This window comes from Hymenobacter caeli (assembly GCF_013294115.1).
GTDB classification, from domain to species: Bacteria; Bacteroidota; Bacteroidia; order Cytophagales; family Hymenobacteraceae; genus Hymenobacter; species Hymenobacter caeli.
Window position 1 is genome coordinate 339298 of the sequence record NZ_JABSNP010000002.1, and the last position, 57256, is coordinate 396553.

The 57256-nt window shown below is 65.5% G+C and carries 51 protein-coding genes and 1 pseudogene (2 of these 52 running past the window's edge); 21 read left to right on the forward strand and 31 right to left on the reverse strand.

The genetic code is table 11. The annotated features are described in order from the left end of the window. From HNP98_RS03160 to HNP98_RS03195, 8 genes are all read right to left on the reverse strand, one after another. Nucleotides 1–596 carry the 5' portion of an NAD(P)-dependent oxidoreductase gene (locus HNP98_RS03160; protein WP_173808596.1) on the reverse strand. 292 nt of this gene lie to the left of the window's left edge, so 596 of the gene's 888 nt are visible here — the first part of the coding sequence; the start codon lies at nt 594–596; its stop codon lies beyond the left edge, outside the window. Between the two features lie 41 nt (nt 597–637). After that, nucleotides 638–1102 (reverse strand): hypothetical protein, encoded by a 465-nt coding sequence (locus HNP98_RS03165; protein ID WP_173808597.1) that lies wholly within the window; start codon nt 1100–1102, stop codon nt 638–640. A gap of 123 nt (nt 1103–1225) precedes the next feature. Beyond that, complete coding sequence (locus tag HNP98_RS03170) at nt 1226–2701, reverse strand: hypothetical protein (RefSeq protein ID WP_173808598.1); 1476 nt, start codon at nt 2699–2701, stop codon at nt 1226–1228. A 168-nt stretch (nt 2702–2869) separates the two neighbouring features. Then, nucleotides 2870–3796, reverse strand: coding sequence for a ribosome small subunit-dependent GTPase A (gene rsgA / locus HNP98_RS03175; RefSeq protein ID WP_173808599.1), 927 nt, complete (start codon nt 3794–3796; stop codon nt 2870–2872). 84 nt (nt 3797–3880) lie between these two features. Further along, the gene (locus tag HNP98_RS03180; RefSeq protein ID WP_173808600.1) at nt 3881–5134 is read right to left on the reverse strand and encodes a 3-deoxy-D-manno-octulosonic acid transferase; all 1254 of its coding nucleotides are present in this window, start codon (nt 5132–5134) and stop codon (nt 3881–3883) included. Nucleotides 5135–5203: 69 nt separating this feature from the next. Next, nucleotides 5204–5803 carry a peroxiredoxin gene (locus tag HNP98_RS03185; RefSeq protein ID WP_173808601.1) on the reverse strand — a complete coding sequence of 200 codons (600 nt, stop codon included), beginning with the start codon at nt 5801–5803 and terminating at the stop codon, nt 5204–5206. Between the two features lie 186 nt (nt 5804–5989). Continuing rightward, nucleotides 5990–6766 carry an enoyl-CoA hydratase-related protein gene (locus HNP98_RS03190; RefSeq protein ID WP_173808602.1) on the reverse strand — a complete coding sequence of 259 codons (777 nt, stop codon included), beginning with the start codon at nt 6764–6766 and terminating at the stop codon, nt 5990–5992. A gap of 106 nt (nt 6767–6872) precedes the next feature. Further along, on the reverse strand, nt 6873–8183 hold the full coding sequence (locus tag HNP98_RS03195) for an aspartate kinase (protein WP_173808603.1): 1311 nt from the start codon (nt 8181–8183) through the stop codon (nt 6873–6875). A gap of 92 nt (nt 8184–8275) precedes the next feature. On the opposite strand from HNP98_RS03195, the gene fbp reads away from it, so the two are divergent. Continuing rightward, nucleotides 8276–9298, forward strand: a complete 1023-nt coding sequence (gene fbp / locus HNP98_RS03200; protein WP_173808604.1) for a class 1 fructose-bisphosphatase — start codon at nt 8276–8278, stop codon at nt 9296–9298. Between the two features lie 118 nt (nt 9299–9416). On the opposite strand, the gene HNP98_RS03205 is transcribed toward fbp, so the two are convergent. The 3 genes from HNP98_RS03205 to yihA form a co-directional block, all read right to left on the reverse strand. After that, nucleotides 9417–9992: a DUF5606 family protein gene (locus HNP98_RS03205; RefSeq protein WP_173808605.1), complete on the reverse strand. Its 576-nt coding sequence runs from the start codon at nt 9990–9992 to the stop codon at nt 9417–9419. A 107-nt stretch (nt 9993–10099) separates the two neighbouring features. Then, nucleotides 10100–10549 (reverse strand): energy transducer TonB, encoded by a 450-nt coding sequence (locus tag HNP98_RS03210; RefSeq protein WP_173808606.1) that lies wholly within the window; start codon nt 10547–10549, stop codon nt 10100–10102. Nucleotides 10550–10630: 81 nt separating this feature from the next. Further along, nucleotides 10631–11245 (reverse strand): ribosome biogenesis GTP-binding protein YihA/YsxC, encoded by a 615-nt coding sequence (gene yihA, locus HNP98_RS03215; protein WP_173808607.1) that lies wholly within the window; start codon nt 11243–11245, stop codon nt 10631–10633. Nucleotides 11246–11664: 419 nt separating this feature from the next. On the opposite strand from yihA, the gene HNP98_RS03220 reads away from it, so the two are divergent. From HNP98_RS03220 to HNP98_RS03235, 4 genes are all read left to right on the forward strand, one after another. After that, entirely contained in the window at nt 11665–13941 is a 2277-nt protein-coding gene (locus tag HNP98_RS03220) for an OmpA family protein (protein ID WP_173808608.1), read from the forward strand. A gap of 148 nt (nt 13942–14089) precedes the next feature. Then, entirely contained in the window at nt 14090–14818 is a 729-nt protein-coding gene (ubiE, locus tag HNP98_RS03225) for a bifunctional demethylmenaquinone methyltransferase/2-methoxy-6-polyprenyl-1,4-benzoquinol methylase UbiE (RefSeq protein WP_173808609.1), read from the forward strand. Continuing rightward, a complete protein-coding gene (gene porT, locus HNP98_RS03230; RefSeq protein WP_173808610.1) occupies nt 14767–15573 on the forward strand; it encodes a type IX secretion/gliding motility protein PorT/SprT in 807 nt (268 codons plus the stop codon). The genes ubiE and porT overlap by 52 nt, the downstream gene beginning before the upstream one ends. Nucleotides 15574–15610: 37 nt before the next feature. Continuing rightward, a complete protein-coding gene (locus HNP98_RS03235; RefSeq protein ID WP_173808611.1) occupies nt 15611–16363 on the forward strand; it encodes an SDR family NAD(P)-dependent oxidoreductase in 753 nt (250 codons plus the stop codon). Here the strand turns inward: HNP98_RS03235 and HNP98_RS03240 are convergent. Next, nucleotides 16360–16983 carry an alpha/beta hydrolase gene (locus HNP98_RS03240; RefSeq protein ID WP_317171032.1) on the reverse strand — a complete coding sequence of 208 codons (624 nt, stop codon included), beginning with the start codon at nt 16981–16983 and terminating at the stop codon, nt 16360–16362. The genes HNP98_RS03235 and HNP98_RS03240 overlap by 4 nt on opposite strands. A 227-nt stretch (nt 16984–17210) precedes the next feature. Further along, entirely contained in the window at nt 17211–17702 is a 492-nt protein-coding gene (locus HNP98_RS03245; protein WP_173808612.1) for a cytidine deaminase, read from the reverse strand. Nucleotides 17703–17788: 86 nt separating this feature from the next. On the opposite strand from HNP98_RS03245, the gene HNP98_RS03250 reads away from it, so the two are divergent. Then, complete coding sequence (locus tag HNP98_RS03250; RefSeq protein WP_173808613.1) at nt 17789–19150, forward strand: saccharopine dehydrogenase C-terminal domain-containing protein; 1362 nt, start codon at nt 17789–17791, stop codon at nt 19148–19150. A 67-nt stretch (nt 19151–19217) separates the two neighbouring features. Here HNP98_RS03250 and HNP98_RS03255 read toward each other — a convergent pair whose 3' ends face one another. The 6 genes from HNP98_RS03255 to aroQ form a co-directional block, all read right to left on the reverse strand. After that, nucleotides 19218–19940, reverse strand: coding sequence for a tRNA1(Val) (adenine(37)-N6)-methyltransferase (locus HNP98_RS03255; protein ID WP_317171035.1), 723 nt, complete (start codon nt 19938–19940; stop codon nt 19218–19220). 39 nt (nt 19941–19979) lie between these two features. Then, complete coding sequence (locus HNP98_RS03260) at nt 19980–20528, reverse strand: hypothetical protein (protein WP_173808614.1); 549 nt, start codon at nt 20526–20528, stop codon at nt 19980–19982. A 142-nt stretch (nt 20529–20670) separates the two neighbouring features. Then, nucleotides 20671–21123, reverse strand: coding sequence for a ribonuclease HI (rnhA, locus tag HNP98_RS03265; RefSeq protein ID WP_173808615.1), 453 nt, complete (start codon nt 21121–21123; stop codon nt 20671–20673). 93 nt (nt 21124–21216) lie between these two features. Then, a complete protein-coding gene (locus HNP98_RS03270) occupies nt 21217–21777 on the reverse strand; it encodes a MarC family protein (protein WP_173808616.1) in 561 nt (186 codons plus the stop codon). 131 nt (nt 21778–21908) lie between these two features. Further along, nucleotides 21909–22988: an aminotransferase class V-fold PLP-dependent enzyme gene (locus tag HNP98_RS03275; RefSeq protein ID WP_173808617.1), complete on the reverse strand. Its 1080-nt coding sequence runs from the start codon at nt 22986–22988 to the stop codon at nt 21909–21911. A 125-nt stretch (nt 22989–23113) separates the two neighbouring features. Next, nucleotides 23114–23560: a type II 3-dehydroquinate dehydratase gene (gene aroQ, locus HNP98_RS03280; protein ID WP_173808618.1), complete on the reverse strand. Its 447-nt coding sequence runs from the start codon at nt 23558–23560 to the stop codon at nt 23114–23116. A gap of 170 nt (nt 23561–23730) precedes the next feature. Here aroQ and xerD point away from each other — a divergent pair, with 170 nt between their 5' ends. The 8 genes from xerD (at nt 23731) to HNP98_RS03320 (ending at nt 34088) form a co-directional block, all read left to right on the forward strand. After that, complete coding sequence (gene xerD, locus HNP98_RS03285; protein ID WP_173808619.1) at nt 23731–24630, forward strand: site-specific tyrosine recombinase XerD; 900 nt, start codon at nt 23731–23733, stop codon at nt 24628–24630. A gap of 69 nt (nt 24631–24699) precedes the next feature. Continuing rightward, nucleotides 24700–27591, forward strand: coding sequence for an FtsK/SpoIIIE family DNA translocase (locus HNP98_RS03290; RefSeq protein WP_246274932.1), 2892 nt, complete (start codon nt 24700–24702; stop codon nt 27589–27591). A 130-nt stretch (nt 27592–27721) separates the two neighbouring features. After that, nucleotides 27722–28369, forward strand: a complete 648-nt coding sequence (locus tag HNP98_RS03295; protein WP_173808620.1) for a LolA family protein — start codon at nt 27722–27724, stop codon at nt 28367–28369. A gap of 221 nt (nt 28370–28590) precedes the next feature. Next, nucleotides 28591–29898, forward strand: coding sequence for a DUF2851 family protein (locus HNP98_RS03300; RefSeq protein ID WP_173808621.1), 1308 nt, complete (start codon nt 28591–28593; stop codon nt 29896–29898). Then, nucleotides 29895–31205: a hypothetical protein gene (locus tag HNP98_RS03305; protein WP_173808622.1), complete on the forward strand. Its 1311-nt coding sequence runs from the start codon at nt 29895–29897 to the stop codon at nt 31203–31205. The genes HNP98_RS03300 and HNP98_RS03305 overlap by 4 nt, the downstream gene beginning before the upstream one ends. A gap of 155 nt (nt 31206–31360) precedes the next feature. Next, on the forward strand, nt 31361–31993 hold the full coding sequence (locus HNP98_RS03310; protein WP_173808623.1) for a NeuD/PglB/VioB family sugar acetyltransferase: 633 nt from the start codon (nt 31361–31363) through the stop codon (nt 31991–31993). A 105-nt stretch (nt 31994–32098) separates the two neighbouring features. Further along, the gene (gene trhO, locus HNP98_RS03315) at nt 32099–33040 is read left to right on the forward strand and encodes an oxygen-dependent tRNA uridine(34) hydroxylase TrhO (RefSeq protein ID WP_173808624.1); all 942 of its coding nucleotides are present in this window, start codon (nt 32099–32101) and stop codon (nt 33038–33040) included. A gap of 175 nt (nt 33041–33215) precedes the next feature. Next, nucleotides 33216–34088 (forward strand): nucleoside phosphorylase, encoded by an 873-nt coding sequence (locus HNP98_RS03320; protein WP_173808625.1) that lies wholly within the window; start codon nt 33216–33218, stop codon nt 34086–34088. 64 nt (nt 34089–34152) lie between these two features. Here the strand turns inward: HNP98_RS03320 and HNP98_RS03325 are convergent, their stop codons facing one another. Next, nucleotides 34153–34452 carry a hypothetical protein gene (locus HNP98_RS03325; RefSeq protein WP_173808626.1) on the reverse strand — a complete coding sequence of 100 codons (300 nt, stop codon included), beginning with the start codon at nt 34450–34452 and terminating at the stop codon, nt 34153–34155. A 72-nt stretch (nt 34453–34524) separates the two neighbouring features. Next, a complete protein-coding gene (locus tag HNP98_RS03330; RefSeq protein WP_173808627.1) occupies nt 34525–35541 on the reverse strand; it encodes an acyl-CoA reductase in 1017 nt (338 codons plus the stop codon). 169 nt (nt 35542–35710) lie between these two features. On the opposite strand from HNP98_RS03330, the gene HNP98_RS03335 reads away from it, so the two are divergent. From HNP98_RS03335 to HNP98_RS03345, 3 genes are all read left to right on the forward strand, one after another. Beyond that, nucleotides 35711–36064 (forward strand): 4Fe-4S dicluster domain-containing protein, encoded by a 354-nt coding sequence (locus HNP98_RS03335; protein WP_173808628.1) that lies wholly within the window; start codon nt 35711–35713, stop codon nt 36062–36064. Nucleotides 36065–36259: 195 nt separating this feature from the next. After that, complete coding sequence (locus HNP98_RS03340; protein ID WP_173808629.1) at nt 36260–38947, forward strand: valine--tRNA ligase; 2688 nt, start codon at nt 36260–36262, stop codon at nt 38945–38947. A 305-nt stretch (nt 38948–39252) separates the two neighbouring features. Beyond that, complete coding sequence (locus HNP98_RS03345; protein ID WP_317171036.1) at nt 39253–39555, forward strand: RES family NAD+ phosphorylase; 303 nt, start codon at nt 39253–39255, stop codon at nt 39553–39555. A 13-nt stretch (nt 39556–39568) separates the two neighbouring features. Here the strand turns inward: HNP98_RS03345 and HNP98_RS03350 are convergent, their stop codons facing one another. From HNP98_RS03350 to HNP98_RS03360, 3 genes are all read right to left on the reverse strand, one after another. Next, nucleotides 39569–39781: a hypothetical protein gene (locus HNP98_RS03350; protein ID WP_173808631.1), complete on the reverse strand. Its 213-nt coding sequence runs from the start codon at nt 39779–39781 to the stop codon at nt 39569–39571. Between the two features lie 81 nt (nt 39782–39862). Continuing rightward, on the reverse strand, nt 39863–41305 hold the full coding sequence (locus HNP98_RS03355) for a dihydrolipoamide acetyltransferase family protein (protein WP_173808632.1): 1443 nt from the start codon (nt 41303–41305) through the stop codon (nt 39863–39865). Between the two features lie 93 nt (nt 41306–41398). Next, entirely contained in the window at nt 41399–42676 is a 1278-nt protein-coding gene (locus tag HNP98_RS03360) for a competence/damage-inducible protein A (protein WP_173808633.1), read from the reverse strand. Nucleotides 42677–42811: 135 nt separating this feature from the next. Between HNP98_RS03360 and HNP98_RS03365 the strand changes: the two genes are divergently transcribed. After that, nucleotides 42812–43657, forward strand: a complete 846-nt coding sequence (locus HNP98_RS03365) for a DUF4197 domain-containing protein (protein ID WP_173808634.1) — start codon at nt 42812–42814, stop codon at nt 43655–43657. Between the two features lie 113 nt (nt 43658–43770). Here HNP98_RS03365 and HNP98_RS03370 read toward each other — a convergent pair whose 3' ends face one another. From HNP98_RS03370 to HNP98_RS03395, 6 genes and pseudogenes are all read right to left on the reverse strand, one after another. Beyond that, nucleotides 43771–44130 (reverse strand): hypothetical protein, encoded by a 360-nt coding sequence (locus HNP98_RS03370; RefSeq protein WP_173808635.1) that lies wholly within the window; start codon nt 44128–44130, stop codon nt 43771–43773. 194 nt (nt 44131–44324) lie between these two features. After that, a pseudogene (locus HNP98_RS03375) lies at nt 44325–44888 on the reverse strand (ABC transporter ATP-binding protein); the annotation flags it as partial. 200 nt (nt 44889–45088) lie between these two features. Further along, nucleotides 45089–45892, reverse strand: a complete 804-nt coding sequence (gene lpxA, locus HNP98_RS03380; RefSeq protein WP_173808637.1) for an acyl-ACP--UDP-N-acetylglucosamine O-acyltransferase — start codon at nt 45890–45892, stop codon at nt 45089–45091. A 98-nt stretch (nt 45893–45990) separates the two neighbouring features. Then, nucleotides 45991–47388, reverse strand: coding sequence for a bifunctional UDP-3-O-[3-hydroxymyristoyl] N-acetylglucosamine deacetylase/3-hydroxyacyl-ACP dehydratase (locus HNP98_RS03385; RefSeq protein ID WP_173808638.1), 1398 nt, complete (start codon nt 47386–47388; stop codon nt 45991–45993). 124 nt (nt 47389–47512) lie between these two features. Beyond that, complete coding sequence (gene lpxD / locus HNP98_RS03390) at nt 47513–48553, reverse strand: UDP-3-O-(3-hydroxymyristoyl)glucosamine N-acyltransferase (RefSeq protein WP_173808639.1); 1041 nt, start codon at nt 48551–48553, stop codon at nt 47513–47515. Nucleotides 48554–48652: 99 nt separating this feature from the next. Continuing rightward, nucleotides 48653–49912, reverse strand: coding sequence for an HD domain-containing protein (locus tag HNP98_RS03395; protein ID WP_246274933.1), 1260 nt, complete (start codon nt 49910–49912; stop codon nt 48653–48655). Nucleotides 49913–50129: 217 nt separating this feature from the next. Here HNP98_RS03395 and porX point away from each other — a divergent pair, with 217 nt between their 5' ends. Together porX and HNP98_RS03405 are read left to right on the forward strand one after the other, a co-directional pair. After that, a complete protein-coding gene (porX, locus tag HNP98_RS03400) occupies nt 50130–51695 on the forward strand; it encodes a T9SS response regulator signal transducer PorX (RefSeq protein WP_173808640.1) in 1566 nt (521 codons plus the stop codon). Between the two features lie 14 nt (nt 51696–51709). Then, complete coding sequence (locus HNP98_RS03405; RefSeq protein WP_173808641.1) at nt 51710–51988, forward strand: hypothetical protein; 279 nt, start codon at nt 51710–51712, stop codon at nt 51986–51988. A gap of 229 nt (nt 51989–52217) precedes the next feature. Here the strand turns inward: HNP98_RS03405 and galA are convergent, their stop codons facing one another. Next, entirely contained in the window at nt 52218–55139 is a 2922-nt protein-coding gene (gene galA / locus HNP98_RS22175; RefSeq protein WP_173808642.1) for a beta-galactosidase GalA, read from the reverse strand. A gap of 248 nt (nt 55140–55387) precedes the next feature. Here galA and HNP98_RS03415 point away from each other — a divergent pair, with 248 nt between their 5' ends. Then, nucleotides 55388–57256, forward strand: the 5' portion of a protein-coding gene (locus HNP98_RS03415; protein ID WP_217425628.1) for a glycoside hydrolase family 3 C-terminal domain-containing protein. 450 nt of this gene lie beyond the right edge of the window; only the first 1869 of its 2319 coding nucleotides appear in the window; its start codon is at nt 55388–55390; its stop codon lies off the right edge, out of view.

Below are 57256 nucleotides of genomic sequence, written 5' to 3' on the forward strand. Positions count from 1 at the left end.
CCCACGCCGCTTTTTTCGGCCAGCGTGTAGGCCTCCGCCATCGCCTCGATGGCCGCGCCGAGCAGGAAGTTGCCGCAGAGCTTCACCACGCTGGCCATGGCGGGGTCGTCGCCGAACTCGTGGGTGCCCTGGCCCAGCGGTTCCAGCCAGGGCTTCGCCCTGGCCCGTGTCTCGGCGGGGCCCGCCAGGCCCAGCCACAGCTTGGCCGCCGCCGCCGCGTCGGGCTTGCCGAAGGCCGGCGCGGCCACCAGCTGCGAGCCGTGCGCGGCGTGCGCCGCCGCCAGGCGGGTGGTGGTGGCCGGGGCCACGGTGCTGCACGATACGTGCACCGCGCCGGGGGCCAGGCCCGCCAGCAGGCCGTCGGGGCCGGTGGTGAGTTCGGTGAGGGCCGCGTCGTCGGTCACCATCGTGAACACGCCCTCGGCCCCGCGGGCGGCGGCGGCGGGAGTTGGGGCCACGGTGGCCCCCAGGGCTTGCAGCGGCGCGGCCTTGGCGGCGGTGCGGTTGTAAACAGTGAGGGTGTGGCCGGCTTTGAGCAGGTTTTCGGCCATGCCCAGGCCCATGCTGCCCAGGCCAATGAATGCGAGTGTTGCCATGTAAAAAAGGGGGTTGGCCGGGGCCAGTGGTACGCCCCGCTTTACTCGGCTACCCAGTGGTAGGTTTCATAAGCATCGCCGTCGAGGCACGTGGCCGCGCCGTTGAGGTACAGCGTCCGCTGGCCGTTTTGCTGCTCCACGCCGTAGGCCTTGGCGTCGCTGTTCGGCAGGCCATTTTCACTGGTGAAAGTGACCACCGGCGCGTTTGGACTGGCGCAGGGGCCCCCGGTACCCACCGAGCGCTGGTAGCCCGTTTGGTAGTAGTTCTGGCCGTTGCGCTTCACCGCGAGCTGCCCGTCCGCCGCGAACACCAGCTGCCGCGTGAAGCCCACGCTGGCCGGGGTGCGGGGGCTGGCAAAGCCGTAGATGGAACGGTCCCATTCCCAATGGCCAGTGGCTCCGGCCAAGGTGTCGTAGCCAACAGGCGCTGTGTCGGTGTCGTGCTTGCAGCCGGTAGTGAGCTGGGCGGCGCACCCGAGGGCCCCGGCGAGTAGGAAAGCTTTCATAATCGATGGCAAGTAAAAAGGGGGAATACGTACATTGAGGAGCCCCCAATTCCCCATTTCGTTGCAGGCCCGAACGGTTGAAAAGGCGTTAAAAAAGTCGCCGCCGGCTGCTAACCGCCGACCCTATCGGGGGCCCAGCGTATCGGCCTCCGGCACCACTGCCGGCGCGTCCAGCACCGAATCGGGCGCGGCCAGGGCAGGCACTGCGCTGGCGTCTTCGCTGGCCGCGGGGGCCTTACTTGGCACGGTTGTGTCAACGTCAATGTCAACGTCAGCAGCCGGGGCCATGTCCGGTGCCGAAAACACCCGGGCCTGCGCCGAGTCAGCCAAGCCTTCGTCCGAATCATTTGTTGCGCCGGTGAGGGGGACCGCCGGGGCCATTTGGGCCAGTTGCGGGGCCCCTGCGCGCACGGGGCCCCAGGGGTGCAGCAGGCTCCACCCGCCGAGGCCCAGGCCCGCCGCCACGGCCAGCCCGGCCGCCAGCCGCGCCGCGACCCGGGCGGCCACCCGGGGCGGCACCGGCACTTGCCAGGGCCCCCGAGCCGGCTGGCGCGCCGGGGCCCTGGCCGCCTGCGCCCGGGGCCCCGCGGGCGCGGCCCGCGCTGCGGCCGAGTGGCCCGCAGGCGCCGCTGCCTGGGCCCGCAGCTGCTCGATGAGGTGCCCCAGCTGCTGAATGCGTACGTCGAGGGCCTGGTTGCGGGCAGCGGCCTCGGCGCGCCACGCGGCGGCTTGCACGGCCTGGTCGGGCAGCTCGGCGGGGGCGGCGGGCCGGGCCAGCTGGGCGCGCAACTGGGCAAACTCCTGCTCGTGAGCGGCTTGGTGGCGGGCGGCGGCCTGCCGGTGCTGGTGCAGCTCGGCCAGCAGCTCGCGGCGCAGTTGCTCGTGCTGGGCCAGCACCGCGGCGGCGTCGCCGTAGGGCGGGTCGACGGGCACGTCGGCCGCGCCGAGCCACTGCCACAGCTGCCGGGCTTGCTGCCCCCAGAAGCCCAGCGGGCCCGCCGCCGCCAGCTCCGGCCCGGGCGCTTCGGGGGCCCCCCACGCGGCCTGCCAGTGCCGGGCCAGGGCCAGCAGCGCCTCGGGGCCGAGAAAATGGCTGCCGCCGCGCGCCGCCCGTAGCCGCCGCGGCAGCTGCTGGGCCCCGCGCACGAGCTGGAAGTCGCCGGCCGTGTGGCGCAGGTGCTCTTCGGCCTCGTTGCCGAACGTGACGGGGGGCATAAACACCGCGGCCCCGGCGAGGGGCACCGGCGCACCGGGCGGCCAGCCCAGCTGGGCCCCCAGCCAAGCGGCCACCGCTGCTTTTTGCGCCTGGAACTGCGCGTAGGGATTGGGGGCCGCGCCGCGCCCGGCCAGCGGCTCGCCGTCGAGCTGCCAGGCCCCGTGCGCCAGGGCCGGCACCCGCAGGTAGCCGCCCCGGGGCACCAGCAGCAAGGCCGTGGCCTGCCGGGGCTGCACCACCAGGGCGTCCACCGCCAGGCCTTCGGGCAGCACCGCCAGGTTGCCCAGCAGCAGCGTGTCCGGGGCCCCGCCGGGGGCGGCGGCGAGGGCCGCGCGCACGGCTTCGTACTGCGCCTGCCGGGCCGCATCTGCGAAAGGAGCCAACAAAAAATGGTGCATCATGGCCGGGTGCCCGGGCCCCGGCCGGCCCACCCCGGCCCGGCCTTCCCAAAAGCCAGGCAAAATACGCCGGGTGCCGCCAGCAAGCAACGCCAGGGTAGCGGCGGGCGCAAAGGCCGCCCGAGCGGCGGCCCGCCGCCGCGCCGGGGCTGGCTAGTGCCGGTTGTCGTCGTCGGCCAGCATGCTCAGGTAGCTGTCGTAGCGGGGCAGGGCGATGCGGCCGGCGTCCACGGCTTCGCGCACGGCGCAGCCGGGCTCGTGCAGGTGGCGGCAGTTGTGGTAGCGGCACTGGTTGAGCAGGGCCCGCATCTCGGGGAAGTAGCCGGCCAGCTCGGCGGGCCGGATGTCCACGATGCCCAGCTCTTTGATGCCGGGCGTGTCGATGAGGTACGTGCCGGGCCGCACCTCCAGCATCTCCGCGAAGGTGGTGGTGTGCACCCCTTTGTCGGAAAACTGGCTGATTTCGGCCGTTTTGATGTCCAGGTCCGGCACCAGGGCGTTGATGAGCGTGCTCTTGCCCACGCCCGAGTGGCCCGAGAGCAGCGACGTTTTGCCGTCGAGCAGCGCGTCCACGGCCGCCACGCCGGTGCCGGTGCTGGCCGTGCACCGGCAGCTTGCGTAGCCCAGCGAGCGGTACATGCCGGCAATTTCGGCCTGGTAGGCCAGCCCGTCGGCGTCGAGCAAATCGGCCTTGTTGAAAATTAATACGACCGGAATGTGGTAGGCCTCGGCCGTTACCAAAAAGCGGTCGATGAACCCGAACGACGTGGTGGGCGAGGCCAGCGTGACCACCAGCAGGGCCTGGTCGAGGTTGGCCCCCACGATGTGGGCGTGCCCGGTGGTGTGCACCGAGCGCCGCACGATGTAGTTGCGGCGCGGCGCGATGTGCGTAATCACGGCCGCGCCCTCGGCCTGCTGCTCGGGCTCGAACATGACCGAATCGCCCACGGCCAGCGGGTTGCTCACCTTCAGGCCCTGGATTTTGAACTTGCCCCGCAGCCGGCAGCGGTACAGCTGCCCCGTGGCCGCCTCGCGCACCACGTACCACGAGCCGGTGGATTTCACGACGGTGCCAGTCATTTTTTGAGTTATGAGTTATGAGTTATGAGTTATGAGTTATGAGTTATGAACAGTTTTAAAAGCTATAACCTGGTGCCTACCAACTCATAACCCGTAACGCATAACTTCCAACTCTAAAAGAATGCGGGCCGTGGCGCCGGCCTGCTGGTGCACGTAATCCAGGGCCAGGTCCTGCATTTTGAGGCGCAGGGTTTCGTTGCCGAGCAGGCGGGCGAAGGCCTTTTCCAGCTCCTCGGCGGTGCGCACGGGCTTCGCGCAGCCCAGGGCCACCAGGTCCACGGCCTCCTGAAACTTGCTGTAAGCGGGCCCGAAAAACAGCGGCAGGCCGAAGGCGGCGGCCTCCAGCGTGTTGTGCAGGCCCTTGCCAAACGCCCCGCCGACGTAGGCAAATTGCCCAAAGCGGTAAAGCTGGCTGAGCAGGCCCACGTTGTCGAACAGCAGCAGCCGGGCCCCGGCCGCGGTGCCGGCCTGCGCCTGCGAGTAGCGCAGCACCTGGCCGGGCAGCAGGGCCTCAATTTGCCGCAAGTGGGCTTCCGTGATTTCGTGGGGGGCCAGCAGCACCCGGATCTGGCCGGCGTAGCGGCGCAGCAAGGGCCCCAGGGCGGGCAGGTCTTCGGACCAGGCGCTGCCCACCACCAGCACCGGGGCCCCGTCGGCCACGAAGGCCTCCACGAGGGGCAGCGGGCGCGGCGGGGCCAGGGCCGCGGCCGCCACGGCGTCGAAGCGCGTGTCGCCGGCCGCGCTCACGCGGGTCAGGCCATGCTGGCGCAGCAGCGCGGCCGAGGCCTCGTTTTGGGTGAAAATGTGCGCGAACTGGCCCAGAATTTCCCGGAAAAAATTGCCCCAAGGCTTAAAGAAAACCTGCTCGGGCCGGAAGATGGCCGACACCACCACGGCCGGGGCCTCGCTGCGCCGGGTTTCGGCCAGGAAGTGGTACCAAAACTCGTATTTCACGAACACGGCCAGCCGGGGCTGCACCGCGGCCAGAAACGCCCGGGCGTGGGCACGGGTGTCTAGCGGCAGGTAAAACACGTAGTCGGCCCCCGGCCAGCTCCGGCGCACTTCGTAGCCCGACGGCGAAAAAAACGTGAGCACGATTTTGGTGCCCGGGTGGGCCCGGCGGTAGGCCTCCATCAGCGGGCGGCCCTGCTCGAACTCGCCCAGCGAGGCGCAGTGAAACCACACCCGCGGGGCCGGGTCGGTGGCCAGGGCCGCGCTAATGCGCGGCAGCAGCCCGCGCCGCCCGGCCACCCAGGCCGCCGCCTTGGGCACGAAGGGCGCGGCCAGGCGCAGTAGCAGCGCGTAAAAAAAAAGGGCGAGGTCGTACAGCAGCGTCAAGGCCGCGAAATTACGGCCGAAAACCGGTGGGGCCAGCGGGGCCAGTCCGCCCGGTTTTCGGCGGCCGGCCTAGCGTATCGGGTTCAGGTCGGCCTCGCCGGTGCGCCAGTCGGCGGGGCACAGGGCCCCGTGCTGCTCGTAGTGCTGGAGGGCGTCCACCATGCGCAGGGCCTCGTGGGTGCTGCGGCCCAGGGGCCCGTCGTTCACCGATTGGTGGCGCACGATGCCGTCGCGGTCAATCAGAAACAGGCCCCGGTTGCTGGTCGGCGTGCCCACAAACGTCATCTCGCCCTGCTCGTTGTAGTCGAAGTGCCCGGCCAGCATGTCGTAGTTGGCCGCGATGGTTTTGGTGGCGTCGGCCACCAGCGGGTACGTTACGCCCTTGATGCCGCCCTGCTCGCGGGGCTGGCGCAGCCAGGCGCGGTGGCTCTGGTGGCTATCGGTCGAGCAGGCCACCACGGCCACGTCGCGCGCTTCAAACTTGGGCAGCAGGTGCTGAAACGCCAGTATTTCGGTGGGGCACAGCAACGAGAAATCGGAAGGGTAGAAGTAAAAGAGCACGTGCATCTTGCCTAGGTAACGGTCGAGTGAAAAATCGTTTTCGATTTCCCCGTCGATTACGGCCGTGGCCCGGAAAGAAGGGGCGCGCTTGCCCACGAGAACTGCCATGTAATTGAATGTGAAAGACGTGAAGGATGTGAGAACGAGAAGATTCCGGGAAAAATGCGCAGGGTGCAGGCCACGAGAAGGCCTGCGAAACCGGGGTTACGAAAATGCGGGTAGGCAAGGCCAAGAACTTGCCCCAATTCTTCATGTGCCTAAATCCTTCCCATTTTCCCTGGCCCCGCGGGCCGCTTAATTGCCCGTAAACTCCGGCGGGCGCTTCTCCAAAAAGGCCGCCATGCCTTCTTTTTGGTCATCGGAGGCGAAGGTGAGGTAGTAGTTGCGGCGCTCGAACTGCAGGCCCGCGGCGAGGGGGCTTTCAAAAGCATAATTCACGGCCTCTTTGGCCAGGCGCACGGCCACCGGGGGCTGGGCCGCCACGCGGGCCGCCAGCCGGAAGGCTTCTGCGAGGCACTGGGCGGCGGGCACCACGCAGTTCACCAGGCCCCGGCGCAGGGCCTCGGCGGCCGGCACAAAGTCGCCGGTGAGCACCATTTCCATGGCCTTGGCCTTGCCCACGGCGCGGGCCAGGCGCTGGGTGCCGCCGCCGCCGGGCAGCGTGCCCAGCCGGATTTCGGGCTGCCCGAACTGCGCCGTTTCGGCCGCCACCACCAGGTCGCAGGCCAGGGCCAGCTCGCAGCCGCCGCCCAGCGCGAAGCCCGCCACGGCCGCCACCAGCGGCTTGCGCATTAGCCGCAGCTGGTCCCAGAAGCTGGCGTGGTCGGCCAGCAGCATGTCCACGGGGCCGCGCCCGCTCATGGCCCGGATGTCGGCCCCCGCGGCAAAGGCCCGCTCGTTGCCGGTGATGACCACCACGCGCACCGCCTCGTCGGCGTCGAGGGCCCGCAGCGCGTCGCGGATTTCGTGCATCAGCGCCAGGTTCAGGGCGTTCAGCTCCCGGGGGCGGTTGAGCTGGAGCAGGGCCACGCCCGGCCGGGCCTGGGGCGTAACGAGGAGAAATTCGGGCACCGGGAAATGAATTATGAGTTATAAATTATGAGTTATGAGTTGGGGCTTTCAGGCTTCTCATCGATTTGAACGAGCCAACAATGTAGCCCTTCAACTATTCAACACTTCACCCCCGGCACACGAACTGGAACGTGCTGCGCGTGCGCTGCTCCAGCAGCAGCTCGCGCCCGGCGGTGAGGCGGGCCACGCTGGCCGCGTCGTAATTCTTGATGGTGAACAGCAGCAAGCCGGCGTTGTAGTGGGTGCGAAACTGCCCCGCCAGCAGCGCCAGCAGCTGCTGCACCCGCCGCTCCGAAAAATCGGTGCACACCGAGAAGCTGATGGCCGAGTTTTGCATCAGGTTGATTTTGAGCCGCGCCTGCGCCAGGGCCCCGAAAATGACTTCCAGGTTTTCCTCCGAGATGAACGCGAAATCCTTGCTCTCGAACGAGAGCAGGCACTGCTCCGTTTTCCGAATGAAGGCCGGGGCCAGCGCCGGGTGCTGGCAGTTGTGGATGAGCGTGCCGGGGGCCCCGGGGTCCAGAAACGAGCGCACGCGCAGCGGAATGCCGCGCTCGGCCAGCGGCTTCAGCGTTTTGGGGTGGATGACGCTGGCCCCGTAGTAGGCCATCTCGATGGTTTCCTGGTAGCTGATTTCCGGGTAGCGCACCGCGTCGGGAAACAGCTTGGGGTCGGCGCTGAGCAGGCCCGCCACGTCCTTCCAAATCGTCACCGACTCGGCCCGCAGGCAATAAGCAAAAATGGCGGCTGAGTAGTCGGAGCCCTCGCGGCCCAGCGTGGTAGTACGATGGTCGTCTTTGACACTGCCCACGAACCCTTCGGTTACTATAATGTGTGTGTCTCCATTGGGGAGAAATAGATCTTGTATCCCTGCTCGAATTTTCTTTTCTGTTTCCTCCCAATGTACTTTCCCTTCGCGCCAAGTGGCATCCGTTACAATCGTCGAACCGCGATGATAAACATTTGCATTTGAGATACTTGTCAAAGCATAATAAACTAAATAAGAAGAGAGGGTTTCTCCAAAACTTACCACTTGGTCATATCCTTCATCGTAAGTTTTACTAGGTGAAAGATTTGCTAGCCGGTAAGCAAGCTCCTTGAACAGCGCGACCAGTTCTGGGTCTAACTCATTAGGGTTTATGTAAGGGTGAGGCAGGGCTTTTCCTAAATCTGTACTCACTTGATTGTGGTACATCTCAACCGCCGCTAGTTGCGTCGAATAGTCCCGCTCAGTATATGCCAAGTCGAAAATCTCCTCCAGCGCGTTGGTTGTTTTGCCCATTGCCGACACCACGATGAGCAGCGGCCGGCCCTGGGCGGTGGTTTCCACGATGCGCTTGAGGTTGAGGATGGCCGCCGCGTCTTTCACCGATGCGCCGCCGAATTTGTACACTTGGAGTTGGTTTGCTGCCGTCATATGCCCCAAAAGTAGGAACGTGGTGCGAGGTAGGGCGAAAAAAAACTAGCTTTGTACACCGCACCCGCTTCATCCGCCCACTCTGAATTTTTATGGACCACAACAAACTGGCCCTGCCCGTTGGGGCTACGCTCGACCGCTTCATCATGCGCAAGCAGGAGGATTTCCCCTACGCCACCGGGGAGCTGTCGCAGCTGCTGCGCGATATCGCGCTGGCCGCCAAAATCGTGAACCGCGAAATCAACCGCTCGGGCCTCATCGACATCGCCGGGGCCTTCGGTGGCCAGAACGTGCAGGGCGAAGACCAGCAGAAGCTCGACGTGGTGGCCAACATTCGCTTCATCCGGGCCCTGCGCAACGGCGGCGAGGTGTGCACCATCATCTCGGAAGAGGACGAGGACATGATTCAGACCGGCAATTTGCAGGGCAAGTACGTGGTGGCCATCGACCCGCTCGACGGCTCCTCGAACATCGACGTGAACGTGAGCATCGGCACCATTTTCAGCATCTACCGCCGCGTGTCGGCCACCGGCCGCGAGGGCACCGCCGCCGATTGCCTCCAGCCCGGCACCCACCAGGTGGCCGCCGGCTACGTTATCTACGGCTCCAGCACCATGCTCGTGTACACGACCGGCAACGGCGTGAACGGCTTCACCTACGAGCCCTCGCTGGGCGAGTTCTTCCTCTCGCACCCCAGCATTCAAACGCCCGCCACTGGCACGGTCTACTCCGTCAACGAGGGCAGCTCCGAGTCGTTCGAGCCCGGTGTGGCGGCCTTCGTGCGCCAGTGCAAAGAGCGGAATTTTTCGGCCCGCTACATCGGCTCGCTGGTGGCCGATTTCCACCGCAACCTGCTCAAGGGCGGCATTTATTTCTACCCCGCCACCGCCAAGAGCCCCACCGGCAAGCTGCGCCTCATGTACGAGTGCAACCCCCTGGCGTTCATCGTGGAGCAGGCCGGCGGCAAAAGCTCCAACGGCAGCCGCCGCACCATGGAAATCGAGCCCAAGTTGCTGCACGAGCGCTGCCCCGTCTTCATCGGCAGCAAGGAACTGGTCGAGCAAGTGGAACAATTCATCGTCCGCGAAAGCGCCGCCGCTGCCACCCTGCTGTAGCCCGCCGCCGTCCCACAAAAAAGCCCTGCTGGAGCGTCCGGCAGGGCTTTTTTGTGGACTAGACGGTTGCCATGCTGGCAGCGGGTGACTCAACCGCCCGCGGCGGAGCGTCCGGTGCTTATTCGGCCTTTTTGCGGCTTTTCTTGGGCGCGGCGGCCGGGGCGGCTTCCGGGTTGGCCGCGGCTTCGGCCGTGGCCGGGGGCTCGGGGGCGTTAATCACGCCGCCCGTGCTCAGGGGTTCACCGGGGGCAGGGCCCTCCGCGGCGGGTTGTTCCGTGGCAGTTTCTTCCGCAGCGGCTTCCTGGTAGGGCAGGTGCTGGGCCACGATGCCGTACCAGGCGGCCAGCTTCTTGATGTCGGACGTGTACACCCGGTCGCGGTCGTAATCGGGCACGGCGTGGGCCATAAAATCAGCCAGTTCCGCTTCGCTCGATTTGCTGGTCACGGGCACCGCGGGGCCGTAGTGGGCGTGCAGCTGCTCGAACACGTCGGCCAGCGGCACGTTCACGTCGTAATCGGTCGTATAAATCGAAATTTCCGACAGCAGCGACACTTTGTTGCGGGCGGGGGCCATGCTGCGGGCCGCGCGGGCGTCGAGGCTTTCCACCAGTACGCCGTGGCGGGCGGCTTTCAGCAAACGGTATAGGCCCGGCATGCCGCTGATGGCGGCAATTTCTTTCAATTCGTAAGGCATTCTTTTCTTTTAATTAACAATGATTAAGTAGCAATTAATAATTATTATTGAGTCCAACGACGCAGCGCTGTTTATGACCACCAATAATTATTAATTATTCTTCGCCGTTATTCCGTGGCATTTGAGCCAGTCGCGCCCAATTTGAAATCAATGGGCAAGCTGGTAAGCACAGGGTACGCCGGTTTTTTAAATTTGAGCAGGCGCACCACGCGCAAGGCTTCGTCGCCGGTGCCGCCGCCCACCTGTTTCACCAATTTAATGCCCGACATGGTGCCGTCCGGGTTCAGCGTGAAGCTGACGATGCAGCGGCCCTGGATGCGGTTGCGCTTGGCCAGCAGCGGGTACTTCAGCTCCTGGGCAATGAAGGCGTACATGGCGGCTTGGCCGCCCTCGTAGTACTCGGCCACCGGAATGGCTCCGGCCACGCGGCCCGTGCCGGCCCCGGCTTCGCCGGCGGGCCGGGCGGGCGGCGGGGTGTTGGGGGGCGTGGTTTGGGCAGCCGCCGGGGCCGCCAGCAGCAGGCCCAGGGCCAGCGGCGAAAGCAAATGTTTCAGCATAAAACCGGTTGAGGGGGGGAAGGAATGAACGAAGCGGCGGTCGCGGCCAGCGACTCTGGCCGGGCAAAAGCGGGGCCAAACTTACGCACCCGGGGCCGCCGCCAGCTGCTGGTTCACTCCGTCGATAAAGCCCAGTAGCTCGTCGCGCCCCGCCTTAGTGGTGGCCGACGTAACAAAATACTGCGGCAGCTCGTCCCAGCTCTCGGCCATTTTGGCCAGGTACGCGGCCAGCAGCGTCCGCGTTTGGGCCGCCGACTGCTTGTCGGTTTTGGTGAACACCATCACGAAGGGCACGCCCATCTCGCCCAGGTTTTCCATGAATTCCAGGTCGCTGGCCTGCGGGGGCAGGCGCGAGTCGAGCAGCACGCACACGCAGGCCAGGTTTTCGCGGCGCTGCAAGTAGGCGTTCAGCATTTTCTGCCACTCGGCGCGGGCCGTTTTGCTCACCTTGGCGTAGCCGTAACCGGGCAAATCGACCAGGTACCACTGCTCGTTGACAAGGAAGTGGTTGATTAACTGGGTTTTGCCGGGCGAAGCCGACGTTTTGGCCAGGCCCGCCCGGCTGGTGAGCATGTTGATGAGCGACGACTTGCCCACGTTGGAACGCCCGATGAAGGCGTACTCCGGCCGGTCGGGGGGCGGGCACAAGTCCACGCGGGTGTTGCTCGTTAAAAACCGGGCGTCGCGAATCAGCATGGGGGCAAATAAAGGGTAAGTGCAAATACCGGCGACCGGCGACCGGCGCAGCAATCCGCAAAATTACGCCCTCCGGCGGCCAAAACGTCATAAAATAATGGGTGGCCGGAAATTGTAATCTATTGTATTCGTCTATATTTGCGCGGTTGCTTGGCGCATTTTGGTTCGTAGCGCTGGTGTTAAGGGTTGCTTTACGGCGCATTTTCTTTTTGCCGGGGCCCGCATTCCCTATCTTTGTCACCAAGGCCTGTTTTCGGGCCGCGCTAAGTTTAATTGTTTCCCACTGCTCTTCTTAACCCTGCGCATTTTTTTAAGTATAAGCCGAACCCGTTGCCGCTCGCGCGGCGGCCTATTCTTTTATGCGGCGCTCTGCACAGCCTTAATTACGAAACCTTTTTTTCCAACCCTTTATTTTTCCAATGGATAACTTATCCAAACGGTTGTTGCAGGCTTCCTGCGCCGTGGCCCTGGGTGCCGCCGCCCATCCCGGCATGGCCCAAAGCACGGGCAAACTGCTCAAAACTGGCAACAAGTTTTTCGGGCAGGAAAATTACCGTGCTTCTATTCCTTATTACGAGCAAGTGCTGGCCAAAGACCCCAACAACGCGAAAGCGCTGTTCAATGCCGGCATTTCCTACCTAAGTTTTGACAAGGAAAAGGCCAGCGACTACATCTACAAAGCGCAGCGCCTGAAGCCCAAGGTATCGAAGGACGTGGAATACTGGCTCGGCCGGGTGGACCACCTCAACTACAACTTCGACGAGGCCATTGCGCACTACCAGGCCTACAACGCCACGCTCAAAGCCAAGAAGAGCAACGAAGACCGCCGCTCGGAAGTAGCCCAGCTCATCCAGCATTCCAAGAATGCCAAGGTGCTTTTCAACTCGCCCAAGGACATCTTTGTGAAGAACCTGGGGCCCGTCATCAACACGCAGTACGGCGAGCACAGCCCGGTAATTTCGTCCGATGATAAAGTGCTGCTCTTCACTTCGCGCGGGCAGTACACGGGCACGCCCAACGACCCCGCCAAGAAGCAGGAGAAGGGCAAAGGCAAACTGGCCGCCGACGGCGAGTACTACGAGGAAATTTACGAGGCCAAGCGCATCGACGACGAGAACTGGGAGAAGCCCCGCTCGCTGTCGCAGGCCCTCGTGAGCAAGGGCCACGACGCCTCGATTCAGGTGTTCGACAACGACTCGAAGCTGTTGATGTACCGCGACGACCAGAACGGCGACATCTACCAGTCCGACAAAACGAACGGCGAGTGGTCGTCGCCCGTGCGCCTGAACAGCAACATCAACTCGAAGGCGTTCGAATCGGACGCCTACATCACGCCCGACGGCAAAACCCTGTATTTTTCGACCGGCAAGTACTCGGAAGACGGTACCCTCGACCTGTACGTGTCCAAGCGCGGCTCGGACGGCGACTGGGGCCCGGCCAAGTCGCTGGGTGGGGCCATCAACACCAAGTACGACGACGACAGCCCCTACGTGAGCAAGGACGGCAAGACGCTGTACTTCTCGTCGCGCGGCCACAACACGATGGGCGGCTACGACATTTTCAAGAGCGCCTACGACAGCATCGGGCACCGCTGGGGCACCCCCGAAAACATGGGCTACCCCATCAACACGCCCGACGACGACAGCTACTACCGCCTGAGCCCCGACGGCTCGTATGCCTACCTGAGCAGCTACCGCATCGGCGGCTACGGCGAGAAGGACATCTATACGATTAACTACATCAAGAACGCCACCGTGAAAGGCAAGGTGTTTGCGAAGAGCGACAGCACCACGGCAATTCCGGGCGTGGAGCTGGTGTTCAGCGGCAAGCAGGCCGACAACACCCCGCTCAGCTTCCGCGACGTGAGCAAGCCCGACGGCTCGTACCAGGTGGCCGTGCTCTCGGGCCGCACCTACCAGGTGGCGGTGAGCAAAGACGGCAAGAACGTGGAAACCCAGGAGTTTGCCATCCCGGTTTCGACCAACGACTCGACCACCATCACCAAGAACTTCTACATCGCTTACATCGACACGTCGACGGCAGGCCTGTACCCGTTCAAGAAAATCTACTTCGACACCGACAAGTACAAGCTGCGGCCGGAGTCGATTATCGTGCTGAACGACATTGCCCAGAAGCTTACCGCCACGCCGGGCCTCAACATCCAGGTGGAGGGGCATTGCGACTCGCGCAACACCGACGAGTACAACATGGTGCTGGGCCAGAACCGCGCCGATGCCGCTAAGAAGTACCTGGTGACCAAAGGCGTGGCCGATACGCGCCTGACCACGGTGAGCTACGGCGAGCGCCGCCCGGCCGCTCCGAACGACTCGCCCGAGAACATGCAGCTCAACCGCCGCGACGAGTTCCGGGTGGTGCTGAAGGAAGGCGAGAAAATGCCCATGACGCCGCCGGCCCCGGGCGCAGCCCCGGCTGCGGGCGCGGTCCCGATGGGCGGGGCGGGTACGATGGCTCCGCCGTCGGCCCCGGCGTTGCCGCTGCCCGGCAAGAGCAAGGCCAAGATGGCCGACGGCACCAAAGTGAAGACCAAGGTGGACGAAGACTCGGACAAAGTGAAGGTAAAAACCAAGGGCGCGGCCGGCGAGAAATCCAAAACCGTGTCGAAAGACGGCGAAGTGGACTCGAAGGCCAAGGACGCCTCCGGAGCCAAGGACAAGATAAAAGTCAAGCCGGAGTAGCCGCCGCCAACGGTGCCCTGAGCGGGCCGGGCCCCAGGCCCGGCCCGCTTTTTTGTGGGCCGGGGCCCCGCGGGGCGCAAACAAAACCGGGGCCGCGCCGTTGCAGCAACACAATTTTCCGCATTTTCGCCGTTCTTTGCATCCCCCTATGGCCGTTGTACCCTACAAAGAAGACGCTGCCGACAAGAAGTCGCAGGTAGCCACGATGTTCGACAGCATCGCGGGCAAGTACGACTTCCTCAACCACTTCCTGAGCGCGGGCACCGACATTTACTGGCGGCGCAAAGCCGTGGACGAGCTGAAGGCCCTGCGCCCGGCCCGCATCCTCGACATTGCCACCGGCACGGCCGACTTTGCCATTGAAACCCTGCGGGCCGCCGCGCCCGACGCCCAAGTGACGGGCGTGGACATTTCGGAAGGGATGCTCGACGTGGGCCGCCGCAAGCTGGCCGAAAAGCGCCTCGGCCACCGCATCCAGCTGGAGCTGGGCGATTCGGAAAACCTGCCGTTCGCCGACGGTACTTTTGACGCCGTGACGGCCTCGTTCGGGGTGCGCAACTTTGCCCACTTGGAGGTAGGGCTGGCCGAGATGCGCCGGGTGCTGCGCCCCGGCGGCAAGCTCGTCATCCTGGAGTTTAGCAAACCCACCGCGTTTCCGCTTAAGCAAGCCTATAATTTTTACTTTCGCCGGGTGCTGCCCGTGTTCGGAAAACTCATTTCCAAGGACCGGGCCGCGTACACGTACCTGCCCGAGTCGGTGCAAGCGTTTCCCGACGGCTCCGACTTCCTGGCCATCCTGGCCCGGGTCGGCTTCAAAAATCCTGCATGGCAACCCCTTACCTTCGGCATCAGCTCCATCTACACCGCCCACAACTAACGCTGCGCCGGCTGCTGCCCCTGGCGCTGGTGCTGGCCCTGCCCTTGGCCGGCCACGCCCAGCAAAAGCGTCCGGCCAAGGCCGAACGGACCCGCAAAGGCAAGCTGAAGGGCATTACCGTGCCCAACCTGTCGAACTACGACGGCCGCTGGTTTCACCCCGGCCTATTTTTCGCCCCCGGCTACTCACGGTTTTTCATTGAGCAGTCGGCCGCGTACGTCCAGCGGCAAAACCTGACGGCCAACTCCGTCATCAGCCCCGATTTTGGGGTGGGCATCATCGGCGACGCGCGGTTGGGCGGGCCCGGGTCGCCGTTCATCCTGCGGTTCGCGCCGGGCGTGAGCTTCCGCACCCGCCGGGTGGAGTTCGGGGCCCACAACGGCACCGCGCCCGACTCGGTGTTCACGCAGGAAATCAGCTCGACGGTGCTGGACTTTCCGCTGCTGCTCAAGTACCAGTCGCAGCGGCGGGGCAACACCCGGGTGTACATGCTGGCGGGCGTGAAGCCCAGCGTGAGCGTGACGACCCGCCGCACCGATTTGCTGCGCAACCAGCTGCAGGTGAGCGACAACGACCTGACCCTGGAGTACGGCGTGGGGCTGGACCTGTTTTATCCGCTGTTCAAGTTTGCGCCGGAGCTGCGGTTTTCTTACGGCCTGCGGAACCTGCTTGTCAATCGGCCCGATAAGTACAGCCAGAGCCTGCAAAGCCTGAGCACCAATACGGTGACGCTGTACCTGAACATCCAAAATTAACCGGCCCCGCGGCGCGGCGGCCCCCAACTTACTGCGTATGAAAACGGCATTTGTAACGGGCGCTTCGTCCGGCATCGGGCGGGCCACGGCCGTGGCGCTGGCCCGGGCGGGCTTCCAACTGGTGGTAACCGGCCGGCGGCGCGAGCGGCTGGACGCGCTGGCCGCCGAGCTGGCCCCCGTGCCGGTGCACGTGTTGGTGTTCGACGTGCGCGACCGGGACGCCACGGTGGCGGCCGTTATCGGTCTGCCGCTCGAATTTGCGGCGGTGGACGTGCTGGTGAACAACGCCGGCGGGGCCCACGGCCTCAACCCCATCCAAACCGGCGACCCCACCGACTGGGACGCCATGCTCGACGCCAACGTGCGCGGCCTGCTGAACGTGACCCACGCCCTGCTTCCGGGCCTGACGGCCCGCCAGACCGGTTTCATTGTCAACATCGGCTCGGTGGCCGGGCGCGAGGCCTACGCCAACGGCAACGTGTACTGCGCCAGCAAAGCCGCGGTGGGCATGCTCACCAAAACCATGCGGCTCGACTTGCTGCCCCTGGGCATCAGGGTGGCGGAAATCGACCCCGGGGCGGTGGAAACCGAGTTTTCGGAGGTGCGCTTTAAGGGCGATGCCGAGCGGGCGGCGAAGGTGTACGAAGGGTTTCAGCCCCTGAAGGCCGAAGACATTGCCGACGTCATCGCCTTCATGGTGACGCGCCCGGCCCACGTGAACGTGGCCGACGTGTTGATTTTGCCGGCCGCCCAGGGCGCGGCAGCCACCATTTTCCGGCAGCCCGCCTAAGGCCCGGGGGCCGGCGGCTCTGCCCCGGGCCGGTGCAGGCAGGCCAGGATTTCCTGGTTCAGTTCGTGCCGACCGGCGAAGGTGCGTAGGACCGGCGTGGCCCCGAGCCGCCGCAGGGCCGCCCGCTGCTGCGCCACGGCGTCGGCGCTGAGGTACTGGTCGTGGTCGCCCACTACGAGGGTGAGCGGTAGGCTCCGCAGCAGCCGGGCAGCCGCTTCGGGCGCGAGGTCGGGGGGGAATTCGCCGGCCCACAGCACCAGGTGCGTGGGCCGGAATGCGGCTTGCGCCAGCCAGCGCCCCGCCGTGGCCGTGCCCTGCGAGAAGCCCAGCACGGTGACGCGCACCCCGGCCGGGCACTGCGATAAAATATTGCCAGCCAGTTGGTTGAGAAAGGAAATTTGGTCGTTAATTTCGTGCAGGCGGTCTTCGCGGGTCATCCAGCTGGCCCCCACGCGGCCCCCGTTGCCCTGCAAATAGAAGCGGGAGAGGCCTTCGGGCGCGACCACCACCAGGGCGGGGTCGGCCGCGGCCAGGGCCGCGAAGTGCCGGATGAAGTAGGCCGCCAGCTGCCCGTAGCCGTGGCACACGAACCACACCTGCCGCGTAGCATTGGAGGGCACGCCCAGCTACGAGTAGCGGGCGGTGCGCGGCACGGTGAGGTAATGCTCAGACATGGATATAATGGGGAGATTTGGGAAGAAACTTGCGTCGGGAATTAAAAACACCTTAAAAACGGTCATGCCGAGCGCAGCCGAGGCATGACCGCTTTTTATTGACTCTTTACCGATTTGCCAAGACAGCTTCCGTAAAAAACCACGCGAACAATGCAGCTGTGCGCTCATCCCCTTCACGGCAAGTCATTGGCCTGAAAGGTGAAGGGCATTAAGTCGGTGAGGGCGGCGAAGCGGAGAATGGTGCCGTGGCGGCTGGGCAGCAGCAGGGGGATGGGCAGGCCCTGCCGGATTTCGTACTCCAGCATCACCTGGCGGCAGGCCCCGCAGGGCATGGCGGGGCCGAAGTCGCCGTGGGCGGGGCGGGCGGCCACGGCCATGCCCACGATGGGCGCGTGGCCGGGCCGGGCGGCGGCGAGCCCGAACAGGGCCGTGCGCTCGGCGCACAGGCCCGAGGGGTAGGCGGCGTTTTCCTGGTTGGTGCCCTGGAACAGGGTGCCGTCGGCCAGCAGCAGGGCGGCCCCCACAAAAAAGCGCGAATAGGGCGCGTAGGCCTGCCCGGTGGCGGCGCGGGCGGCGTCCCACACCAGCCGCTCGGCGGGGGAGAGGTCGGCGGGCGTATCCAGCTCGTCGTAGGCCAGGGCAAGCTGGCGGGGGGTGCGGGCCATGCAAAAAAGACGTGGAAAATAAACGGGGGCGACGAAGGTAGGCGGCGGCCGGCGGTTGGGCGCGGGCTCCGTGTACATTTGCCCGCATGACCCACCCCCGCCTGCTGCTGCTCGGGGCCGGCCGCTCGGCCGCCTCGCTCATCCAGTACCTGCTGCGCCACGCCCCCGCCGAGGGCTGGTACCTGACCGTGGCCGACGCCAACCCCGCCCACTTGGCCCCGGTGCTGGCCGCCCACTCGGCCTACGCCCGCGCCGTGCCCTTCGATGCCGCCGATGCCGACGCGCTCGAGGCCCGCGTGGCCGAGGCCGACGTGGTGATTTCGATGCTGCCCGCCCTGCTGCACCCCGTGGTGGCGCGGGCCTGCCTGCGCCACCGCCGCCACCTGGCCACGGCCAGCTACGTGGGCCCCGACATCCAGGCCCTGCACGCGGCGGCGGCGGCGGCGGGCCTCACGTTCCTGATGGAGTGCGGCCTCGACCCCGGCCTCGACCACATGTCGGCCGTGCGGGCCCTGGCCGACATCCGGGCGCGGGGCGGGCGCGTCACGGCGTTCCGCTCGTACTGCGGCGGGCTGCTGGCCCCGGCCGCCGAAGCCGGCAACCCCTGGAAGTACAAGTTTACCTGGAACCCGCGCAACGTGGTGCTGGCCGGACAGGGCGGCCCCGCCCGCTACCTCGACCGGGGCCTGCTGCGCTTCATTCCGTACCAGCACCTGTTTGCCCGCACCGAAGCCGTGGCCGTGCCCGGCCACGGCGACTTTGAAGGCTACGCCAACCGCGACTCGCTCAGCTACCAGGGGCCCTACGGCCTGGCCGACGTGCCCACCATCCTGCGGGGCACCCTGCGGCGGCCGGGCTACTGCGCCGCCTGGCAGGCCCTGGTCCGGCTGGGCCTCACCGACGACGGCACCCGCCTCGGCAACGCGGAAACCGTGAGCTGGGCGGCGCTGCTCGAAGCCTTTTTGCCGGCCTCCCTGGTGCCCGGCCTGCCGCTGCCGGTGCGCGTGGCCGCCTACCTGGGCCTGGCCCCCGAGGGCGAGGAAATGGGCCGCCTGAACTGGCTGGGCCTGTTTTCGGACCAGCACCCCGTGGGCCACGCCGACGCCACGCCCGCCCAGCTGCTGGAGCGCCTGCTGACCGAAAAATGGCAGCTGGGGCCCCACGACCACGACCTGGTGGTGATGCAGCACGTGTTCGACTACGAGCTGGCCGGCCGCGCCCACCGCCGCACGGCCTCGCTCGTGGTCACGGGCACCGACGCCACCCACACCGCCATGAGCCAGACCGTGGGCCTGCCCCTGGGCATGGCCGTGCGCCGCCTGGCCCGGGGCCTGGTGGAGCAGCGGGGCGTGGTCATCCCCGTCGATGCCAGCCTGTACGAGCCCATATTGGACGAACTGGCGGCGGAGTACGGCATTGCCTTTCACGAGGAAGAAACCGGCCAGTAGCCCTGCGACGAATGAGAACCCGCCCGGCCCGCCTTGGGGCCGCTGTGGGCTTACTTCAACGGGCCGGCTACAGCGCCAGGTAAAACCCCGCCAGCAGCGCCCGAAACGCTGCGGAGTAGTCCCGGTCGTCGGCCGTGCGGACGGCCAGCTCGCGCTCCACTACGGGCCCCGGGGCCCGGCCGAAGGCCACTACGTGCCGCAGCGCCCGGCTGCCGGGCCGGTGGCGCAGCACCAGCCGCGTGGCCGGGTGCAGGCCAGCCGCCGCGGCTTCATGGGTGAAGTTGGCCATTGCGGGCACCGGCAGCAGCACGGTGAGGCGGCCGTCGGCGGCCAGAAAATCGGCGGCGAAGCGGGCCAGCTCCGCAAAGGTGAGTGTATCGGGCGCGGCGTGGCGGGCGGTGGCGCGGGCGGCGTCGGGCGGGCGCAGGGCCCGCTCGAAAAACGGCGGGTTGCACACGATGTGGCTAAATGGCGCGGGCCCCGCGGCGGCGTAGGCCGCCAGGCTCTGCGCGTGCACCCGGATGCGCGGCCCCCAGGGGCTGGCGGCCGCGTTGGCGGCGGCTTGGTCCGCGGCGGCGGGGTCAAGCTCCACGGCTTCGATGGTGACCATGGGGTGGCGCTGGGCGGCCATCAGGGCCAGCAGGCCGGTGCCGGTGCCCACGTCGAGCAGGCGGGTGGCCCCGGCCAGGCCCAGGGCTGCGCCGAGCACGCAGGCGTCGGTGCTCACCTTCATGGCGCAGTCGCTTTGGTTGACGCGGAACTGCTGGAACTGGAAGTAGTCGTTAGGCACTGCCAATGCTACGCCAGGGATAATGCGTTATCTTCTTGATTAATTATCACTGAATATTTTAATTAAAAACGTCTGAATCTTTTCATCTGTCCAAACTTTAGAAGTCCCTGAGAGATTGTATGCCAAGCCGTTCTTCGAGCCGAACAGAAAAATATTATTTACTTCTTTTTTATTTGCATCGCTTACCCGCCAAATTATGAAACCATTATTTGATTGGTCATTAATGATTTCAGTTTTTAATCCTTTTTTTGCCCAATAATTTGCGTCCCATTTTACAAATGCCGTTGTGAATTCTTCTTCGGTCTGATTTGCTGCATAGAAAGGATACTTGCTTTTCGGATTTTTAGCCACACCAACCGTTGTCGAATCAGCATTTTTAAAAAAATGCTGTCTACTAACCTGATTAAAACTTATTTTAGTCCATTTATCAGGAAGTACCATATTGCCATAAGGAAATAATATCAAAGTTGTTTGTTTTTTATTTTGATCGTAGCTGTCTGCTACGATCATATTTGTCTGTGCTGTCTTGCAAGAAATTGATGCAAAAAATAAAAGCGCGACTGCCAATAAATTACTTTTCAATTTCATGATAACATTGTTAATAGTTATATCTCTAAAGCGGCGTTTCGTCTTAATGCTGTTCTGCTTGGCAAGTTAAATAAAGACGCATTGCGTGTTACCGCAACGGGTTACCGATTGAGCTTAATGAGTAAATATGAATTGATTTACGCTACTGATTCTCGTAGCCTTCGTCCACGAGCAGGCCCTTGCCCAGGGCGCTTTGCACGGCCAGCACGTCGCAGCGCTCGTTTTCGGCGTGGCCGGCGTGGCCCTTTATCCACTTGAAAGACACTTTGCGCTGGCGGTAGATTTCCAGGAAGCGCCGCCACAAATCGGGGTTGGCCTTCTTGCCGAAGTCGGGTTTCTTTTCCCAGCCGAACACCCAGCGCTTCTCCACGGCGTCCACCACGTACTTCGAGTCGGACACGACGAGCACCGGGATGTCGGGGCGCGTCACGGCCTCCAGGCCCACAATCACGGCCAGCAGCTCCATGCGGTTGTTGGTGGTGCGGCGGTAGCCCTGGCTCAGCTCTTTTTCGTGGGGGCCGTAGCTCAGGATGGCCCCGTAGCCGCCGGGCCCCGGGTTGCCGCGGGCCGAGCCGTCGGTGAAAAGGGTAATCAAATCAGTTGTTGGTTGCTAGTTGTCAGTTGTTTGTTGTCAGACGGAGCGAGGCAAATAATCTAGCAACTGACAACTAGCAACGAATAACTAAATTTAAAAATTGGCCTTGAACAGCTTGATGGCGATGGCCAGTAGAATGACGCCGAACACGCGGCGCAGCACGTCTTCGCCGGCCTTGCCGAGCTGGCGCTCGATCCAGGGGCTGGTTTTGAGCACCGCGTACACGAACACCAGGTTCAGGGCGATGCCGGCCAGGATGTTGGGCAGGGCGTAGGCGGCCCGCAGCGAGAGCAGCGTGGTCATGGTGCCGGCCCCCACAATGATGGGGAACGCCAGCGGCACAATGGAGCCCGTGCGGGCCGTCATGTCCGATTTAAACAGCTCGATGCCGAGAATCATCTCCATGCCGATGAGGAAGATGATGACGGCCCCGGCCAGCGCAAAGCTCTCGTTGTCAACCCCGAACAGGCGCAAGATGCTCTGGCCCAGGAACAGGAACGCCACCATCAGCCCGCCGGCCACCACCGTGGCCAGCTCGGCCTTGATTTCGCCCTCGCGCTGCCGAATCTGGATGATAATCGGCACCGAGCCCACGATGTCGATGATGGCGAACAGCGTGAGCGTGACGGAAAAGATTTGCTGGAGGTTGAACACGCAGATTTAATTGCTCAGGGGTTGCATGATTAAATTGTTGACTCGTTCAATTCAACGACGAGATTACCGGGGCCCAAACGCAGCCAGCTCGTGCCATGGTTACCGTGTCGCCGGCTGCCCGGCCGGGGGCCCTACGCCGGCACGTATTCCTTCACGAAAAACTGCACCAGGGCCTCCATCGCGGCGTCGGACACGGCGGGGAAGTTGGCGATGCGCAGGCTGGTGTTTTTCAGGGGGCCGTAGCCGCTGCCCAGCGTGAGGCCGGCTTCGAGGGCCCGGCGCTTGACTTCCTCGATGAGCGCGGGCTCGCCCCGCAGGCCGATGACGGTGGTGGAGCGGGCGTCGGGGTTGGTAATGAGCGGCTGCAAGGGCGTGGCCTGCTCGAAGAAGTCGTAGAGCTTCTGGGCGCGGTCGGCCAGGTGCTGCGCGACCACTTTAATGGGCTCGCGGTCGGCCATCACGCGGCCGAGCAGGTAGATGCCCAGCACGTTGGGCGTGTAGTTGGTCTGGTGGTTGAGCATGTTGCTCAGGGCGGCGGGCAGGCCGTTGTAGTGGGCGCGGTCGTTCACCTCCTTGGCCCGGGCCACGGCGCGGGGCGAGAGGACGAGCACGCCCAGGCCGGCGGGCAGCCCGAAGCACTTCTGCACCGAGCCGTACCACACGTCGGCCTTGATGAACTTGAGGTTGAGGCCGGCCAGCGAGCTGGTGGCGTCCACGGCCAGCAGGGCCCCGCCGAGGCGGTTGTAGAGGGTGAGGATGTGGGTTTCGCGCAGCTGGGTGGCCGTGCTGGTCTCGTTCTGGGTGATGCAGACCAGGTCGGTGTCGTCGCCCGCGAAGGGCAGGGCCCCCATGTCGGGCACCTCGTTGATGTCGAACTGCACGCCGGTGGTTTCGGGCCGCAGGGCGCGGGCGTAGTCGAACCACTTCTTGCCGAACTCGCCGTTATACAAGTGAAAGCTGCGGCGCGGGGTGAGGCCCTGGGCCAAAATCTCCCAGCACTCGGTGGCCGAGCCGGTGAACAGCACGGTGTAGTCCTGGGGGATGTTGAGCTTGGTTTTGAGGTCGGCCACGGTCTGGCGCACCAGGCTCGTGAACCGCTCGCCGCGGTGCGGAGCCGAGAGCCAGCCCTCGTCGTAGGCGTCTTGCAGGTACTGGCGCACGGCGGGGTACACGGCCGCGGGGCCCACGTTGAAAGTGAATTGCTGGGGCACGGAAAGGTTGGGTAAAGTCGGGGGAAGAAGGGAGCCCGGCGCGCCGCCCGGCGCCGTTGGCCCCGCAAAGGTCGGGCGCGGGCCCCTGATTCAACCCGAATTTCTTGGGGATGTTGCCCGGGGCCCTACCGCCCGAAGCCCACGCGCTTGGGCCGCTGGCTGGCAAACCACTGCACGGCCAGCCGGTAGCTTTCCAGCCCGAAGCCGGCGATGCTGCCCGCGCAGTGCTTGGCGATGAGGCTTTTGTGGCGGAACTCCTCGCGGGCGGCGAGGTTGCTCAAGTGCACCTCCACCACGGGCGTGGCGATGCCGGCCACAGCGTCGCCCAGGGCCACGCTGGTGTGGGTGAAGCCGCCAGCGTTCAGCACGATGCCGTGGTGGGTGAAGCCCACCTCGTGCAGCTTGTCGATGAGGGCCCCCTCGTGGTTGCTCTGGAACTGCGTCAGGGCGTGGTCGGGAAAGGCGTCCACCAGCTCCGGAAAAAAGTCGTCGAACGAGCGGCTGCCGTAGATGCCGGGCTCGCGCCGCCCCAGCAGGTTCAGGTTGGGGCCGTTGAGGATGAGGAGGTCCATCTCTTTTAGTTAGGAGTTATGGGTTATAAGTTATGAGTTTCAGCGGGGAGGTTTTGGGCCGCAGGGCCCGGGGCGGCCATTTCTGCGACCTTTGGGCCGCAAGCTAGTGCGGCCCCGCCCGGGCAAGTGCCCAACTCATAACCCATAACTCATAACTCATAACCAAAAAGATGACCTGGCCCCAGGCAATCCGGCAGTTCCAGGGCTACCTGCTGCTTGAAAAATCCCTCTCGCCCAACTCGGTGGAGGCCTACGTGCGCGACGCCACCAAGCTGCACCAGTTCCTGCTGGGGGAGGGGGTGCCCGCCCGGCCCGAGCAGGTGACCACCCGCCTGCTGCGCGACTTCCTGGCCACGCTGCAAGGCCTGGGGCTGGGGGCCACCTCGCAGGCCCGCACGCTGTCGGGGCTCAAGGCGTTTTTCAGCTTCATGATTATGGAAGACCTGATTGCGCTCGACCCCACCGACACGCTGGAGGCCCCCAAAACCGGCCGCCACCTGCCCGACACCCTCAGCTACCCCGAGGTCGAAACCCTGCTCGGGGCCGTCGACCTGAGCACCGACGAGGGCCTGCGGGCGCGGGCCCTGCTGGAGGTGTTGTACTCGTCGGGCCTGCGGGTGAGCGAGCTGTGCGAGCTGAAGCTCTCCAACATTGCCGCCGAGCAGGGCTTCGTGAAGGTGCTGGGCAAGGGCAACAAGGAGCGGCTGGTACCGGTGGGCCGCGAGGCCCTCAAGCACCTCAACTTCTACCTGCGCGGGGTGCGCGGCCACCTCGACGTCAAGCCCGGGGCCGAGGACCACGTGTTCCTGAGCCAGCGCGGGCGGCCGCTTTCGCGCATCACCGTGTTCACCACCCTCAAGAAACTGGCCGCGCAGGCGGGTTTGCGCAAAACCATCAGCCCGCACACGCTGCGCCACTCCTTCGCCACCCACCTCATCGAGGGCGGGGCCGACCTGCGGGCCGTGCAGGAGATGCTGGGCCACGCCAGCATCACGACCACCGAAATCTATACCCACCTCGACCGCGACTACCTGCGCCAGGTCATCACCGAGTTCCACCCGCGCAGCTGAGGGCCCCGGCGGCGGCCGGACGAATAGCGGCCCGCCGTGCGTAAATTTGGCTTTTCCGCTGCCTTCCGCATGGCCGATAACCGCTATAAAAACCCGCCGCCGGACGCCTCCGCCAACCGCCCCGCCGAAGGCCGGCCGGCCCCCGCGCCCCGCGCCAACGCCCCCCGGCCCGCCGCCGAGCCCGTGCCCGCCGCGCGCCCGCCGCGCCCCGCCGCCACCAACCAGCCCCGGGCCGCCAAAGCCGCGGCTGTCCGGCCGCCGCGGGCCCCTCGGGGGCCTGTGCCCGGCGTGGCCGCCCTTAAAGGGCTGGTGCGCGACCGGCGCTTCCACTTGTTCATCGGGTTTGGGCTGCTGCTGGGCAGCCTCTACCTCACCATCGCCTTCACGTCGTTCCTGTTCACGGGCCACGCCGACCAGAGCGTGGTGGCCGCGCTGGGCACCATCCCCACCAAAGAGGCCGGGCAGGAGTCGGGCAACTGGCTGGGGCTGCTGGGGGCCTGGGCGGCGCAGGTGTTCATTTATAAGCTGTTCGGGGTGGCAGCGTTTGCGCTCATCCCCATCGTGTTTTTTCTGGGCTACAAAATCGTGTTCCGCAAGGCGGCCGGCTCGGTGAGCTACGTGCTGGCCCTGGGCCTGTTCACGATGGCCTGGCTGAGCGTGCTGCTCGGCTATGTGGTGGTAGCGCTGGGGGCCCCCGCGCCGGGCACCGACCCGGCCCTGGCCCACCGGCTCGACTTTTTGTGCGGCGGCGTGGGCTTCGAGGCGGCTTCGTGGCTGAGCAGCCTCATCGGCTGGGGCACGGTGCTGCTGCTGGCCTTCGTGCTGATTTCCTTCGTGGTGTTCTTCTTCAACGTCACCACCCTCAACCTGGGTTTTGGCCGCTGGGCCGTCCAGGCCGAAGCCGCCGAGGACGCCGAACTTACCGCCGAAATTGAAGCCGCGGAAGCTGCCCAGGCCCGCCCGCCCGAGCCGGTACCCGTTCCCAAAACTACCCCAACCGCGACTGCCCGCCCGGCCCTGCAACTAACCAGTGCCGAGGATACGGAGGCCTCCGAAGACGCTTCGGCCCCGGCAGAGTTTGAGCCCGCGCCCAGGCCCGCGGCCGGCCTTGCGCTGAGCGTGGCCGGGCCCCTGGCCGGGGCCCAAGCGGCCGCTCCGGGACTAGCCGCAGCCGTGCCGCTGCTGGTGGCGGGCCCGGCGTTCACGGTCGAGGTACCGGTGGCGGAGCCGGAAGTGGCGTTTACCGCGCCGGTGGCCACGGTGCCCACGCCGCTTTCGCTGGCTGACCTAGCTGATGGCCCTCCCGCACTGAGCACCAAGCACCCGGCCTCGGGCACTAGCTTGGAAATTACGGTGCCGAGCCGCGCCGACCTGGACCCGAGCGCGGGGGCCGACATCGCGGCGGTGGCCGACGAAGACGCCGACGCGGACGTGATGCCGGACGTGAACTACGACCCGACGCTGGACCTGGCGCGCTACCAGTACCCGACGCTGGAGCTGCTCAACGACTACGGCGCGCCCAAGGCGCAGGTGACCAAGGAGGAGCTGGAGGCCAACAAGGACCGCATCGTCGAGACGCTGGGCCACTACGGCATCGCCATCGCCAGCATCAAGGCCACCATCGGGCCCACCGTGACCTTGTATGAGATTGTGCCCGAGGCGGGCGTGCGCATCAGCAAAATCAAGAGCCTGGAGGACGACATCGCCCTGAGCCTGGCCGCGCTCGGCATCCGCATCATCGCCCCGATTCCGGGCAAGGGCACCATCGGCATCGAGGTGCCGAATGCCAAGAAGGAGATGGTGAGCATCCGCTCGGTGCTGGGCTCAGAGAAGTTCGCCCGCACGGAGATGGACCTGCCGATTGCCTTCGGGCGCACGATTACCAACGAGGTGTTCGTGGCCGATTTGGCCAAGATGCCGCACCTGCTCATGGCCGGGGCCACGGGCCAGGGCAAGTCGGTGGGGCTGAACGTGATTCTGGCCTCGCTGCTCTACAAGCGCCACCCGGCCCAGCTCAAGTTCGTGCTCGTGGACCCCAAGAAGGTGGAGCTGAGCATCTTCAACAAAATCGAGCGCCACTACCTGGCCAAGCTGCCGGATACCGACGAGCCCATCATCACGGACACCAAGAAGGTGGTGCACACGCTCAATTCGCTGTGCATGGAGATGGACCGGCGCTACGACCTGCTCAAAGAAGCCGGCTGCCGCAACCTGAAGGAGTACAACGCCAAGTTCGTGCTGCGCAAGCTCAACCCGAAGAAGGGCCACCGCTACCTGCCCTTCATCGTGCTCGTCATCGACGAGCTGGCCGACCTGATGATGACGGCCGGCAAGGAAGTAGAAACCCCCATCGCCCGCCTCGCCCAGCTGGCCCGCGCCATCGGCATCCACCTCATCGTGGCCACCCAGCGCCCCAGCGTAAACGTGATTACGGGCATCATCAAGGCCAACTTCCCCTGCCGGATTTCCTTTAAGGTGACCAGCAAAATCGACTCGCGCACCATCCTCGACACCGGCGGGGCCGACCAGCTCATCGGGCAGGGCGACATGCTGTTCTCGGCCGGCTCGGACCTGATCCGGGTGCAGTGCGCCTTCATCGACACGCCGGAGGTGGACCGCGTGTGCGCCTTCATCAGCGAGCAGCAGGGCTACTCCGACGCCTACCTGCTGCCCGAGGTGGCCGGGGCCGAGGGCGACGAGGGCAGCGGCCAAGACGCGGGCGACCCCGCCGAGCGCGACGCCATGTTCGAGGAGGCCGCCCGCTGCATCGTGCTGCACCAACAAGGTTCTACTTCGCTTTTGCAGCGCAAGCTCAAGCTGGGCTACAACCGGGCCGGCCGCCTCATCGACCAGCTCCAGCACGCGGGCATCGTAGGGCCCTTCGAGGGCAGCAAGGCCCGCGACGTGCTCGTGCCCGACGAGTACCAGTTGGAGCAGCTGCTGAACTCGATGCCCAAGTAGAGGGCCCCGGGGTGCTGGTAACGGCCGGCCAGCACAGTTTTTCTTCAGAAAAGCTATTCTGGCCGGCCTTTTGATGAGGGCTTGCGTATCAAGCCGCGCGGGGCCCCAAGTACCCGCTTTTTCTATTATTATGACAACCAAATCGTTTTCCCTGCTGGCCCTGTCCGCCACCCTGGCCCTGTCCGCAGCGGCCCAGCAAGACCCCAAAGCCGGCAAAATCCTCGATGCCATGAGCGCCAAGTACCAGGCCCTGAACGCCTTTGGCGCTTCTTTTACCCAAACCCTGGAAAACCCCTCGGCCAAGGTGAAACAAAACATGAGTGGCGACATCGTGGTGAGCGGCAAGAAGTTCCACCTCAAGATGAACGGCCAGGAAGTCATCAACGACGGCAAAACCACCTGGACGTACCTCAAGAACGAGAACGAGGTGAACATCGCCGACGCCGACGGCGACAGCCAGGACATGTCGCCCTCGCAGATTTACACCATGTACAAAAAAGGCTACAAGTACGCCTACGTGCAGCAGGTGCAGGAAGGCGGCGAGGCCCTGGACGTGATTGAGCTGACCCCCGAAGACCGCACCAACGAGGTAATCAAAGTGCGCCTGAAGGTGCGCAAGAAGGACCAGACGGTGAAAAGCTGGCAGATGTTCAAGAAAAATGGCAACCAGTACAGCTTCACCATTAAGAACTTCAAGCCCAACCCGCCCGTTACGGCCACCACGTTTGCCTTCGACAAGGCCGACCACAAAGGGGTGAAAGTGGTGGACCTGCGGTAGGCTCACCAGTGTTCGATACGTTACGCAAACGGTCCACTTCACCAGAAGTGGGCCGTTTGCGTGGAAACTGAAGCCATTAGAATTTTAACGATACCCTCATAATATAAATGGACGGCTCATGCTGATTAATCATATAGCAGCAGGGGAAACATTTGTATTTAAAGATATTGTGCAGGGCAACATGAAATGAGACCAACTTTTCCAAACAGCTGAATAGGTCTATGAAAGAAGATTTCCTCCACTACGTTTGGCAGCACCAATACTTTGACAAAGCCGACTTACGCACGGTGGGCGGCGAAGAAATACAGGTGCTGGGGCCCGGCCACCGCAACGCCGACGCGGGTCCTGATTTCTTGAACGCCCGCCTGCGCCTGGGCGACGTGGAATGGAACGGGGCGGTGGAAATCCATTTGAAAGCCTCTGACTGGGCCCGGCACCAGCATCAGACCGACGCTAAATACGACCAAGTGGTGCTGCACGTAGTGTACACCTACGACGCCGACGTGGCCCGCACCAACGGCAGCGCCATTCCGGCGCTGGCCTTGGGCCCCCGGCTGGCTCCCGCGCTGCTGGCCCGCTACCAGGCCCTGGTCGCCGCGCCACCCGCCGCCGCGCTGCCCTGCGCCCCGCTGCTGGGCCAGGTGCCCGAAATCACCAAAATTATGATGGCCGAGCGGGCCCTGTTGGAGCGCGTCGAGGCCAAGGCCGACGCTGTGGCCGCCTTGCACGAGCGCCTGGACCACGACTGGGAAGCCACGGCCTACCACGCCCTGATGGCGGCTTTTGGCTTCCAGAAAAACAGCGAGCCGCTGGCCCGCCTGGCCAAAGCCGTGCCGCTGGCCGTGCTGCGTCGCCACCGCCACGACCTGCACCAGTTGGAGGCCCTGCTGTTTGGGCAGGCCGGTTTTCTGGTGGACAACGACGAGACGGCCGATGACACCTACATCCAAGCGCTGCGCCGGGAGCACGAGTTTTTGCGCCACAAGTACGGCCTGGGGCCCGCGGCCCTGGCTGTGCACGAGTGGAACTACTTGCGCCTGCGGCCCGCCAATTTCCCGCCCGTGCGCCTGGGCCAGCTGGCCGGCCTGCTGCACGCCCGCCCGGCCCTGTGCGACGCCCTGCTCACGGCCCAAAGCGTGGGGGCCCTGACGGAGTTTTTCCGGGCCCCCGCCCCGGCGTATTGGCGGGCGCACTTCCGGCCCGGCCGGCCCGGCAAGGTGCCCGATTTGGGGAAGAGCAGCATTGAGCTGCTGATTACCAACGTGGTGGTGCCCCTGCGCGTGGCCTATGCCCGCTCGGTGGGCCAGCCCGCGCTGGTGGAAAGTAGCGTGGCTCTGCTGGCCGAGTTGCCCGCCGAGCACAACCAGTTCACCGATGCATTCGAGGCCCTGGGCTTCGGCCACCGCACCGCCGCCGATTCGCAGGGGTTGCTGGCGCTGCACAAGGCCTACTGCACCCCGCGCCGCTGCCTGCACTGCGCTATCGGCAGCCGCTTAGTGCAAGGCCCTCAGTTGCGGGTGGTCCGGTGAAAATCGCGCTGGCCCTGGTCCTGAATGTGGCCCTGCTGGCCGGGCTGCTGCCGTGGCTGCGGCGGCAGTGGCGCGGCAGCGGCTCCGCGTGGCGGGCGGCGCTGGCCGCGGGCCTGGGGGCCCGCCTGCTGGTGGGGGCCCTGCGCGACGGCCACCCCGTGAGCGACGCGGGCTACGTGCAGCACCTGGGCCAGCTGCTCACGGCCCAGCTGTGGGCCAGCCCCGCCGCCGGCTGGCAGTCGCTGGCCGGCGACGCGGTGCAGTTTGCCGGTGAACGGGTGGTGTATTACGGCATGTCGAACACGCTGTTTCTGGCCAAGGTGCTCGCCGTGCTCAACTTGGCCTCGCTGGGCGTGGCCGGGCTGAACGCGGGGTACCTGAGCCTGTTCAGCTTCGTGGGGTGCTGGCAGCTGGCCCGGGCGCTGGCCCGGGGCTTCCCGGCCGCGCCGGCCGGGGCGGGGCTGGTGGGGCTGGTGCTGTGGCCCTCGGTGGCCTACTGGGCGGCCGGCCTGAACAAGGAAGCCGCCCTGCTGGGCAGCGGGGCGTGGCTGCTGGCCCTCACGCTGGACTGGCTGTACGCGCCCGCCGCCGCGGGCCCCGGCCGCTTGCCCCTGGGCCGCGGCCTGGCCATGCTGGCGCTGGGGCTGCTGTGCTTCAATATGCGTTACTTTTTCGCGGTGCCACTCTTGGAAGGGATGCTGGGGCTGGCATTGGTGCAGAAGCTGCGGCGGCGCGGCTGGGTGCGGGGGCGCGGCGCGCAGGCGCTGGTGCTGGCGGCCCTGCTGGCGGCGGGCGTGGCGGTGGCCCCCGAGGTCAGCGTGGTGTTCCGGCTCAACAAGTTTACGAGCCAGGTGCTGCGCATTTACGACCACGATTTGCTGATGTCCGCCGGCCGGCCGCACTTTGAGTACGCCGACCTGCGGCCCACGCCCGCAAGCTTCCTGGCCCACGCCCCGCTGGCAGCGCTCAACACCTTCACCCGGCCCTGGCTGGGCGAATCGGCCGAGCCGCAGTACGTGGCGGCGGGCCTCGAAAATGCTTTGCTGCTGGCGCTGGGGGCCCTGGCCCTGGGGGCCCTGGCGCGGGGCCGCGGCGGGCGGCTGCCGTTTGCGCTGGCCGTGGTGCTGCTGGGCTACTGCCTGCTGCTGGCCGTGCTCGTGGGCCTGAGCACCCCCAACCTGGGCACGCTCAGCCGCTACCGCAGCATCCTGCTGCCGTTCTGGGTGCTGCTGCTGCTGCAAAACGACTACGCCGCCGCCGCCCTGCGCCGCCTGGGGCTGGGGGCCCCGGCGGGCCCGCCGGCGTAACTTTGCGCACCGGCCCGGCGGGTGCGGCAGCCGTCGTTTGCCGTACTCCTTTGCCGTATTCAGCGCCCCAACAACGGGGTGAATGCTTCAAATCAAGCCTGCTAACATTACCAAAAGCTAACAGCCAGCAGCTAATAGCCAGCAGCTCAACAACTATGGAAAACCCCGTTATCATCCTCGGTGCCCAAGCCGTGGGCACGGCCGCCCTCGACGCCTTTCTCTCCAACGACCTGGTGGTGTACTGCCTGCTCGACGACGACCCGAAGCTGCAAAAAACCGAGCTGCTCGACGTGCCCGTGATGGGCGGCACCGACGACCCCGACCTGCTGAAGCTGCTGGGCAAGAAGTGCGAAGTGTTCGTGGCCACCGACGACGCGGCCAGCCGCCGCAGCCTCACCCAGATGCTGCGCCAGGAGTACGAAGCCGTGCCCGTGAACGCCATCCACCAGCGGGCCAGCGTGTCGGCGCACGCCACCCTGGGCCACGGCAACTACGTGGGGCCCAACGCCGTGGTGGCCGCCACCGCCACCGTGGGCAACGGCTGCCTGCTCCACGCCAACGCCGTGGTGGAGGCCCGCGCCACCGTGGGCGACTACGCCCAGCTGGGCAGCGGGGCCCTGCTCGGGGCCGGGGCCACGGTGGGCGAGCTGGCCTTCGTGGGGGCCGGGGCCGTGGTGGTGGCCGGCGTCAGCATCGGCGAGAAGGCCCGCATCGGGGCCGGCTCGGTGGTGGTGGCCGACGTGCCCAAGGGCCAAACTGTGTTCGGCAACCCCGCGGTGAAAGTGTGATTGCTTAGCTGTTAGCTTGTGGCTGTTAGCCGTTAGCTTCCGTGCAACGAAGCAATGGCCTGCACCTACCCCAAAGCTAACAGCTAACGGCTAACAGCTAAAAATATGTACCAAGTCCTGCTTTATTACTGCTACACGCCCCTCGACGACCCCGAGCAATTCCGCGACGAACACCACCGGCTGTGCGTGGCGCTGGACCTGCGGGGGCGCATCATTGTGGCCGGCGAAGGGCTGAACGGCACGGTGTCGGGCACGGCGGCCCAGTGCGCGGCCTACATGGCGGCGGTGAAGGCCGACCCGCGGTTTGCGGCGCTGGAATTCAAAGTGGATGCCGCCGAGCAGCACGCTTTCCAGAAGCTGCACGTGCGCGTGAAGCCCGAAATCGTGCACAGCAGCTTGGCCCACCTGCGGCCCCAGGAGCGCACCGGCCAGCACCTGTCGCCCCAGGAGTTCAAGGCCTTAAAAGATCGCGACGACGTGGTGGTGGTGGACGTGCGCTCGGACTACGAGTACAACCTGGGCCGCTTCCGCAACGCCGTGACCCTGGACCTGGAAAACTTCCGCGACTTCCCCGCCCGGGTGGAGCAGCTCAAGCAGTTCAAGGACAAGAAAATCCTGACCTACTGCACCGGCGGCGTGAAGTGCGAGAAAGCCAGCGCCTACCTGCTGGAGCAGGGCTTCGAGAACGTGTACCAGCTGCACGGCGGCATCATCAAGTACGGTTTGGAGGCCGGGGGTGAGGATTTCGACGGCCAGTGCTACGTGTTCGACAACCGCGTGGCCGTGGACGTGAACCGCGTGAACCCGCGCGTGATTTCGCGCTGCTGCGCCTGCCGCGAGCCCTCGGCCCGGCTCATCAACTGCGCCAACCCGCACTGCAACGCCCACGTGGCCCAGTGCGAAACCTGCGGCCAGGCCCTGCAAGGGGCCTGCTCCGACGCCTGCCTCGCCCACCCCGAAAAACGCCCCTACGACGGCACCGGGGCCTACCCCAAAGCCAGTAACCACTACCACCCGGCCCAGGGCCTGGCTTCTTTCAGGTTATGAGCCATGGGCTAGGAGTTATGGGTTGAAGCTGTTCAGGAAGTCTAAAAAACCCAAAACTGAACGTCATGAACCGCTTCGTTACGGGTTATGAGCGCATGCAACGCTTTTTAGCCATGAATTCCCTGACAACTGTCAGCTCAGAACCCATAACTCAAAACCCATAACTTAAAAGCACATGCTTCCTTCTTCCGAGCTTATCCTGAACCCCGACGGCAGCATTTACCACCTGCACCTGCTGCCCGACCACATTTCCGACACCATCCTCACCGTGGGCGACCCCGGCCGGGTGGCGCAGGTGAGCCGGCACTTCGACTCGATTGAGTTCGAAGGGGCCCACCGCGAATTCGTGACCCACGTGGGGTACTACAAGGGCAAGCGCCTCACGGTGCTCAGCACCGGCATGGGCACCGACAACATCGACATCGTGCTCAACGAGCTGGACGCGCTGGTGAACATCGACTTCGTGGCCCGGGCGGTGCGGCCCGTGGCCGAGCAGCTGCGCCTGCGCATCGTGCGCCTGGGCACCAGCGGCAGCCTGCAACCCGACGTGCCCGTGGGCGCGGTGCTGGCCACCGAGCACGCCGTGGGCCTCGATTCGCTGATGCACTTCTACCCGCTGGTCGAAACCGGCCTCGAAACCCAGGTGGGCACCGCGCTCCAAGCGACGCTGGGCCTGCCGTTCACGCCCTACGTGGTGCGCGGCGACGACCTGCTCCGCGAGCAGCTCGGGGCCGGGGCCTTGATGGGCAACACCCTCACGTGCCCGGGCTTCTACGGGCCCCAGGGCCGCCGCCTGCGCCTCGACGTGACGCCCGCCGACTACCTCGACCGCCTGCGCAGCTTCCGCCACCAGAGCGCCGAGGGCGGGTTTCGCCTCGATAACTTTGAGATGGAAACCGCCGGCTACTACGCCCTGGGCCGCCTGCTGGGCCACCAGGTGCTCAGCCTGAACGCCGTGGTCGCCAACCGCGCCACCGGCGAGTTTGCCGCCGACGCCGGGGCCGTGGTCGATGCCATGATTGAGCGCACCCTTCAGCGGTTGGCGTAAGGCTTTTGTCGGTTTGCTGGAAACAATTCCGACAACTGATAGCAAGCAGCCGACAACTAAAGCTTTAGCTGAATTCCAGCCGCAGCACGGCCCGTAGGGGCAGGGCCGCGCCCTTTTGCAGCACCAGCACGTCGTCGTCCACGGCCCACACGCAGGCTTGCAGGCGGTGCTGGGCCCCGTCGGCGGTGAGGAAGTACAGGGCGAGCTTGCCCCGGTAGGTGCTGCCGAGCACGGCGGCGTGGGCGGCTTCGATGGCCCGGCAGTAGCGCTCGGCGGGGGTGGCCAGCACGTCGTCGTCGGGGAAGTGCATGCGGGCGAGCAGTTCGGGGGCCACGGCGGGGAACAGGGCGGGAGCGTGGGTCATGGTAACGTAGAAATAAGGCAGGACGAGTAGGGGAATCGGTAGCGTAAATAACCTAGACCGTAGTACAGGCCATCAAAGCAATTCCGCCGCCAGAAACGCCATCGTGTCCACCCCGTCGGCGTAATCGGCCACGCCCGGCTGCTGGGCCTGGCCGAAGGGTACGCTGCCGGCCCAGCGCCCGCCGGCCGCCACCACGCACTGGATGCGGGGGGCCACGTCGGTGAGTTGGTCCACGAGGTCGATTTCCTGCGCGTACGCGCCGTAGTGCAACACCGAGATGGGCGAAACCAGCGCCGGTTGGGGCGTAAGCAGCAGAAAACCAGTGTCGAGGTGCGGCACGGCGTTAACTAATAATATACTTTTATTGTAATCATAGTTATTTTGATACTTGTGGTGGTTCAGTACACCCTGACACACTTGCAGGGCGTCGAGTAAGGGGATAAAGTCGTAGTTTTCAGGTACGTAAAGCTTGCTTACGTTGCGGCAGCCCAGGCCGTAGTACTGGAAGATGTCGGGGCCCAAATACGCCAGCTCGGCCTCGGTTTCCTGGCCCGTGAGCACGGCCACGCCCGTGCGGTTGCGCCGGATGAGGTGCGGTTTTTTGCCAAAATAAAATTCAAAATACCGCGCGGTATTGTCCGATCCGGTGGCAATAAAGGCGTCGGCCGCGTTCAGGCGGGGCACGATTTGGACGAATTTGGTAAAACGTGTCTCAATTTGGGAAAGCTCGCCGAGCACCCATTCCATCAGCACCGTGTCGGAAGCGCTGAGTTTGGCCAGCAGCACATGGCCGCTCAGCAGCACGCACAGCGCGTCGTGGAAGCCCACCAGCGGGATGTTGCCGGCCATCACCACGCCCACCCGGCGCGCGGCGGTGGGCTCGGGCGGGTAGCGGGCAGCCCAGCGGGCGAGGGCCTCGGGGGCCAGCAGGTGGGCCACGCCGGCCACGGCGGCGGCCACGCTGGGCCGGTCGAACCAGGCGTTTTGGTTGCGGGCGCGGGCGGCCAGGGCGGTTAGCTCGTCGGCGGGAAAGGTGGCCAGGCGCTGGCCCAGGGCCACGAAAGCGGCCAGGCGTTCGGAATGATTCATGCGAAAAAGGAAGGGCAAAGCGGGGACAAAAGTCGGCATATTGTGCAGAAACGGCCCCGGGTGCGTAATTTTACGGCTCCGAACCAACGGCTGGCCCGTTGGTTCTTACGTAAATAGGGCCAACGGTTACCGTTTGGCTTCTTCCACCTCCTGCCCCCCGCGACGCCCCATGGCCATCATGATAACCGACGAGTGCATCAATTGCGGTGCCTGCGAACCGGAATGCCCCAACAACGCCATTTACGAAGGCGGCGCGCAGTGGCGCTGGGCCGACGGCACCACCCTGAAGGAGGTGCAAACCGCCGACGGCACCACCGTGGCCGGCACCGCCCCCCAAACCCCGGTGTCGGACGAATATTACTACATCGTGTCGGATAAGTGCACCGAGTGCGTGGGCTTCCACGAAGAGCCCCAGTGCGCCGCCGTGTGCCCCGTCGACTGCTGCGTGGACGACCCCGACCTGCGCGAAACCCGCGAGCGGCTGCTCGAGAAGAAAACCTGGCTGCACCTGGTGGCCGCTTAGGCGGCCGCTGCCGCCGGCGAACCGGGCCGCTTCCAGCAGGGAGCGGCCTTTTTTGTGCGGCCGGCACCTCCCGGCCGGGCCTGGCTTGGCCCCGGGGCCGCTGAGGCAGTTTGCGCGAAAAAGCGCAACTGGTGGCCCACGAAGGCTGTCCAGGGGCCCCAAAACGTACCTTTGCCGAAATACTTACCTCCCAACATGTCCCTCGCCACTACTTACTCGCCCGCCGACGTTGAAGCCAAATGGTACCAATGCTGGCAGGAGCAGGGCTTTTTTAAAGCCAGCCCGAACCCTAAAAAGACGCCCTACACCGTGGTCATCCCGCCGCCCAACGTGACGGGGGTGCTGCACATGGGCCACATGCTGAACAACACCATCCAGGACGTGCTGGTGCGCCGCGCCCGGATGCGGGGCCAGGAGGCCTGCTGGGTGCCCGGCACCGACCACGCCAGCATCGCCACCGAGGCCAAGGTGGTGGCCCAGCTCAAGGAGCAGGGCATTGAGAAGAAGGACCTCACCCGCGAGCAGTTCCTGGCGCACGCCTTCGCTTGGAAGGACAAGTACGGCGGCATCATCCTCGAGCAGCTCAAGCAGCTCGGGGCCTCCTGCGACTGGGACCGGACCCGCTTCACGATGGAGCCGGCCCTGACCGACGCCGTGCTGCGCGTGTTCGTGGACTTGTACCGCAAGGGCCTGATTTACCGCGGCGTGCGCATGGTGAACTGGGACCCGCTGGGCGGCACCGCCATTTCGGACGAGGAGGTGATTCCGAAGGACGTGACGGCCAAGATGTACTACTTAAAGTACGAAATCGTAGCTGATAGCTCACAGCCGTTAGCTGTTAGCTTTGAACAAGAAGCTAACAGCCAGCAGCCAGCAGCTAAAAGCTACATCGTGGTGGCCACCTCGCGCCCCGAAACCATCATGGCCGACGTGGCCGTGGCCGTGAACCCCGCCGACGAGCGGTTCCACGACCTGGCCGGGCAGCGGGTGCGCATCCCGCTGCTGGGCCGCGACGTGCCCGTCATCCAGGACGAGTACGTGCTGACGGATTTCGGCACCGGGGCCCTGAAGGTGACGCCGGCCCACGACCTGAACGACTACAACCTGGGCCAGAAGCACAACCTGCCCATCATCGACATTCTGAACGACAACGGCACGCTGAATGAACGGGCCGAGCTGTACGTGGGACAGGACCGGTTCGCGGCCCGCCGCAACATCGTGAAGGATTTGGACGCCGCCGGCCTGCTCGTGAAAACGGAGGAATACGCCAGCATCGTGCAAACTTCGGAGCGCACCAAGGCCGTGATTGAGCCCAAGCTGAGCATGCAGTGGTTCATGAAAATGGAGCACCTGGCCAAGCCGGCCCTCGAAGTGGTGGAGAACGACACCATCCGCCTGCACCCCGCCAAATTCAAGAATACCTACCGGGCGTGGATGGAAAACGTGCGCGATTGGTGCATCTCGCGGCAGCTCTGGTGGGGCCAGCAAATCCCGGCTTATTACCTGCCCGACGGCTCGTTCGTGGTGGCGTTATCGGCCGTGGAAGCACTTGAACTAGCGCGTGAGCAGAGCGGAAATGCCGCGTTGGAAATGAGTGACTTGCGCCAGGACGAAGATGTGCTCGATACCTGGTTTTCTTCGTGGCTGTGGCCCATCTCGGTGTTCGACGGCTTTGCCGACCCGGACAACGCCGACGTCAACTATTTCTACCCGACCAACGACCTGGTGACGGGCCCCGACATCCTGTTTTTCTGGGTGGCGCGGATGATCATGGCCGGGCTGGAATTCCGCCAGGAGGTGCCGTTCCGCAACGTGTACCTCACCGGCATCGTGCGCGACACCCAGGGCCGCAAGATGAGCAAGCAGCTCGGCAACTCGCCCGACCCGCTCGACCTCATCGCGCAGTTCGGGGCCGACGCCGTGCGCACCGGCATGCTGTTTTCGGCCCCCGCCGGCAACGACCTGCTTTACGACGAGAAGCTGGTGGCGCAGGGCCGCAACTTCGCCAACAAGCTCTGGAACGCCTTCCGCCTGGTGAAAGGCTGGGAGGTGGACGCGGCCCTGCCCTTTGCGCACGACAAGCCGGTGGCCTGGTTCGGGGCCCGGCTGGCGGCGGTGGTGGCCGACATCGACGACCACTTCGAGAAGTTCCGCATCTCCGACGCGCTGCTGGCGGTGTATAAGCTGGTGTGGGACGACTTCTGCGCCCAGTACCTGGAGATGGTGAAGCCCGCCTACCAGCAGCCCATCGACCCCGAAACCCTGCGCCACACCACGGCCTACTTCGAGGCGCTGCTCAAGCTGCTGCACCCGTTCATGCCCTTCATCACGGAGGAGCTGTGGCACGAGCTGGCCGCCCGGGGCCCCCGCGACTACGTGACCGTGGCGCACTGGCCCAAGCCCGCGCCCCCGGCCGACAGCGCCGCCCTGCTCGCCGGCATGGACAAGGCCCTGGCCGTGGTGGCCGGCATCCGCGCGGTGCGCAACCAGAAAAACCTGGGCCCCAACAAGCCCCTGGCCCTGGTCATCAAAACCGACGAGCCCGCGCTGTTCACCGCCTACGAGGGCGTGCTGCGCAAGCTGGGCAACCTGGAGGCGCTGGACTTTGCCGGCGCTGGGCCGGCCGGGGCGGTGAGCTTCGTGCAGGGCAGCAGCGAGTTTTTCGTTCCGCTCGAAGGCCCGGTTGATACGGCCGCCGAGCGGGCCCGCCTCGAAAAAGAGCTGGCCTACGCCCAGGGCTTCCGCGAGTCGGTGCAGAAAAAGCTGGGCAACGAGAAGTTCGCGGCCAACGCCAAGCCCGACGTGCTGGAGCGCGAGCGGCAAAAGCTGGCCGACGCCGAGGCAAAAATTGTGGCGCTGGAACAGGCCCTGAAGGGAATGTAAAGCTTCATTAATCCGCATAAAAAGCCGCTTCCTGGGCAAAGAAGCGGCTTTTTGCTGTCCACTAAAAACGGGTAACTACCGCAGGCGCGACATTTGTCGTTGTCCTCACGACAGTTGCCATCAATTCAGTCCGTACATATCATGGCCCCGTACCCCTTCGGCGAGCTGCTGGGCGGCCCCGCTGTGGCGGGCGAGCCGTTGCAACGACCTGCAGCTGGTGGACCTGATGCAGCACGGGCAACGGCGGCCGCGAGTGCCGGGCTAGGTGGTCGAGGACCCGGCACTCGCGGCCGCCGTTGCCCGCCGTGCTGGCCGCCGCCGTCGACGTGTACCTGCTCACGCTGGAAGTGCCCGATGCCGCAAGCCGCGCGGAGGCAACCGCCGCCGACCTGCCCGCCGACTGGCAAGGGCCGGCGCAGCCCCATCCCACCGCCCTGCTCGGTGATGCCTGGCTGGCTGCCGGGGCCACGCCGGCCCTGCGGGTGCCGTCGTTGCTGGTGCCCGACGAGCACAACTTGCTCCTCCGCCCCGCGCACGCCGAATTTGCCCAAGTGCGGGTGGCGTACGCCCGGCCGTTTCGCTTCGACGAGCGGCTGCGCAAGGCTTAAACGAGCCGGGGCCCTACTTCGGCTCCGGCATGGGGGCGGGGCCCGTACCGGCCTTTTTCTGTTCCTGGGCCAACTGGTTTTGCAGTTGAAACGTGACCTGCTCGCAGTCGGCGAACCGTTTGTTGGCCACCTCGAGCGCCGTTTCGGCCGCCGATAGCTGCTGGTACAAAAAGCCGATGAGGCCCAGCGCCAGCACGAGGGAGGCGATGATGAGGATGTTTTTCATGGGTACGTAACGGGTCGTCTCCCGATTTGACATTCCGCGCCCTGCGCGGACCGACAAACCGGAGGGCGGACTCAAAAAACGTTAAATCGTCGTGTTCGGGTCGAACTGCTCCAGGTAATCGGCCACTTTGCGCACGAACATGCCGCCGAGCGAGCCGTCCACCACGCGGTGGTCGTAGCTGTGGCTCAGGAACATGAACTGGCGCACGCCGATGAAGTCGCCCGCTGGCGTTTCAATGACGGCGGGCTTTTTCTGGATGGCCCCCACGGCCATGATGGCCACCTGCGGCTGCATGATGATGGGCGTGCCCATCACGTTGCCGAACGAGCCCACGTTGCTCAGCGTGTAGGTGCCGCCTTCGAGGTCGGCGGGGGTGAGCTTGTTGGCGCGGGCGCGGTTAGCCAGGTCGTTTACCTTTTTGCTCAGGCCGTTGAGGTTGAGCTGGTCGGCCTTGTGAATCACTGGCACGATGAGGTTGCCGCTGGGCAGGGCCACGGCAATGCCGATGTTGATGTCCTTTTTCTTGATGATGTAGTCCCCGTCCACCGACACGTTGATGTTCGGGAAATCCTGGATGGCGCGGGCCACGGCCTGGATGAAGAGGGGCGTGAACGTCAGGTTTTCGCCCTCGCGCTTCTTGTAGGCGTCCTTGTGCTGGTTGCGCCAGTTCACCAGCTCCGTCACGTCGGCCTCCACGAAGCTGGTGACGTGCGGGGCAATGCGCTTCGAATCGACCATGCGCTGGGCAATCATTTTGCGCATCCGGTCCATCTCAATCAGCTCCTGGCCGCCGCTCACGCTGGGGGCCGGTTTGCTACTGACGGCGGGCGGCGGACTAACCGCTGCGGGCTGGACCGCCGGGGCCGCTTGCGGCTGCGGCTGCGGCTGCGGCGCGCGCGCAGGGGCCACTTCGGCCGCTTTCAGGGCCGGGACGGGCTCGGCATCGGACGGCGGCGGGGTGGCCCCAGGGCGCAGCGGCGGCTTGCCGGCGGCCACGTAGTCGAGGATATCCTTCTTGGTGACGCGGCTTTCCTTGCCGGTGCCGGGCAGGTATTCCAGGTCGGCGGCGCTCACGCCTTCCTCGCGGGCAATGCTGAGCACCAGCGGCGAGAGGAAGCGCCCGGGCTGGTAGGCCGCGTCCTGGGTGGCCCGGGCCACGAGCGGGGCCTGCGGGTCGTTGGGTTCGGGCAGGTAGGGCACGGCGGCCGGGGCGTGGCCGTTGGCGCTGGCCGGGGCTGCCGGCCCGGCGGCGGGGGCCGGGGCGGCGGGCGCGGCGGCGTTCACCTCGGTTTCGATGATGGCGATGGGGGCCCCCACGGCCACCACCTGGCCTTCCTGCACCAGAATCTCGGCCAGGGTGCCGGCCTGGATGGCGGGCACTTCGGTATCCACTTTGTCGGTGGCCACTTCCAGCACCGATTCGTCCTGCTCAATGGCGTCGCCGACTTGCTTCAGCCATTTTAAGACGGTGCCTTCCATGATGGATTCGCCCATCTTGGGCATCGTCATTTCCACTCGTGCCATAAGCTGCGGGGTGTTTTGGGGGTAAGGATGGGGTGGGAGGTCGGGGCCGCGAAGGTACGGCGCGGGCCCGCGTCCGCACCAGCAGGGCCCGGCCTACGCCCCGTGCCCCGTCAGCCGCTGCCACAGCAGCGCCAGCGTCGCCTGCGCCGTGTAAGTGATGTTCAGGTCGCGGCCCCGGTCGAAGCTGATCTGCTTGCTCACGGTGCCTTGCGCGTCGGCCACGGCGAAGCAGATGGTGCCCACCGGCTTGTCGGGGGTGCCGCCGCCGGGACCCGCAATGCCGCTGGTGGCCACGGCCACGTCGGCCCCCAGGCGCTGGCGGGCCCCCTCGGCCATGGCCCGCACGGTGGCCTCGCTCACGGCCCCGCTGGTAGCCAGGGTTTCGGTGGGCACGTTCAGCTCGCTGGTTTTGATGTCGTTATGGTACGCCACCACGCTGCCGCGAAAGTAGCCCGAGCTGCCCGGCACCCCCGTGAGGCGGTGGGCCACCAGGCCCCCGGTGCAGCTCTCGGCGGTGGCCAGCGTGAGGCCCTTCGCCAGCAATAACTGGCCGATGGCGGCCTCCAGGGTGGTTTCGGTTTCGGCAAAAATGTAGGAGCCGATGCGCTCCCGCAGGGCCGGCAGCAGGGCCCGCATCCGGCCGGGCAGGTCGGGCTGGCCGTCGTCGGAGCCCGTCAGGCGCAGGCGCACGGCCCCCAGGCTGGGCAGGTAGGCCAGCTTGAGGTTGGGCGGCAGGGCGTCCTCCCAGTCGGCAATTTTCTCGGCCAGGTACGACTCGCCCAGGCCCACGGTCATCACCACCACGTGCTCGATGGGGGCCAGGGCGAACCGCTCGCGCAGGCGCGGCAGCACCTCGTCACTCATCAGCTTCTTCATCTCGAAGGGCACGCCGGGCATGCTCACGAACACCGTGTCCTGGTCCTCGAACCACATGCCCGGGGCCGTGCCCACGGCGTTGAACAGCACCTGGCAGCCCGCCGGCACCAGGGCCTGCTGGCGGTTCACGTCGAGCATGGGCCGGTTGTAGCGCCGAAAAAACTCCGTCACGTGGGCCAGGGTCGGCTCGTGCATCACCAGTTCGCTGCCGAAGTAGCGGGTCAGCACGTGCTTGGTGAGGTCGTCTTTGGTGGGGCCCAGCCCGCCGGTGATGAGCACCACCCGGGCCCGCTGCCGGGCCTGGTCCAGGGCCCCCACAATCTCGTCGGCGCGGTCGGACACCGACGAAATCTGGCGCACGCGCAAGCCGATTTTGGCCAGCTCCTGGCCCATGAAGGCCGAGTTGGTGTCGATGACCTGCCCGTAAAGCAACTCGTCGCCAATGGTCATGATTTCAACGTCGGGCGGGGCGGGGCGGGGGGCAGGAGCGGGCATGGATGGGAAAGACAAAGGGAAGTTTGATGAAGTAAAAAGGAATTTGGCGGGAAATTTGCGTCAATTTGCAGGCGCGGCGGCACTACGACAGCCACAACGGCCAACGGGTTTTCCCGCCGCGTCTTTTTTATTTTGATGTTTACGCGCATTGCTACCCTTGTGCTGACCGCCGGCCTGTTGGCCGCCGCGGCCCCCGCCGCCCAGGCCCAAGCCGCCAAAACCACGGCTGCCAAAGCCGCCGCCGCCAAAAAAGCTGCCGCGGCTAAAACGGCCGCTGCCAAAGCCGCCGCCGCTAAGAAAGCGGCCGCCGCCAAAGCCGCGCCGGCCAAGCCCGCCGCCGCTACCCCCGCCCCGGCCCCGGTGGCCCCCCTCACCGAAGCCGAAGCCAGCGCCGGCATCAAGGACGCCCTGACCAAAGGGGTGACCAAGGCCGTGGAATTCGCGTCGGAGAAGGACGGCTTCAACACCAACGACGACATCCACATCCCGATTCCGGAAGACATGGCGCTGATGAAGACCACGCTCAGCGCCGTTCCGGGCATGGGCACGGTAATTTCCACGTTTGAAACCCAGCTCAACCGCGCCGCCGAGGCTGCCGCGCCCAAGGCCAAGGACATCTTCTTGGCCGCCCTCACCAACATGAGCCTGACCGACGCGCTGGGCCTGGTGACGAGCAGCGCCACGGACGCGGCCACGCAGTTTCTGCGCAAATCAACGGAGCAGCAGCTTGTTACGGCTTTCAAGCCCGACATCACCGCCGCCATCAGCCAGGTGGGGGCCGAGGCCGCCTACACCAAAATGACGACCCAGTACAACCGCATTCCGCTGATGACGCCGGTGAAAACCGACCTCTCGGCCTACACCACGCAAAAAGCGGTGGACGGCATTTTCATCCTCATGGCGCAGGAAGAAGCCAAAATCCGCAAAAACCCCGCCGCCCGCACCACCGACCTGCTCAAGCGCGTGTTCGGCACCAAGTAGCGCCGGGTGGTTGGAGCTTAGAAAACGTCGCTCAAGCTTCCAGGTCCCAGCGGCTGAGTACCAAAAAGCCCCGGCCGCGCTACGCGGCCGGGGCTTTTTGGCGGGCTGAAGCCCTAAAAATCGTCGTTGTCGAAGCTGCTGCCCCCGCGGCGCGGCGCGCTGAACCCGTCGTCCTCGTCCTCGTCGTCGGCAAAATCGTCGTCTTCATCGAGCGAAGTGAAGCTGCCGCGCTCGGCGCTGTCGGCATTGTCAGCGTTTTCGGCGGCCACGTGCTCGGCTTCGGTCATGCCGGCCAGGTCCAGGGCCTCGTCGTGGCTCGAGCCGGTGTCGCACCACATCAGGTAATCGGCGTACTTGGCCGAGAGCTGGTCTTCGGGGTTCCCCAAGGCCTTGGCACCGCCCTGGGCGGCGTAAGAATCAAGCGTATCGTCGTCGTCGAGCAAGTCGTCGTCCAGGTCGTCGTGGTCAATCATGGCCGGGGCGTTAAAATAAGGGTGGAAGATAAAGGCGGTGGCAGCGGCGAAGATACGCGCCGTGGTGAGATGGAGTTACCCAAGAAAGCGGGCTTAGGGCCCCGTAAGCTATATTTTTTGAAATTTTTTACGCAAGCTGAGCCATTCGCCGACGATGGCTGAGAATAGTATTCCCACCGGCCCCCGCCGCCCGGCTAGCGCGGCGGCCGCGGCTGGAAGTCCGTCACCGCCAGTTCCTCGTCACAAAAAGCGTATTCGGCGGGCACGTTGGAACTGAGCAAGATGGTGCGGCCGGCGCGGGTGGCCCGCACGTGCTCCTGAAACCAGGCCGCGCCCGTGGCGTCGAGGTTGGTGGTGGGCTCGTCGAGCAGCAGCAGGGGCGCGTCGGCGTACAGGGCCAGGCCCAGCTTGAGGCGCTGCTTCATGCCCGACGAGAACTCGCGCACCAGCCGCCCGCGGGCCCCTTCCAGGTACATGAGGCCCACGAGCCCGTCGAGGGTAATGCCCGGCCGCAAGGGCTTGAACCGGGTGTGAAAGCGCAGCAATTCCGTCAGCGTCAGCTCTTCCAGCAAATCGAGGTAGGGGGCGGCGTAGGCCAGGTGTTGCGGCACATCTTCCACCGCCAAGGTCCGGCCGGCCCGCGCGTAAGCCAGGGTGCCTTCGGTGGGCAGCAGCTGGCCGGATAAGGTGTTGAGCAGCGTGCTTTTGCCCGCGCCGTTGGGCCCCAGCACGGCCGTGGCGCTACCGGGCCGGAAGGTGCGCGTCAGGCCCCGGTATATCCAGTCGCGCTGGTAGCGCTTGCCCAGGCCGGTGGCGTCAATCTGCAATTGAGTTGCTTGTTGTTAAGTGCTCCGCATGACGTTCCGATAGGTTAAACCAACGCCTAGCAACTGCTTAGTTGGCAGGATCCCAGCAAAGCATTGGCTGACAACTAGCGGCAACTAAAAAACTGGTTCCGCTAATCCGCGCCTTCGTCGAGGCCTTTTTTGCCCGGGCCTTTGATGATGCCCCGGCTGGCGGCCCGCACGAACGCCACGGCCAGGGCCCGCTCGGCGGAAGCCGGTATTTCGGCTTCGATGCGGGCCAGGGCCTCTTGGGTATTCAGGCCGCTCAGGAACACGATGCGGTAGAGGTCCTGGATTTCCAGCACCTGCTGCTCAGAGAAGCCGCGGCGGCGCAGGCCCACCGAGTTCACGCCGGCGTAGGTCAGGGGCTCGCGGGCGGCCTTCACGAAGGGCGGCACGTCCTTGCGCACCAGCGAGCCGCCGCCGATGAAGGCGTGGGCCCCGATGCTCACAAACTGGTGGATGGCCGAAGTGCCGCCCAGGATGGCCCAGTCGCCCACCTGCACGTGCCCGGCCAGCTGCACGGCGTTCGAAATCACGCAGTGGTCGCCCACCGCGCAGTCGTGGGCCACGTGCACGTAGGCTTGCAGCAGGCAGTGGGCCCCCACCGCGGTGCGGCCGCGCTCCACGGTGCCGCGGTTCACGGTCACGCACTCGCGCAGCACGGTGTAGTCGCCCACGTGGGCCGTGGTGTGCTCGCCGGCAAATTTCAGGTCCTGCGGGATGGCCGACACCACGGCCCCCGGAAAAATCTGGCAGTGGGCCCCGATGCGGGCCCCGTCCATGACGGTCACGTTGGGCCCAACCCACGTGCCTTCGCCAATCTCCACGTCCGCGGCAATGGTGGTGAAGGGCTCGACGGTGACGCCTGCCGCGAGGCGGGCGCTGGGGTGGATATGGGCGAGGGGGGAAATCATTTTTTGAGCTGTTAGCCAGTAGCGGTTAGCTGCTAGCTTTTTTTGAGGTATCAACGGCGACGCGCTAACAGCTAACCGCTACTAGCTAACGGCTGATTTCAAGCGTTGTCTTTGCGCACGATGGCGGCGCTCATTTCGGCGTCCATCACCACTTTGCCGTTCACGAAGGCCTGGCCTTTCATCTTGGCTATGCCGCGCTTGACGGGGGCCGTGAGCACGCAGTGGAAAATCATCGTGTCGCCGGGCACCACTTTTTTGCGGAAGCGGCAGTTTTCGATGCCCAGGAAGTACTGCCAGTAGTTCTCGGGGTCGGGCACGGTGTTCATCACCAGGATGCCGCCGGTTTGGGCCATGGCCTCGATTTGCAGCACGCCGGGCATGACGGGGTTGCCGGGGAAGTGGCCCTGAAAAAATTCCTCGTTCATGGTCACGTTCTTCACCGCCGTCACCATCTGCGAGTCGAGGTGAATCACCTTGTCGAGCAGCAAGAACGGGTAGCGGTGGGGCAGCACCTGCATGATGCGGTTGATGTCCATCACCGGCTCGCGGGCGGGGTCGTACACGGGCACGGGGTTGGAGTGGGCCTCCAGCATCTTCTTCTTAATCTTCTTGGCGAAGGCCACGTTGGCGGCGTGGCCGGGCCGGGCGGCCAGAATCTGGCCCTTCAGCGGGCGGCCCACCAGGGCGAGGTCGCCCACCAGGTCGAGCAGCTTGTGGCGGGCGGGCTCGTTTTTGTGGCGCAGGTCCACGTTGTTGAGGATGCCTTCCTTTTTGACGCTCACCCGGGGCTTGCCCAGCATCTTGGCCAGGTCGTTCAGCTCTTCGTCGGCCACCACGCGGTCCACCACCACGATGGCGTTGCTCAGGTCGCCGCCCTTGATGAGGTTGGATTTATAGAGGTGCTCGAGCTCGTGCAGGAAGCAAAAGGTGCGCGACGACGCTATTTCGTTGGCAAACTGCCCGATGTCGGCCAGCGTGGCGTGCTGCGAGCCCAGCACCGGCGAGTTGTAGTCCACCATCACCGTGAGGCGGTAGTCGGAGAGCGGCAGGGCGGCAATTTCCACGCCCCGCGCGTTGTCCATGTACCGGATGGTGTCGGGAATCTCGTAGTAGTTGCGCAGCGCGTTCTGCTCTTCCACGCCCACGCTTTGCAGGGCGTGGATGAACTCGGCCGACGAGCCGTCCATAATCGGCGGCTCGGGGCCCGAGAGCTGAATCAGCACGTTGTCGAGCTGCATGCCCACGAGGGCGGCCAGCGTGTGCTCCACGGTGTTCACGCGGGCCCCGTTCTGCTCGATGGTGGTGCCCCGCGAGAGGTCCACCACGTTGTCCACGTCGGCATCGACCACGGGCTGGCCGGGCAAATCGACGCGCTGAAACTTGTAGCCGTGGCCCACCGGGGCGGGGCAAAAGGTCATGGTGGCCTCCACGCCGGTGTGCAACCCGATGCCGCGCACCGTCACGGGCGCTTTGATGGTGTGTTGTTTGTCGTTCATTTAGTAGCGGTTAGCTGCCAGCCGTTAGCCGTTAGCTTTTTTGCGAGCGGTGCTCCGAAGCGTCGGGAGGAAGCGTCGCCAACAGCTAATGGCTAAAAGCTAACGGCCCATCCGGGCTGCAAAGCTAGGGTTTTTCCGGCGCGTTCGCCGCGGCCTCCAATCGCTCCACGCGCTTGGCGAGTTCGGGCAGGCGGCGGTACACCACCAGCGCCCGCTGGCTTTGTTTGAGGTCCAGCGCCGGCCGGCCCTGGAGGACGCGGCCCTCCTCCTTCACGGAGTTGTGCACGCCCGATTGGGCCGCCAGGGTGGTTTTGTTGGCCAGCTTGACGTGGCCCACCACCCCCACCTGCCCGCCCAGCACGCAGTAGTCGCCGATTTTGGACGAGCCGGAGATGCCCGTTTGCGCGGCGATGACCGTGTGCCGGCCGATTTCTACGTTGTGGCCCACCTGCACGAGGTTGTCGATTTTGCTGCCCGCGCCCACCCGCGTCGTGCCCATGGTGGCGCAGTCCACGGTGGTGTTGGCCCCGATGCTCACGTAGTCTTCGAGCACCACGTGGCCGATTTGCGGGATGGGGCGGTAGCTGCCGTCGGGCTGCGGGGCGAAGCCGAAGCCGTCGGTGCCCACCACGGCCCCCGCCTTGATGACGCAAAACCGGCCAATCACTGTGTCGGGGTAAATCTTGGCCCCCGCGTGCACCACGCTGCCCTCGCCAATCGTCACCCGGTCGCCGATGTAGGCGTGCGGAAACACGAGCACGTTGTCGCCGAGGCGGCAATCGTCGCCAATGTACGAAAACGCCCCCCGGTAGTGCCCCGCCCCGATGGTGGCGCTGGCGGCCAGGTAGGCGGGCTCTTCCACGCCGCGCTTGCCCGTGCGCGCGGCCTGGGCATAAAACTCCAGCAGCTTGGTGAAGCCCGAGTACGGGTCGGCCACGCGGACGAGGGCGGCGGCCACCGGCTGCCGCGGGGCCAGGTCGGGGCCCACAATCACGGCCGAAGCCTGGGTGGTGTAGAGAAAGGACTCGTACTTGGGGTTGGACAGGAAGGCGAGCGAGCCGGGCTGGGCTTCTTCGATTTTAGCCAGGCTGGTCACGCGCCGGGTGGCGTCGCCCTCCACCGTGCCCCCGAGCACCTCCGCAATTTGCTGAACGGTAAATTCCATAGCGGGCAAAAGTAGGTTTTTAAGCCGTTAGCCGTTGGCTGCTAGCTGCTAGCTTTTTTATTCGTGGTAGCTAACGGCTGACAGCCAACGGCTAACCGCTCAGATAATTTCCTTGGGGTAGCAGATGTAAAACTTGTCCACGCGCTGGCTCAGGGCCCGGATGTTGGGCAGGTCGGAGGCGTCCATCACGTTCACCACCTCGCCTTTTTTGGTGAGGATGTTGATGGGCTCCTGGCTGCGGGCGTCGTAGGCGCTGTTGCTCAGGCGGCCCGCAATCATGAGCAGGGCCGCCTCGGCGGGCGGCAGGCCGAACTGCTCCTGAATCAATTCCTGGATGCCGAGCTTGAAGTCGTCGTCGAACGGGGCGGGGGCCAGCACGATTTTCAGCAGGTTGCGGTGCAGCAGGCTCTGGGCCAGGTAGCGGAGCACCGCGTCGGGGTGGCCGGCCCAGCTTTTCACCGCCGACCAGATGTCGTAGTCGTCCAGCTCCACGAAGTGGCCCAGGATTCTGGGGTCGTCGGCGAACTCGGCCAGCGTCACGGCCCGGCCCAGGAAGTAGCCCAGGCAGCTGCTGGCCGGCACGGCCACGCCCCGGCGGGCCAGGTCGCGGGCCCGCTGCACGGTGCGAATCATCATCTGCTCGGCGCTCGTAACCGTCTTGTGCAAGTACACCTGCCAGTACATCAGCCGGCGGCTCACCAGAAAGTTCTCCACCGAGTACACCGCCTTTTCTTCCAGCACGAGCTGCTCGTCCACCACGCGCAGCATTTTGATGAGGCGGTCGGCCCCCGGGCGGCCCTCCTCCACGCCGGTGTAGAAGGAGTCGCGGTTGAGGTAGTCGAGCCGGTCCATGTCGAGCTGGCTGCTGACGAGCTGGTGGAAAAATGGCCGTGCGTAGGTGCCCTCAAAGATTTCGATGGCCAGCGTGAGCCGCCCGCCGAAGGCCTCGTTCAGCCGCCGCATCAAAAACAAGGAGAGCTGCTCGTGGGGCACGTCCTGGAAAATGGCCGTTTCCAGGGCGTGGGAGAGGGGCCCGTGGCCGACGTCGTGCAGCAGGATGGCGGCCAGCGCGGCCTCGCCCTCGGCCGCCGAAATCGTGACGCCCTTGTCCTTGAGCGTGCGCAGGGCCAGCTGCATGAGGTGCATGGCCCCCAGCGCGTGGTGGAAGCGCGTGTGCAGGGCCCCCGGATACACGAAGCCCGTGAGGCCCAGCTGCTGGATGCGCCGCAGCCGCTGGAAGTAGGGGTGCTGGATGAGGTCGAACAGCAGCTCGGTGGGGATGGTGACGAACCCGTACACGGGGTCGTTGAATATCTTCTTTTTATTCACGGGGCGCGGCGGGCGGAAAAGCTGGTGCAAAAGAACAACAACCGGCCCCAGCGGGCCCCGGGGCCCCACCGCTCTGGCGCGGACGTAGCAACCCCGCGGTCGGTTTTGCGGTACTGTTGGGCGATAATCGGAGCCGGCCGGACACCATAAGCAGGCGTTTCTGCGTTCAACCCCCATGCCGGGCAGCCGCCCGGCGTCGCTTCACCCGCTGCGGGCCCCCGGGCGCTACGGCCAAGTACCTGTACTTATGACCACTACCATTCTTTGGGCCGACGATGAAATCGATTTGCTCAAGCCCCATATTCTGTTTCTAAAAGACAAAGGCTACGACGTGACCCCCGTGAACAGCGGGGCCGACGCCATCGAGCAAATCCAGGAGCATACCTACGACCTGGTATTTCTGGACGAGAACATGCCCGGCCTGACGGGCCTCCAGACGCTCACCGAAATCAAGGCCATCCGGCCCACCGTGCCGGTGGTGATGATTACCAAGAGCGAGGAGGAGCACATCATGGAAGAAGCCATCGGCTCGAAAATCGCCGATTACCTCATCAAGCCCGTCAACCCTAGCCAGATTCTGCTGTCGGTGAAAAAGGTGCTCGACAACAAGCGCCTGGTGAGCGAAAAGACCAACTCGGGCTACCAGCGCGACTTCCGCCAGCTCGGGATGCAGCTCTCCGACCGCCTCTCGCCCGCCGAGTGGGCCGACGTGTACAAGAAGCTGGTGTACTGGGAGTTGGAAATCAATGAAACCGAGGGCAAGAGCATGGCCGAGGTCTTCAACATGCAGAAGGACGAGGCCAACACCTACTTCGGCCGCTTCATCACCGAGAACTACGAGGACTGGGTGAATAACCGCGACAAGAACGCGCCCCTCATGTCGCACCAGCTCTTCAAGGAGCGCGTGTTTCCGACGCTGAAGGCCACCGGCGACACGCCCGTGTACTTCGTGCTGATTGACAACCTGCGCTACGACCAGTGGAAAGTACTCGAACCCATTATCAACGAGCTGTTTACCGTGGACAGCGAGGAGATGTACTACGCCATCCTGCCCACCACCACGGCCTACGCCCGCAACGCCATCTTTTCGGGCATGATGCCGAGCGAGATTCAGAAGAAATACCCCAACCTGTGGGTGAACGACGACGACGACGAGGGCAAGAACCTGCACGAGGCCGAGTTCATGGAAATCAACTTCCAGAAGAACAACCAGAAGGTGAAGCACAGCTACCACAAGGTGACCAACCTGCAGGCCGGCAAGGACTTGCTGGGCAAGATGGCCAACCTGCACAACAACTACAAGTGCAACGTCATCGTGTACAACTTCGTGGACATGCTCTCGCACGCCCGCACCGACATGGCCATGATTCGGGAGCTGGCGGCCGACGAGTCGGCCTACCGCAGCATCACCCGCTCGTGGTTCCTGCACTCGCCGCTGTACGAAATGATGCAGGTGATTGCCGAGAAAAAGGGCAAGCTCATCATCACCACCGACCACGGCACCATCCGCTGCAAGCGCCCCTACAAGATTGTGGGCGACCGGAATACGAACACCAACCTGCGCTACAAGCACGGCCGTAACCTGGGCTTCGACGACTCGCGCGACGTGTACGTGGTGCGCAAGCCGGAGAGCATCTTCCTGCCCCGCGAAAACGTGAGCACGGCGTATGTGTTCACGGTGGGCGACTATTTCTTCGCCTACCCCAACAACTACAACTACTACGTGAACTACTACAAGGACACGTTCCAGCACGGCGGCATCTCGCTGGAGGAGTGCATCATTCCCTACATCACGCTCACGGCCAAGGGCTAAGGGCCGGTATTGCTTTGAAGACCACGAAAAACCTCCTGCTCGCCGGGGCCCTGGTGCTGGGCTTGTCGGCGGGGGCCCGGGCCCAAACCACCGCGCCGCCCGCTCCCACGCCGCCCCCGGTCACCACTACTCCTGCCGCTTCGGGGGCCCAGCTGAGCCCCGATGCGTCCTCGCCGGGCCTCGCGCCGGCCGACCGGGCCCGCCTGGGCCAGGAAAAGGTTAAAAGCGACCAGCTCCCGGAACGCAAGGGCCGCCGGGCGAAGAATAAGGACCTGCCAAAGCCCGGCAACTAGCGCGGTGCGAGGGCGCGAACTTTGTGGCTCGGGGCCCTTGCTTCTCGTCCTTCAGCAGGCCACGCATTCGGTGCCAACCGCGCGGTTTCCGATTTCACAAAAGGAATTAAAAAAGATGAATTAAAAATCTGACCGTCAAATTTTTAATTCATCTTTTTTAATTCCTTTCAAAAGCGTACACAAACTTGAAAATTGCTCCAATCAACTGGTGCCACCGCAGTAGGCGAGGCTACTCGACCGCTGGGCGCGGAGCCGCCGGGTGAACAGGCAGGGCCAGCCGGGCTGGGCGCAGCCCCGGCGCGGTGGCCGTGAGCACCAGGGGCCCGGGGGCCCCCGTGGCTTGCACCAGCACCTGGGCCAGGCCGTTGAAGGCGCGGCGGTGCCAGGCGGGGGCGGGGGTGCGCAGGCTTACCGCGCCGGGGTTGGTGTTGAGGTTGTCCCAGTTGTGCTGCCGGATGAACGGCCGGGCGATAATAACCACGCTGTTGCGGCCCGGCCGCAGCAGCTTAGCGTCGAGGGGAAAAGTGTAGCCCCGGCTGCCGTTGGCCGCCAGCTGCTGCCCCAGGAGCTGGCCGTTGACGTACACGCTCTGCTGCTCGCCCAGGTTACGGAACAGCAGCTCGGCGGTGGCGGCGGGGCCCGGGCCGGCGGCCGGTAGCGTAAACGAGCCCCGGTAGGCGTAGGCCGTGTTGGCCACGGGCGCTTTGCCGAAGGCGGGGGCCCAGGCGGCATCGTCGTAAGTGGCGGCCGTCACTTCGGGCGGGGCCGCGGGGCCCGGCAGGGCCAGCTCCCGCAGGTTTTCGAGGGGCACGGTTTCGTCGCGGCCCAGGAATTTGTCGGCTTCCAGCGACGTCTCGTCGCCGTTGCCCACGCCGATGATGCGCCCGGGGCCGCTCAGGGCAAACGTGACGTCGGCGTTGGCCGTGGGCATCAGCAAGTGCTTCGCGTCTTCCACCCGCACGCTCACCACGGCTACGTCCTCGCGGTTGGCCAGCAGGGCGGGCTGGTCGGCGCTGAGGCGTAGGGCGGCGGCGGGGCCGGCGGTGCGCACCTCGTCGGTGAGCACGGCGCGGCCGGCGCGGTAGCCCACGGCCCGCAACGTGCCCGGGGCGTAGGGCACGGCCCAGGCCACGTGGCTGTTGGCCGGCACCGGCTTGCGGCCCAGGCTTTTACTATTCAGGAACAGCTCCACTTCCTCGCAGTTGGCGTAGGCCCACACGTCGAAGGGCTGGCCTTCGTGGCCCGGCCAGGTCCAGTGGGGCAGCAGGTGCAGGCTGGGCTGCGCCCCCCACCAGGCCCGCAGGTAGTAGGCGTCGTCCTTGGGGAAGCCGCAGAGGTCGAGCATGCCGAAGTACGACACGTTGGCCGGCCAGCGGTTGGGCGTGGCCTCGCCCCGGTAGTCGAAGCCCGTCCAGATGAACATGCCGGCCAGGTAGGGGCGGGCGGCGTAGTGCTGCCAGCCCTGCTCGAGGGTGCTGCCGTTGCCGTTGCCCTTGCGGTCGTAGGCCACGCGGTACAGCTGGGTCGAGTCGGGCAGGTACACGCCGCGGGTGGCGTAGGTCGAGCCCTCCTCGGTGCCCACCCCGCTCTGGAGCGGAAACTTGGCGTGCTGGGCATCGGTGCTGCCCTGCGAGATGTAGTTGTAGCCCATCACCTCGGTCACCGTCGAGATGCCCTGGCCCCAGCCCCCGCTCACGGCCGCCGTCACGGCCCGCGTCGAGTCCTGGGCCTTGACGGCGGCCTGGGCGCTGGCCGCCAGCCGGGCCCCGGTGATGTTGCCTTCCACGGCCCACTCCTCGTTGCCGATGCTCCACAGGATGACGCTCGGGTGGTTGCGGTCGCGCTCCACCAGGCGGCGGGCGTCGTGGCGGAACAGCTCCGACGAGCCCATCTCCCGCGCCTCGTCGATGACGAGCATGCCCAGCTGGTCGCAGGCGTCGAGCAGCTCGGGCGCGGGCGGGTTGTGCGAGCAGCGGTAGGCGTTAATGCCGAACGATTTGAGGGTGCGGATGCGGAACTCCTGCAGGGCATCGGGCAGGGCCGTGCCCACGCCGGCGTGGTCCTGGTGGTTGTTGGTGCCCTTTAGCTCCACGTGCGCGTCGTTCAGGAAAAAGCCCTGGTTGGGGTCGAAGCGCAGCGTGCGCACCCCGAAGGCCGTGGGGTAGGCATCGACCTCGGCCCCGCCCTGCCGCACGCGCGTCACCAGCTTGTAGAGGTACGGGTCGGTGAGGCCCCAGCGGTGGGCCAGGGCCAGGGGCAGGGCGGTGCGCACCACCTGCGTTTGGTAAGGGGCCAGGCGCAGCGCCTGGGCCGGCCCGGTGGCCACGGCGCGGCCGGCGGCGTCCTGCACTTCCTGCACCACTTCCACGGTTTGGGCGCTGCGGCCGTCGTTGGCGATGGTGGCGCGGGCCGTGACGCGGGCCCCGGCCCCGGCCGGCCCCGCGGGCTCGGTGCTGACGAAGGTGCCGTTGGGGGCCACGTGCACCAGGGCCGTTTTCGTGAGCCAGGTGTGGCGGTAAATGCCCGCTCCTTCGTAAAACCAGCCCTCCTGGAGGGTGGCGTCTACCCGCACGGCCACCACGTTGGGGCCCCCGTAGTTGAGGTAATCGGTGATGTCGTAGTGGAAGCTGTAGTAGCCGCTGGGCTCGGTGCCCAGGTAGTGCCCGTTGATCCACACCTGGGAATTGCGGAACACGCCGTCGAATTCCAGCGCCAGGTGCCGGCCCAGGTCGGTGGCCGGCACCGCGAAGGTTTTGCGGTACCAGCCCACGCTGCTCTTGGGAAAGGAGCGGCCCACCGTTTTGAAGCCGTGGCTGAAGCCGCCCTCGGGGCTGCCGTCGGGGCTGAAGGGCTGCTCCGCGGCCCAGTCGTGGGGCAGGTCGAGCCGCCGCCAGCCGCGGTCGTCGAAGCCGGGCGCGGCGGCCCCGTCGCCGTTGCCGGTTTTGGCCAGGTACGAAAAATAGCCGAGGCCGAACCCAAAGTCCTGCGCGGGGTCGAACGGGTGGCCGTAGGCGAAGCGCCAGCCGAAGTCCATCAGCAGGTGCTCGCGGCCGGGCGCGGCGGCGGGCGGCGGGGCCTGGGCCCCGGCCTTAACCGAGGGCCCCAGCAGGGCCCCCAACAGCAGCAAAACCAAGGCAAGTCGTTGGGGCATGACAATCAGGTTTTTACGGTTCGACACGGCATTGAAGTTTGTACCATTGCTACGAACACCGGTGCTGGTCCGGGGGCTTGGCGCGGGCGCAACCCGGATTGAAGCCGTGCAATGCGTTATTTGCAAAACCACAATCGATTGTAATAATAGGCCGCCGTCGGTACTTGCGCCCGGCGGGGGCCCGTTGCCCGGGCCCCGTAGCCCAGGCCGCCGCGTTGGCGCTTCACCCTTTTCCTTCTTTTTTCCTCATGCAACACCTACCCATTCGCGCCCGGGCCTTGTTGGCGGCCGCCTTGTTTTGCGCAACCGTTGGCCCCACCCGGGCCCAGGACAAGCGGCCCAGCCACGCCGTGCCGGCCCGCGCCCCGTCCGTCATCAACACCCAAGGCATGGCCGGGGCCAACGCCCAGCAGGGCCTGCTGGGCCACGAAGCGGAAATCGACGCCCTGCTCCAAAAGCTGACGCTGGAGGAAAAGGTGCACATGATTCACGCCAACTCGGCCTTTGCCGCCGGCGGCGTGCCGCGCCTGGGCATCCCCGAAATCATGACCTCCGACGGGCCCCACGGCGTGCGCCCCGAGCAGGGCCGCGACTGGAAGGGCGTGAAAGACGCCAACGACGCCGGCACCTACCTGCCCACCAACAACACGCTGGCCGCCACCTGGAACCCCGCCCTGGGCTACGCCTACGGCGCGGTGCTGGGCAGCGAGGCCAACGCCCGCGGCAAGGACATCATCCTGGGCCCCGGCATCAACATCGTCCGCGCCCCGCTGAACGGGCGCAACTTCGAGTACCTCAGCGAAGACCCCTTCCTAGTGGCGCAAATGGTGGTGGGCTACATCAAAGGGGTGCAGGACCAGGGCGTGTCGGCCTGCGTGAAGCACTTCGCGGCCAACAACCAGGAAACCCACCGCAACGACGTGGACGTGAGCATGAGCGAGCGGGCCCTGCGCGAAATCTACCTGCCGGGCTTCAAGGCCGCCGTGCAGCAGGGCGGGGCCTTCTCGCTGATGGGCTCCTACAACAAATTCCGGGGCCAGTACGCCACCGAAAACGCCTACCTGATGAACACCATCCTGAAAGGAGAGTGGGGCTTCAAGGGCCTGGTGATGAGCGACTGGGCCTCGGTGCACGACACCCAGGAAGCCCTGCGCAACGGCACCGACCTGGAAATGGGCACCGACCTGGCGCTGATGTACAAGAGCGTGGACCAGAGCGCGGCCACGGCCAGCACGGCGGCCCCCGCGCCCGTCCGCAGCTACTACGACCGGTTTTTCCTGGCCGACCCGGCCCTGGAGGCCCTCAAAAAAGACCCGGCGCTGGTGCCGCTGGTGGACGACAAGGTGCGGCGCATCCTGCGCGTGATGTACGCCACCCACCTGATGGGCTCCACCAAGCGCCAGTCGGGGGCCTACAACACCCCGCAGCACCAGGCCACCGCCCTCCAGGTGGCCGAGGAAGGCATCGTGCTGCTCAAAAACGACGGCAACCTGCTGCCCCTCAAGAAGTCGGTGAAGACCGTGGCCGTGATTGGGGCCAACGCCGAGCGGGCCAACGCGCTGGGTGGCGGCAGCGCCCAGCTCAAAGCCAAGTACGAAATCACGCCCTTGCAGGGCCTCAAAAACGCGCTAGGCCCCGGCGTGGCCGTAACCTACGCCCCGGGCTACACCATTGCCCGCGGCCAAAAGGCCGACCCCGCCCTCATTGCCCAGGCCGTGGCCGCCGCCAAGGCCGCCGATGAAGTGGTGTTCGTGGGCGGCTCCATCCACGGCTACGACTACACCAAGTGGAGCGACAACGCCTACGACGCCGAGGGCACCGACAAGCCCGACCTGAAAATGCCCTTCGGCCAGGACGAGCTGGTGCAGGCCGTGCTGGCCGCCAACCCCCGCACCGTGGTGGTGCTGCTGGGCGGGGGCCCCATCGACGTGTCGGCCTGGGTCGGCCAGGCCAAGGCCGTGGTGGAGGCCTGGTACCCGGGCATGGAGGGCGGCAACGCCATTGCCCACGTGCTGTTCGGCGACGTGAACCCCTCGGGCAAGCTGCCGTTCACCTTCCCCGCCAAGCTCGAAGACGCGCCCGTGTACAAGCTGGGCGAGTACCCCAGCAGCCCCGGC

Bases quoted from the DNA above. Each gene is read 5' to 3' on its own strand.
- HNP98_RS03165 (WP_173808597.1), bottom strand. From the start codon at position 1,102: ATGAAAGCTTTCCTACTCGCCGGGGCCCTCGGGTGCGCCGCCCAGCTC.
- rsgA (WP_173808599.1), bottom strand. From the start codon at position 3,796: ATGACTGGCACCGTCGTGAAATCCACCGGCTCGTGGTACGTGGTGCGC.
- HNP98_RS03185 (WP_173808601.1), bottom strand. From the start codon at position 5,803: ATGGCAGTTCTCGTGGGCAAGCGCGCCCCTTCTTTCCGGGCCACGGCC.
- HNP98_RS03195 (WP_173808603.1), bottom strand. From the start codon at position 8,183: ATGACGGCAGCAAACCAACTCCAAGTGTACAAATTCGGCGGCGCATCG.
- fbp (WP_173808604.1), top strand. From the start codon at position 8,276: ATGGACCACAACAAACTGGCCCTGCCCGTTGGGGCTACGCTCGACCGC.
- HNP98_RS03205 (WP_173808605.1), bottom strand. From the start codon at position 9,992: ATGCCTTACGAATTGAAAGAAATTGCCGCCATCAGCGGCATGCCGGGC.
- HNP98_RS03210 (WP_173808606.1), bottom strand. From the start codon at position 10,549: ATGCTGAAACATTTGCTTTCGCCGCTGGCCCTGGGCCTGCTGCTGGCG.
- yihA (WP_173808607.1), bottom strand. From the start codon at position 11,245: ATGCTGATTCGCGACGCCCGGTTTTTAACGAGCAACACCCGCGTGGAC.
- HNP98_RS03220 (WP_173808608.1), top strand. From the start codon at position 11,665: ATGGATAACTTATCCAAACGGTTGTTGCAGGCTTCCTGCGCCGTGGCC.
- ubiE (WP_173808609.1), top strand. From the start codon at position 14,090: ATGGCCGTTGTACCCTACAAAGAAGACGCTGCCGACAAGAAGTCGCAG.
- porT (WP_173808610.1), top strand. From the start codon at position 14,767: ATGGCAACCCCTTACCTTCGGCATCAGCTCCATCTACACCGCCCACAA.
- HNP98_RS03235 (WP_173808611.1), top strand. From the start codon at position 15,611: ATGAAAACGGCATTTGTAACGGGCGCTTCGTCCGGCATCGGGCGGGCC.
- HNP98_RS03245 (WP_173808612.1), bottom strand. From the start codon at position 17,702: ATGGCCCGCACCCCCCGCCAGCTTGCCCTGGCCTACGACGAGCTGGAT.
- HNP98_RS03250 (WP_173808613.1), top strand. From the start codon at position 17,789: ATGACCCACCCCCGCCTGCTGCTGCTCGGGGCCGGCCGCTCGGCCGCC.
- HNP98_RS03260 (WP_173808614.1), bottom strand. From the start codon at position 20,528: ATGAAATTGAAAAGTAATTTATTGGCAGTCGCGCTTTTATTTTTTGCA.
- aroQ (WP_173808618.1), bottom strand. From the start codon at position 23,560: ATGGACCTCCTCATCCTCAACGGCCCCAACCTGAACCTGCTGGGGCGG.
- xerD (WP_173808619.1), top strand. From the start codon at position 23,731: ATGACCTGGCCCCAGGCAATCCGGCAGTTCCAGGGCTACCTGCTGCTT.
- HNP98_RS03290 (WP_246274932.1), top strand. From the start codon at position 24,700: ATGGCCGATAACCGCTATAAAAACCCGCCGCCGGACGCCTCCGCCAAC.
- HNP98_RS03295 (WP_173808620.1), top strand. From the start codon at position 27,722: ATGACAACCAAATCGTTTTCCCTGCTGGCCCTGTCCGCCACCCTGGCC.
- HNP98_RS03300 (WP_173808621.1), top strand. From the start codon at position 28,591: ATGAAAGAAGATTTCCTCCACTACGTTTGGCAGCACCAATACTTTGAC.
- HNP98_RS03310 (WP_173808623.1), top strand. From the start codon at position 31,361: ATGGAAAACCCCGTTATCATCCTCGGTGCCCAAGCCGTGGGCACGGCC.
- trhO (WP_173808624.1), top strand. From the start codon at position 32,099: ATGTACCAAGTCCTGCTTTATTACTGCTACACGCCCCTCGACGACCCC.
- HNP98_RS03320 (WP_173808625.1), top strand. From the start codon at position 33,216: ATGCTTCCTTCTTCCGAGCTTATCCTGAACCCCGACGGCAGCATTTAC.
- HNP98_RS03325 (WP_173808626.1), bottom strand. From the start codon at position 34,452: ATGACCCACGCTCCCGCCCTGTTCCCCGCCGTGGCCCCCGAACTGCTC.
- HNP98_RS03330 (WP_173808627.1), bottom strand. From the start codon at position 35,541: ATGAATCATTCCGAACGCCTGGCCGCTTTCGTGGCCCTGGGCCAGCGC.
- HNP98_RS03335 (WP_173808628.1), top strand. From the start codon at position 35,711: ATGGCCATCATGATAACCGACGAGTGCATCAATTGCGGTGCCTGCGAA.
- HNP98_RS03340 (WP_173808629.1), top strand. From the start codon at position 36,260: ATGTCCCTCGCCACTACTTACTCGCCCGCCGACGTTGAAGCCAAATGG.
- HNP98_RS03350 (WP_173808631.1), bottom strand. From the start codon at position 39,781: ATGAAAAACATCCTCATCATCGCCTCCCTCGTGCTGGCGCTGGGCCTC.
- HNP98_RS03355 (WP_173808632.1), bottom strand. From the start codon at position 41,305: ATGGCACGAGTGGAAATGACGATGCCCAAGATGGGCGAATCCATCATG.
- HNP98_RS03360 (WP_173808633.1), bottom strand. From the start codon at position 42,676: ATGCCCGCTCCTGCCCCCCGCCCCGCCCCGCCCGACGTTGAAATCATG.
- HNP98_RS03365 (WP_173808634.1), top strand. From the start codon at position 42,812: ATGTTTACGCGCATTGCTACCCTTGTGCTGACCGCCGGCCTGTTGGCC.
- HNP98_RS03370 (WP_173808635.1), bottom strand. From the start codon at position 44,130: ATGATTGACCACGACGACCTGGACGACGACTTGCTCGACGACGACGAT.
- lpxA (WP_173808637.1), bottom strand. From the start codon at position 45,892: ATGATTTCCCCCCTCGCCCATATCCACCCCAGCGCCCGCCTCGCGGCA.
- HNP98_RS03385 (WP_173808638.1), bottom strand. From the start codon at position 47,388: ATGAACGACAAACAACACACCATCAAAGCGCCCGTGACGGTGCGCGGC.
- lpxD (WP_173808639.1), bottom strand. From the start codon at position 48,553: ATGGAATTTACCGTTCAGCAAATTGCGGAGGTGCTCGGGGGCACGGTG.
- porX (WP_173808640.1), top strand. From the start codon at position 50,130: ATGACCACTACCATTCTTTGGGCCGACGATGAAATCGATTTGCTCAAG.
- galA (WP_173808642.1), bottom strand. From the start codon at position 55,139: ATGCCCCAACGACTTGCCTTGGTTTTGCTGCTGTTGGGGGCCCTGCTG.